This is a genomic window from Microbacterium sp. NPDC055455 (assembly GCF_053619935.1).
The window spans coordinates 680,728-737,022 of sequence record NZ_JBSHLB010000001.1; the positions used below are offsets into that span (position 1 = coordinate 680,728).

The 56,295-nt window shown below is 71.9% G+C and carries 49 protein-coding genes and 3 tRNA genes (2 of these 52 cut by a window edge); 26 read left to right on the forward strand and 26 right to left on the reverse strand.

Annotation, left to right across the window (positions count from 1 at the left end; all coding sequences use genetic code 11):
- Window positions 1-516, reverse strand: partial view of a VIT1/CCC1 transporter family protein gene (locus tag ACWGUG_RS03005; protein WP_378879315.1) — the 5' portion only. It extends 210 nt beyond the left edge of the window; the window shows 516 of its 726 coding nt (coding positions 1-516); its start codon is at window positions 514-516; its stop codon lies off the left edge, out of view.
- Window positions 517-589: 73 nt separating this feature from the next.
- On the opposite strand from ACWGUG_RS03005, the gene ACWGUG_RS03010 reads away from it, so the two are divergent.
- The 3 genes from ACWGUG_RS03010 (at window position 590) to ACWGUG_RS03020 (ending at window position 1,271) form a co-directional block, all read left to right on the forward strand.
- Window positions 590-663 (forward strand) — tRNA-Ile (locus tag ACWGUG_RS03010).
- Between the two features lie 11 nt (window positions 664-674).
- Window positions 675-747 (forward strand) — tRNA-Ala (locus tag ACWGUG_RS03015).
- Window positions 748-830: 83 nt separating this feature from the next.
- The gene (locus ACWGUG_RS03020) at window positions 831-1,271 is read left to right on the forward strand and encodes an NUDIX hydrolase (protein ID WP_452323798.1); all 441 of its coding nucleotides are present in this window, start codon (window positions 831-833) and stop codon (window positions 1,269-1,271) included.
- Window positions 1,272-1,322: 51 nt separating this feature from the next.
- Here ACWGUG_RS03020 and ACWGUG_RS03025 read toward each other — a convergent pair whose 3' ends face one another.
- The gene (locus ACWGUG_RS03025; RefSeq protein ID WP_452323799.1) at window positions 1,323-1,820 is read right to left on the reverse strand and encodes an aminoacyl-tRNA deacylase; all 498 of its coding nucleotides are present in this window, start codon (window positions 1,818-1,820) and stop codon (window positions 1,323-1,325) included.
- Window positions 1,813-2,328, reverse strand: a complete 516-nt coding sequence (locus tag ACWGUG_RS03030; protein ID WP_336393999.1) for a DNA helicase — start codon at window positions 2,326-2,328, stop codon at window positions 1,813-1,815. The genes ACWGUG_RS03025 and ACWGUG_RS03030 overlap by 8 nt, the downstream gene beginning before the upstream one ends.
- A 93-nt stretch (window positions 2,329-2,421) precedes the next feature.
- Here ACWGUG_RS03030 and ACWGUG_RS03035 point away from each other — a divergent pair, with 93 nt between their 5' ends.
- Window positions 2,422-2,994, forward strand: coding sequence for a peptidylprolyl isomerase (locus tag ACWGUG_RS03035; protein ID WP_336393998.1), 573 nt, complete (start codon window positions 2,422-2,424; stop codon window positions 2,992-2,994).
- Window positions 2,995-3,003: 9 nt separating this feature from the next.
- A complete protein-coding gene (locus tag ACWGUG_RS03040) occupies window positions 3,004-3,897 on the forward strand; it encodes a rhomboid family intramembrane serine protease (RefSeq protein ID WP_336393997.1) in 894 nt (297 codons plus the stop codon).
- A gap of 182 nt (window positions 3,898-4,079) precedes the next feature.
- On the opposite strand, the gene ACWGUG_RS03045 is transcribed toward ACWGUG_RS03040, so the two are convergent.
- Window positions 4,080-4,319, reverse strand: a complete 240-nt coding sequence (locus ACWGUG_RS03045) for a cell division protein CrgA (RefSeq protein ID WP_336393996.1) — start codon at window positions 4,317-4,319, stop codon at window positions 4,080-4,082.
- A gap of 55 nt (window positions 4,320-4,374) precedes the next feature.
- On the opposite strand from ACWGUG_RS03045, the gene ACWGUG_RS03050 reads away from it, so the two are divergent.
- Genes ACWGUG_RS03050 through ACWGUG_RS03060 form a run of 3 tightly spaced genes read left to right on the forward strand, consistent with a single transcriptional unit; the run spans window position 4,375 to window position 6,022 of the window.
- The gene (locus tag ACWGUG_RS03050; protein WP_336393995.1) at window positions 4,375-5,178 is read left to right on the forward strand and encodes a class E sortase; all 804 of its coding nucleotides are present in this window, start codon (window positions 4,375-4,377) and stop codon (window positions 5,176-5,178) included.
- Complete coding sequence (locus tag ACWGUG_RS03055; protein WP_336395025.1) at window positions 5,178-5,363, forward strand: hypothetical protein; 186 nt, start codon at window positions 5,178-5,180, stop codon at window positions 5,361-5,363. The genes ACWGUG_RS03050 and ACWGUG_RS03055 overlap by 1 nt, the downstream gene beginning before the upstream one ends.
- A gap of 8 nt (window positions 5,364-5,371) precedes the next feature.
- On the forward strand, window positions 5,372-6,022 hold the full coding sequence (locus tag ACWGUG_RS03060) for an anthranilate synthase component II (protein WP_452324187.1): 651 nt from the start codon (window positions 5,372-5,374) through the stop codon (window positions 6,020-6,022).
- A gap of 26 nt (window positions 6,023-6,048) precedes the next feature.
- On the opposite strand, the gene pknB is transcribed toward ACWGUG_RS03060, so the two are convergent.
- From pknB to ACWGUG_RS03095, 7 genes are all read right to left on the reverse strand, one after another.
- Complete coding sequence (gene pknB, locus ACWGUG_RS03065; RefSeq protein WP_336393993.1) at window positions 6,049-7,743, reverse strand: Stk1 family PASTA domain-containing Ser/Thr kinase; 1,695 nt, start codon at window positions 7,741-7,743, stop codon at window positions 6,049-6,051.
- 90 nt (window positions 7,744-7,833) lie between these two features.
- Window positions 7,834-9,558 carry a serine/threonine-protein kinase gene (locus ACWGUG_RS03070; RefSeq protein ID WP_452323800.1) on the reverse strand — a complete coding sequence of 575 codons (1,725 nt, stop codon included), beginning with the start codon at window positions 9,556-9,558 and terminating at the stop codon, window positions 7,834-7,836.
- Entirely contained in the window at window positions 9,555-11,015 is a 1,461-nt protein-coding gene (locus ACWGUG_RS03075; protein WP_452323801.1) for a peptidoglycan D,D-transpeptidase FtsI family protein, read from the reverse strand. Before ACWGUG_RS03075 ends, ACWGUG_RS03070 begins: the two co-directional genes overlap by 4 nt.
- Window position 11,016: 1 nt before the next feature.
- Window positions 11,017-12,411, reverse strand: a complete 1,395-nt coding sequence (locus ACWGUG_RS03080; protein ID WP_336393990.1) for an FtsW/RodA/SpoVE family cell cycle protein — start codon at window positions 12,409-12,411, stop codon at window positions 11,017-11,019.
- Entirely contained in the window at window positions 12,408-13,646 is a 1,239-nt protein-coding gene (locus ACWGUG_RS03085; RefSeq protein WP_336393989.1) for a PP2C family protein-serine/threonine phosphatase, read from the reverse strand. The genes ACWGUG_RS03080 and ACWGUG_RS03085 overlap by 4 nt, the downstream gene beginning before the upstream one ends.
- An 18-nt stretch (window positions 13,647-13,664) precedes the next feature.
- Entirely contained in the window at window positions 13,665-14,204 is a 540-nt protein-coding gene (locus ACWGUG_RS03090; RefSeq protein WP_336393988.1) for an FHA domain-containing protein FhaB/FipA, read from the reverse strand.
- The gene (locus ACWGUG_RS03095; RefSeq protein ID WP_336393987.1) at window positions 14,201-14,959 is read right to left on the reverse strand and encodes a DUF3662 and FHA domain-containing protein; all 759 of its coding nucleotides are present in this window, start codon (window positions 14,957-14,959) and stop codon (window positions 14,201-14,203) included. The genes ACWGUG_RS03090 and ACWGUG_RS03095 overlap by 4 nt, the downstream gene beginning before the upstream one ends.
- Window positions 14,960-15,114: 155 nt before the next feature.
- On the opposite strand from ACWGUG_RS03095, the gene ACWGUG_RS03100 reads away from it, so the two are divergent.
- The 6 genes from ACWGUG_RS03100 to ACWGUG_RS03125 all read left to right on the forward strand — a co-directional run bounded on the left by ACWGUG_RS03100 (window position 15,115) and on the right by ACWGUG_RS03125 (window position 23,471).
- Window positions 15,115-15,198 (forward strand) — tRNA-Leu (locus ACWGUG_RS03100).
- Window positions 15,199-15,352: 154 nt separating this feature from the next.
- The gene (locus ACWGUG_RS03105) at window positions 15,353-17,722 is read left to right on the forward strand and encodes an FtsX-like permease family protein (protein ID WP_452323802.1); all 2,370 of its coding nucleotides are present in this window, start codon (window positions 15,353-15,355) and stop codon (window positions 17,720-17,722) included.
- Window positions 17,719-20,403, forward strand: coding sequence for an FtsX-like permease family protein (locus ACWGUG_RS03110; RefSeq protein ID WP_452323803.1), 2,685 nt, complete (start codon window positions 17,719-17,721; stop codon window positions 20,401-20,403). Before ACWGUG_RS03105 ends, ACWGUG_RS03110 begins: the two co-directional genes overlap by 4 nt.
- Window positions 20,404-20,407: 4 nt before the next feature.
- Complete coding sequence (locus ACWGUG_RS03115; RefSeq protein WP_452323804.1) at window positions 20,408-21,418, forward strand: ABC transporter ATP-binding protein; 1,011 nt, start codon at window positions 20,408-20,410, stop codon at window positions 21,416-21,418.
- Entirely contained in the window at window positions 21,415-22,116 is a 702-nt protein-coding gene (locus ACWGUG_RS03120) for an ABC transporter ATP-binding protein (protein WP_452323805.1), read from the forward strand. Before ACWGUG_RS03115 ends, ACWGUG_RS03120 begins: the two co-directional genes overlap by 4 nt.
- Before the next feature lie 2 nt (window positions 22,117-22,118).
- Window positions 22,119-23,471, forward strand: a complete 1,353-nt coding sequence (locus tag ACWGUG_RS03125) for a hypothetical protein (protein WP_452323806.1) — start codon at window positions 22,119-22,121, stop codon at window positions 23,469-23,471.
- 386 nt (window positions 23,472-23,857) lie between these two features.
- On the opposite strand, the gene ACWGUG_RS03130 is transcribed toward ACWGUG_RS03125, so the two are convergent.
- The 4 genes from ACWGUG_RS03130 to ACWGUG_RS03145 are packed head-to-tail and all read right to left on the reverse strand — an operon-like array spanning window position 23,858 to window position 26,330.
- Window positions 23,858-24,403 (reverse strand): hypothetical protein, encoded by a 546-nt coding sequence (locus ACWGUG_RS03130; protein WP_452323807.1) that lies wholly within the window; start codon window positions 24,401-24,403, stop codon window positions 23,858-23,860.
- Window positions 24,400-25,104 carry a hypothetical protein gene (locus tag ACWGUG_RS03135; RefSeq protein WP_452323808.1) on the reverse strand — a complete coding sequence of 235 codons (705 nt, stop codon included), beginning with the start codon at window positions 25,102-25,104 and terminating at the stop codon, window positions 24,400-24,402. Before ACWGUG_RS03135 ends, ACWGUG_RS03130 begins: the two co-directional genes overlap by 4 nt.
- A gap of 35 nt (window positions 25,105-25,139) precedes the next feature.
- Window positions 25,140-25,640 carry a GNAT family N-acetyltransferase gene (locus ACWGUG_RS03140; protein ID WP_336393978.1) on the reverse strand — a complete coding sequence of 167 codons (501 nt, stop codon included), beginning with the start codon at window positions 25,638-25,640 and terminating at the stop codon, window positions 25,140-25,142.
- Window positions 25,641-25,697: 57 nt separating this feature from the next.
- Window positions 25,698-26,330, reverse strand: a complete 633-nt coding sequence (locus tag ACWGUG_RS03145) for a GntR family transcriptional regulator (RefSeq protein WP_336393977.1) — start codon at window positions 26,328-26,330, stop codon at window positions 25,698-25,700.
- A gap of 360 nt (window positions 26,331-26,690) precedes the next feature.
- On the opposite strand from ACWGUG_RS03145, the gene ACWGUG_RS03150 reads away from it, so the two are divergent.
- Window positions 26,691-26,897, forward strand: a complete 207-nt coding sequence (locus tag ACWGUG_RS03150) for a cold-shock protein (RefSeq protein ID WP_109208752.1) — start codon at window positions 26,691-26,693, stop codon at window positions 26,895-26,897.
- 93 nt (window positions 26,898-26,990) lie between these two features.
- Here ACWGUG_RS03150 and ACWGUG_RS03155 read toward each other — a convergent pair whose 3' ends face one another.
- The 6 genes from ACWGUG_RS03155 to nucS all read right to left on the reverse strand — a co-directional run bounded on the left by ACWGUG_RS03155 (window position 26,991) and on the right by nucS (window position 35,357).
- Window positions 26,991-29,066 (reverse strand): bifunctional lysylphosphatidylglycerol flippase/synthetase MprF, encoded by a 2,076-nt coding sequence (locus ACWGUG_RS03155; RefSeq protein ID WP_452323809.1) that lies wholly within the window; start codon window positions 29,064-29,066, stop codon window positions 26,991-26,993.
- A 40-nt stretch (window positions 29,067-29,106) separates the two neighbouring features.
- Entirely contained in the window at window positions 29,107-30,402 is a 1,296-nt protein-coding gene (locus tag ACWGUG_RS03160) for a hypothetical protein (protein WP_452323810.1), read from the reverse strand.
- Entirely contained in the window at window positions 30,395-31,114 is a 720-nt protein-coding gene (locus ACWGUG_RS03165) for an HAD hydrolase-like protein (protein ID WP_378879354.1), read from the reverse strand. Before ACWGUG_RS03165 ends, ACWGUG_RS03160 begins: the two co-directional genes overlap by 8 nt.
- A 9-nt stretch (window positions 31,115-31,123) precedes the next feature.
- The gene (locus tag ACWGUG_RS03170; RefSeq protein WP_336393973.1) at window positions 31,124-31,624 is read right to left on the reverse strand and encodes a MarR family winged helix-turn-helix transcriptional regulator; all 501 of its coding nucleotides are present in this window, start codon (window positions 31,622-31,624) and stop codon (window positions 31,124-31,126) included.
- 21 nt (window positions 31,625-31,645) lie between these two features.
- Window positions 31,646-34,573 carry a glycosyl hydrolase gene (locus ACWGUG_RS03175; RefSeq protein WP_452323811.1) on the reverse strand — a complete coding sequence of 976 codons (2,928 nt, stop codon included), beginning with the start codon at window positions 34,571-34,573 and terminating at the stop codon, window positions 31,646-31,648.
- An 88-nt stretch (window positions 34,574-34,661) separates the two neighbouring features.
- On the reverse strand, window positions 34,662-35,357 hold the full coding sequence (gene nucS / locus ACWGUG_RS03180) for an endonuclease NucS (RefSeq protein ID WP_336393971.1): 696 nt from the start codon (window positions 35,355-35,357) through the stop codon (window positions 34,662-34,664).
- A gap of 204 nt (window positions 35,358-35,561) precedes the next feature.
- On the opposite strand from nucS, the gene ACWGUG_RS03185 reads away from it, so the two are divergent.
- Window positions 35,562-37,061: a MinD/ParA family ATP-binding protein gene (locus ACWGUG_RS03185; RefSeq protein ID WP_452323812.1), complete on the forward strand. Its 1,500-nt coding sequence runs from the start codon at window positions 35,562-35,564 to the stop codon at window positions 37,059-37,061.
- A gap of 31 nt (window positions 37,062-37,092) precedes the next feature.
- On the opposite strand, the gene ACWGUG_RS03190 is transcribed toward ACWGUG_RS03185, so the two are convergent.
- Window positions 37,093-38,322 (reverse strand): MFS transporter, encoded by a 1,230-nt coding sequence (locus ACWGUG_RS03190; RefSeq protein WP_378879364.1) that lies wholly within the window; start codon window positions 38,320-38,322, stop codon window positions 37,093-37,095.
- An 80-nt stretch (window positions 38,323-38,402) separates the two neighbouring features.
- Between ACWGUG_RS03190 and ACWGUG_RS03195 the strand changes: the two genes are divergently transcribed.
- The 7 genes from ACWGUG_RS03195 to mnhG all read left to right on the forward strand — a co-directional run bounded on the left by ACWGUG_RS03195 (window position 38,403) and on the right by mnhG (window position 45,946).
- The gene (locus tag ACWGUG_RS03195; RefSeq protein WP_336393968.1) at window positions 38,403-39,467 is read left to right on the forward strand and encodes a LacI family DNA-binding transcriptional regulator; all 1,065 of its coding nucleotides are present in this window, start codon (window positions 38,403-38,405) and stop codon (window positions 39,465-39,467) included.
- Window positions 39,468-39,618: 151 nt separating this feature from the next.
- A complete protein-coding gene (locus ACWGUG_RS03200) occupies window positions 39,619-42,555 on the forward strand; it encodes a Na+/H+ antiporter subunit A (RefSeq protein WP_378879369.1) in 2,937 nt (978 codons plus the stop codon).
- A complete protein-coding gene (locus ACWGUG_RS03205; protein WP_336393966.1) occupies window positions 42,552-43,100 on the forward strand; it encodes a Na(+)/H(+) antiporter subunit C in 549 nt (182 codons plus the stop codon). The genes ACWGUG_RS03200 and ACWGUG_RS03205 overlap by 4 nt, the downstream gene beginning before the upstream one ends.
- Window positions 43,097-44,680 (forward strand): Na+/H+ antiporter subunit D, encoded by a 1,584-nt coding sequence (locus ACWGUG_RS03210; RefSeq protein WP_336393965.1) that lies wholly within the window; start codon window positions 43,097-43,099, stop codon window positions 44,678-44,680. The genes ACWGUG_RS03205 and ACWGUG_RS03210 overlap by 4 nt, the downstream gene beginning before the upstream one ends.
- Window positions 44,677-45,309, forward strand: coding sequence for a Na+/H+ antiporter subunit E (locus ACWGUG_RS03215; RefSeq protein WP_452323813.1), 633 nt, complete (start codon window positions 44,677-44,679; stop codon window positions 45,307-45,309). The genes ACWGUG_RS03210 and ACWGUG_RS03215 overlap by 4 nt, the downstream gene beginning before the upstream one ends.
- Window positions 45,306-45,572, forward strand: coding sequence for a monovalent cation/H+ antiporter complex subunit F (locus ACWGUG_RS03220; RefSeq protein ID WP_336393964.1), 267 nt, complete (start codon window positions 45,306-45,308; stop codon window positions 45,570-45,572). Before ACWGUG_RS03215 ends, ACWGUG_RS03220 begins: the two co-directional genes overlap by 4 nt.
- Window positions 45,572-45,946 (forward strand): monovalent cation/H(+) antiporter subunit G, encoded by a 375-nt coding sequence (gene mnhG / locus ACWGUG_RS03225; protein ID WP_336393963.1) that lies wholly within the window; start codon window positions 45,572-45,574, stop codon window positions 45,944-45,946. The genes ACWGUG_RS03220 and mnhG overlap by 1 nt, the downstream gene beginning before the upstream one ends.
- Window positions 45,947-45,967: 21 nt before the next feature.
- On the opposite strand, the gene ACWGUG_RS03230 is transcribed toward mnhG, so the two are convergent.
- From ACWGUG_RS03230 to ACWGUG_RS03240, 3 genes are all read right to left on the reverse strand, one after another.
- A complete protein-coding gene (locus tag ACWGUG_RS03230; protein WP_452323814.1) occupies window positions 45,968-48,595 on the reverse strand; it encodes a penicillin acylase family protein in 2,628 nt (875 codons plus the stop codon).
- A gap of 199 nt (window positions 48,596-48,794) precedes the next feature.
- The gene (gene argG, locus ACWGUG_RS03235; RefSeq protein ID WP_452323815.1) at window positions 48,795-50,237 is read right to left on the reverse strand and encodes an argininosuccinate synthase; all 1,443 of its coding nucleotides are present in this window, start codon (window positions 50,235-50,237) and stop codon (window positions 48,795-48,797) included.
- A 48-nt stretch (window positions 50,238-50,285) separates the two neighbouring features.
- The gene (locus tag ACWGUG_RS03240) at window positions 50,286-51,020 is read right to left on the reverse strand and encodes a Pr6Pr family membrane protein (protein ID WP_336393960.1); all 735 of its coding nucleotides are present in this window, start codon (window positions 51,018-51,020) and stop codon (window positions 50,286-50,288) included.
- 354 nt (window positions 51,021-51,374) lie between these two features.
- Here ACWGUG_RS03240 and ACWGUG_RS03245 point away from each other — a divergent pair, with 354 nt between their 5' ends.
- From ACWGUG_RS03245 to ACWGUG_RS03255, 3 genes are all read left to right on the forward strand, one after another.
- A complete protein-coding gene (locus ACWGUG_RS03245; protein ID WP_336393959.1) occupies window positions 51,375-52,724 on the forward strand; it encodes a cytochrome P450 in 1,350 nt (449 codons plus the stop codon).
- 93 nt (window positions 52,725-52,817) lie between these two features.
- On the forward strand, window positions 52,818-54,104 hold the full coding sequence (locus ACWGUG_RS03250; RefSeq protein WP_336393958.1) for an adenylosuccinate synthase: 1,287 nt from the start codon (window positions 52,818-52,820) through the stop codon (window positions 54,102-54,104).
- A gap of 7 nt (window positions 54,105-54,111) precedes the next feature.
- Complete coding sequence (locus ACWGUG_RS03255) at window positions 54,112-55,329, forward strand: lactonase family protein (protein WP_452323816.1); 1,218 nt, start codon at window positions 54,112-54,114, stop codon at window positions 55,327-55,329.
- A 22-nt stretch (window positions 55,330-55,351) separates the two neighbouring features.
- Here ACWGUG_RS03255 and ACWGUG_RS03260 read toward each other — a convergent pair whose 3' ends face one another.
- Window positions 55,352-56,295, reverse strand: the 3' portion of a protein-coding gene (locus tag ACWGUG_RS03260) for an AI-2E family transporter (protein WP_452323817.1). 271 nt of this gene lie beyond the right edge of the window; only the last 944 of its 1,215 coding nucleotides appear in the window; its start codon lies beyond the right edge, outside the window — the gene reads right to left on this strand; it ends in the stop codon at window positions 55,352-55,354.

A 56,295-nucleotide genomic window follows, 5' to 3' on the forward strand; every position in this document is an offset into this window, starting at 1 on the left:
CGGCAGCAGAGCGCCGAGCGTGAACGCGATCGCCGACGAGATCGCGGCGTGCCACGGGTTGGCGAGGTCCTCCTGGTCGATGTGCAGCTCGACCTCCAGGTGTGCCGACAGCGCGTCGTGCGCGGTGAGCTCCTCGGCGACCTGGCGGGCGGTCGCGTCCGAGAGGCCGCGGGCCCGGTACAGCCCGGTCAGCTCGTCCAGCTCGGCCTCGGGCATGTCGCGCAGCTCACCGCGCTCCTTGGCGATGAGGGCGCGCTCGGAGTCCCGTTGACTGCTGACCGACACGTACTCGCCGAGCGCCATCGAGATCGCGCCGCCGACGAGCCCGGCGATGCCGGCGGTGAAGAGAGCGCCGGTGTCGGTGGTCGCGCCGGCGACGCCGACGACGAGCGCCGCGACCGAGACGATGCCGTCATTGGCGCCGAGGACGCCCGCGCGCAACCAGTTCAGTCGCTGCCCCACTCCTGCGCCGTGGGGCTCGTCCGGGTGCGCGTTCGTGGTCACGGCACCAGTCAACCAGCCCGATTCGTGAAATCGCCATCCGTCGGGTAAAGTCTTGGAGGTTGCGGGGCGCAAGCGCCGCGACGACGGGGCTATAGCTCAGGCGGTTAGAGCGCTTCACTGATAATGAAGAGGTCCCAGGTTCAAGTCCTGGTAGCCCCACCGTAAGCCCCGGGGCCTTAGCTCAGTTGGTAGAGCGCCTGCTTTGCAAGCAGGATGTCAGGAGTTCGAATCTCCTAGGCTCCACAGAAGATGCACCTCCACACGAAGCCGGTCCCGACCAGGGCCGGCTTCTCGTTCTCACGACCGCCCCGCGGTTAGGGTGAATCATGGACCTCCGCGTCGCTGCCTACGCGGTGATCGTCGATGACGATGACCGGATCCTGCTCGCCCACTGGAACGAAGGGCGCCGGTCAGCGTGGACGATGCCGGGCGGCGGGCTGGAGCCCGGCGAGGACCCCGAGCGGGCGGCGCGCCGCGAGGTGCGGGAGGAGACCGGCTACCGGGTCGCGATCGAGCGGCTGCTCGGCATCCACTCCCGCGTCATCCCGCCGGGGCGGCGGCTGACGCCGCAGGCCGAGGCACCGCTGCACACCCTCCGCATCGTCTACCGCGCCCGTGTCACCGGCGGACGCCTGCGCCACGAGCAGGACGGCTCTACCGACCGGGCGGAGTGGTTCCCACTCTCGGATGTCAGAGGCCTCCAGCGCGTGAAGCTCGTCGACATCGCGATCGAGATGGCCGGCATCGAACTGCCCCGGAAACGCTGAGGCCCGGCGGGGACGCGACCGCCCGGTCGAGCGGGGCGGCGATTCGAGCCGTCAGTCCATCGGCTGCGAGATGTCGGCGACCGTGGCCCCGTACGCGGCGATGAGATCGTCGGCGTCCACGAACATGCTGTAACCATGCGCGCCGGCGCCCATTGCGATGCGCTCACCCACGATCGCGCTGTCGGCGTAGACCGGCCAGTCGTGCGTGCTGCCGAGCGGCACGATGGTGCCGCGCTCGTAGCCGGTCGCGGCCAGGGCGCGCGCCGGGTCGGGCAACTGGAGCTTGTTCACCCCCACGACGGCGCGCAGCTTCGGCCACGAGATCGCGCGGTCCCCCGGGATCAGCGCGAACAGGAACGTGTCGTCGCTGCGCTTGACCACGAGCGTCTTCACGATCCCCGACGGCGGGATGCCGAGGATGGCTGCCGCCTCCGGGAGGCTGTTCGCCGCGGGGCGTTCGCGGATCTCGATCGCCAGACCGCGCGCGGCAGCGGCCGCGCGGACGCGGTCGGTGCCGGTGGAACTCTCGTCGGTCGCGGACTCAGGCATCCGGCGCGCGCAGCGGGTCGTCCGCGACCCACAGCTCGTCGTCGGCACGCAGCGTCTGCCATGCCGCGTACAGCACACCGACAGCCGCGGCGACGCCCAGGACGATGGCGATCCAGCCGCCGGCGCCGATACCCTTCTTGACGGGCTCGGGAGCCGCCTTGCGGAACGATGCCTTGAGATCGAGGCCGCGCCCGCCCGCCAGACGCTCGCGCGTGTCGTTCGCGGCATCCCACACCGACATCGCAGAGCCCATGACGGCACCGGCCGCGGGGATGATCGTGCTGTTGACGACCTTCTTGCCCTTGTCGACATACGGCGCGGCGTAGCGGTCGTAGTTGGCCTGGACCTGCGGCTTGACCTGCTCGCGACCGTAGTTGCCGAGCTGGCGGCTGGCCTCGCGGGCCATGGATGCCGCCTCTCCGACCAGGACCTGCTGCGTCTCCCACAGGTTGCTGGCCTGCTTCTGCAGCTTCACGAGTTCCTTCTTGCGCTTGCGGCTGAGGCTCACGGTGCCCTCCCTTTGGGGATGTCGGTCTCCTTCATCTTGCCAGACCTCCGCCCGGACGGCAGGGGTTGCAGGGAACTCTGAGACAATGTATGAATGCCGCTTCACACCGCAGTCGCAACGATCCACACCAACCACGGCGACATCGTCGTCAACCTGTTCGGCGACCACGCGCCGCGCACGGTGCAGAACTTCATCGGCCTGTCCGACGGCTCGCAGGCGTGGACGCACCCCGCGACGGGCAAGCCCGGCGAGGGCCCCCTGTACAAGGACGTCATCTTCCACCGCATCATCTCGGGCTTCATGATCCAGGGCGGCGACCCGCTGGGTCAGGGCGTCGGCGGTCCCGGCTACAACTTCAACGACGAGATCAACGGCGAGCTCACCTTCACCGCGCCGTACAAGCTCGCCATGGCCAACGCCGGTCTTCGCCGCAACGCCATCACCGGCCAGCCCGAGGGCACCAACGGCTCGCAGTTCTTCATCACGGTTCCCGGTCAGGGCGGCCGCGGCCCGGAGTGGCTGCAGGGCAAGCACACGATCTTCGGCGAGGTCGCCGACGACGCGTCGAAGGCCGTCGTCGACGCCATCAGCGAGGTCCCGACCGCTGCCGGCGACCGTCCGGTGGAGCCCGTCGTGATCGAGTCGATCGACGTCGCCACGGTCTGACCGCAGCGCGTGACCACCGACGACCTCAGCCGCAACCGCGAGAACTTCTGCTACCGGCACCCCGATCGCCAGAGCTTCGTGCTCTGTCAGCGGTGCCTGCGCACGATCTGTCCGGAGTGCCAGACCACCGCCGCCGTCGGCGTGATCTGCCCGGAGTGCCTGCGCGACCAGCAGAAGGCGCAGTCCCCTGCGCAGCGCAAGGCCGAGCGTCGGTGGTCTCGCCCGCGGGCGCTGTCGGCGTCTGCCGGGCAGCCGGTCGTCACCTACACGATCATCGCGCTGACCGCGTTCGTCTTCCTGCTGTCGCTGATCCCCGGCGGCGTCGGCGACGCGGTGCAGGGCGCGCTCCTCTACTGGGCCCCCGCGCTCTACCCGCAGTTCAACGGTGAATTCCAGCCGTGGCGGCTCGTCACCGTCTCGCTCGTGCACTCCGGGTTCTGGCACGTCGGCCTCAACATGCTGGCGCTGTGGATGATCGGCCGCAGCCTCGAGCCGCTGCTCGGTCGCTGGCGATTCCTCACCCTCTATGTCCTCAGCACGCTCGGCGGCTCCGTGGCGGTCACGCTGCTGTCGTTCACGACACCCGTGGTCGGGGCATCCGGAGCGATCTTCGGCTTGTTCGGCGCGCTGCTGGTGATCGGCCGCCACATCGGCGCGAACATCGCGGGGATCGCGATCGTGCTGGGCGTCAACCTGGTCATCGGGTTCATCCCCGGCTTCAACGTCTCGTGGCAGGCGCACATCGGCGGCCTTCTGGTGGGCCTGCTCGTGGCGTTCATCTTCACGCGCACGCGTGCGGTGCGTCAGCGCGGCCTGCAGATCGGCCTGCTCGTCGTCGTCGGCGCAGGACTCGTGGCACTGCTGTTCGTGCCCGTCGTCTTCCCCTCGCTGATCCTCCTGTAGCCTGCCCGTTCGAGCGGCCGGGTGGACTTATCCACAGGTTCATCCACAGGTGGGGAGAATCACACCTGTGTAATTCACACCTGTTAACAGGGTTGCTAACAACCGTCGGATGCCACGACGGACGGCATCCGCACACGGAAAAGCCCCGGTCATCAGAGACCGGGGCTTCTGCTGGCGACGCGCTAGCGCCAGCGTGTCGTCATGAGGAAGCCGATGAAGGCGATGCCGAAGCCGATCACCAGGTTCCACGCACCGATGCCGGGAATGGGCCACGCCATTCCGCTCAGGTAGAACACGAGGATCCACACGAGACCGATGAGCATCAGTCCGATCATGATCGGCTTGAACCACACCGGGTTGGGTGCGGCTTCGCCTTCTGCGCGCTCGACGAGCGGGTCGTCGTCTTTGCCGGGTCGTGCCATGCAGAGAAGTCTAGCCTGGCCGTCGGTGTGAACCCGTGCGTGCGAGAATCCCCCTGTGGATGAAGCGGTGGCACCCTCCGGCCGCGTCGCGGGGACGAGTGCGCGCCCGGCGCGGCGCCCGTCGGTCGTGGGCGTCATCGGCGAGCTCCTCATCACCGCGGGCGTCATCGTGCTGCTCTACGTCGTGTGGCAGCTGTGGGTCGGCGACATGATCTACGGTGCCGAGCGCAACGCCACGGGCTCCTCGCTGTCGCAGGAGTGGGCGAAGGAGGGGGGCGTGCCCGCACCGCCGGCCCCCGCTGCGACCGATGAGACTGACGAGCCCGCCTCCGAACCCGCCGGCCCCGTCACGGCCGCTCCCCCGGTCCTCGCCGAACCCGCCGACGCCGAGACCTTCGCGGTCATGCGCATCCCGCGGTTCGGTGACGACTATGCGGTGCCGGTCGCCGGCGGCGTGACGCGGGCGCGCACGCTGGACCCCATCGGGATCGGACACTACCCGGGCACGTCGATGCCCGGCCAGCCGGGGAACTTCGCCGTCGCCGCACACCGGACGACGTGGGGCAAGCCGTTCAACCGCATCGCCGAGCTCCGCCTGGGCGACGCCATCGTCGTCGAGACGCCCGAGGGGTGGTTCACCTACCGGTTCCGCACCCTCCAGTACGTGACGCCGAGCGAGGTGGAGGTGCTGCTGCCGGTGCCGCAGGCGGCGGACGTCCCCGCCGGTACTGCCTACATCACCCTCACCAGCTGCAGCCCCATGTTCGCGATGACCGAGCGCATCGTCGCGTACGGGGTGTTCGAATCGTTCACGCCGCGCACGGCCGGCGAGCCGGCGTCCCTGCAGGCGGTGGCGTGATGTACGCGGCGCTGTGGCATGTGCTTCCCGGCCCCTGGTGGGTGCGGGTGCTGATCCTCGTGGTGCTCGTCGCCGCGGCGCTGTACGGACTCCTCTTCCACGTCTTCCCGTGGGTGAGCCAGTTCGTCAACCCGCAGGAGGTCACCGTCGCCCTCGCCGGCGTCGCGGACGGGCGGAGGTCATGACCTCGGCGATGCCGGCGGCGCCGGTCCTGGTCGTCGACAACCACGACAGCTTCGTCCACACCCTCATCGGGTACCTGCACGAGCTCGGTGCCGAGACCGACCTCGTCGAGGCGGACCGCATCGCCGACCCCGCGCGCGACATCGCCGGGCGCCCCGGGGTCCTGGTGTCGCCCGGCCCGGGGACCCCGGCCGACGCGGGGGCGTCGATCGACGTGGTCCGCGCCGCGGCGGAGGCCGGCATTCCTCTCCTCGGCGTGTGCCTGGGACACCAGGCCATCGGCGAGGCCTTCGGCGCGCGGGTCGATCACGCCCCCGAGCTCATGCACGGCATCACGTCGCAGGTCCATCACGACGGCTCCGCGCTCTACGCCGGACTCGTCGATCCCTTCACCGCGACCAGGTACCACTCCCTCGCCATCGTGCCCGAGACGGTCCCGGACGACCTCGTCGTGACCAGCCGCACCGACAGCGGCGTCATCATGGGGATCGCCCACCGGACCGCTCCCCTCCTCGGTGTGCAGTTCCACCCCGAGAGCGTGCTCACCGACGGCGGGTACCGGCTGCTGGGCAACTGGCTCGCCTCCGTCGGATACGCGGATGCCGCGACCCGCGGCGCGGCGCTGAGCCCGCGCAGGGGCGCGCGCGGCCAGGGCGCGTAGGCGCGCGTCCGGCGTCGGGTCTCCCGCTACGACCCCGAGCAGTACGTGAGGGTGATCTCGGATCGCACGGGCACGTCGCCCGGCGGGAGGGACTGGGACTGGACGGTCGCCGGATCGGCGCCCGGGCAGTTCGGGTCCTCCGCCGGGATGACCGTGAGTCCCGCCGATTCCAGCTCGCGCGTCGCCGCATCCAGCGTGTACCCGCGCACATCGTCGATCGCGACGCGTCCTGAGGCGACGACGAGGTTCACCGTGGTGCCCTGCGGAACGCTCGCCGCGTCCGCCGGATCGCTCGAGATGACGGTGCCGGCCGTGAGACCGGCGTCGTTCTGCGTCGTGATCGTGCCGAGCACCAGACCGGCGTCGGTGAGGGCCGCGATCGCGGCATCCTGCGCCAGCCCCGTCAGCGTGGGCACCGTCGCCATCTCCTGGCCGCTGGAGACGTACACCCGCACCTGCTGCTCGGGCTCGACCGACGTGCCGGCCTCGGGATCGGTGCGGATGACGTTGCCCTCGGGGACGGCCGTGTTCTCCTCGTCGACGCGGAACGCCAGCAGATCGCTCTCGGCGAGCTCCTCGTTGGCCCTCTCGTAGGTCATCCCCTCGACGTTCGGCACGACCCGCACGTTCGCGGGCATGTCGTCGCCCGGCTGGATCGAGAGCACCCAGAACAGCAGCGAGATGAGCAGCACCGCGAGCAGCCCGACGCCCGCCCAGATCCACGCGACCGGCGGGCCGGCCTGGGTGCGCTTCATCGTGGTGTCGGTGCTGAGCTGACGCAGCGACCGGGCGGTCTCGGCCGCCTGACGCGGGTTGGGACCGTACAGCTCGCTGGTGAGCGCGCCGACCTGGCGCTTGGACGGCTCGCGGCCGTCGACCGTCGCGTCCAGCGCCTCCCGGAAGCGGGCGGCGTCCTGGTAGCGCTGGAACGGGTCCTTCGCGAGCGCGCGGAGCGCGACGGTGTCGAGGGCGCGCGGGACGGTCTCGTTGACCTCCGAGGGCGGCACCGGCGCCTCGCTGACATGCTGATACGCCACGGCGACCGGCGACTCGCCGCGGAACGGCTGGCGTCCGGTGAGCAGCTCGTACAGCACCACGCCGGTGGAGTACACGTCGGCGCGTGCGTCGACGGGCTCCCCCTTGGCCTGCTCCGGCGAGAAGTAGGCGGCGGTCCCGAGGATCTGGGTGGTCTCGGCCACCGTGGACGAGCCGTCCGACACCGCGCGCGCGATGCCGAAGTCCATGACCTTCACCTGGCCGGCGTCGGTCACCATCACATTGCCCGGCTTGATGTCGCGGTGGATGACACCCGCGCGGTGCGAGTACTCGAGAGCCTCGAGGATGCCGTCGACGTAGCGGACGGCATCCGTCACCGGAACCGGGCCGGAGGAGATGATCTCTTTGAGCAGGCGCCCCTTGACGAGCTCCATCACGATGAACGGAACCGGGCGCAGCGTGCCGTCGGGCGTGGTGAGGGAGTCCTCGCCGGCGTCGTAGACGCGCACGATCGTCGGGTGGGCCATGCGGGAGGCCGCCTGCGCCTCGAGGCGGAACCGGGTGCGGAAGGCGTTGTCGTCGGCCAGCTCGCGATCCAGGACCTTGATCGCGACCTCGCGGCCCAGCGTCAGATCGTACCCACGGTAGACACTGGCCATTCCGCCGCGGCCGATGGGCTCGTCGATGCGATAGCGCCCCGAAAGCACACGCGGCTCAGCTGTCACGGTCACTCCCTGCCTGGAACACAAGCCAGACTATCCGAGCGAGAGCGGGTCACGCGGCCGACCGGACCCGCTCCCCGGACTCACTCAGGCTCAGCCGTCGCCCAGCACGTCCGTCGGCTCGGGTGTCGGAGTCGCGGCCTCGATGAGCACCGTCGCCTCGCCGGACTCGCCCGAGGTGCGGTTGCCCGCCGACCCGCCGCTGCACGTCACGTTGTAGGTGACGATGACCGTCTGCCCGGCGGCGTCGCCCGCGGTGACCGTCGCGTTGCGGGCGTTCTGCGGGAAGTTCGGGCCGTTCGCGATGGAGCCGTTCTGCACCGTGAAGGTGTACGCGCTCACCGATCCGGTGCCCGGCGGGCAGCTGTAGCCCTCCCACATGACCGTCAGGTCGCCCCCGGGCTCCACCGTCTGCGGCGAGCCCTGGAACGTGGGCGCGGTGGGCGTGGGCATCGGGGTCTGGCCGGCATACACCGTCAGCTCGACGACCGTGCCCAGCTGGACGTTGCCCGTCGGGCTGACGTCGTAGACCTTGCCCTCGCTCGGCTGATCGGGAGCGGCGTTCCCCTCGGCGCACGTCGCACCCAGGCCCAAGCCGTCCAGCGCGGCGGAGGCCGTGGCGCAGTCCGAGCCGATGTAGTCCGCCGCGACGACGTTCGCCGTGGTCGGCGTCGGGGTCGGCGTGTTCGTCGGGGTCGGGGTGGCCGACGGCGAGCTGCGCGTCGGTTCGGGGGTCGGCGTGTCCTGGTTGGCGATGACCGCCCAGATCGTGCCGGCCAGCACGAGCAGCAGCAGCGCGATGAGCGCGATCAGCGGCCACGTCCACGGGCTGCGCTTCTTCTTCTCGGCCGGCTCGTCGGTCACGACCTCTTCGACCGGGGTCGCCAGGATGCGCGTCGCCGCGCCGGCGTCGGCCCCGGCACCCAGGAGCTGCGTCGTCGCATCGGCCGCGACGGCTCCGCCTGCGATGGCGGGCACGGCCGCGGCCGCGGCGGCCACGTCTCCACGCCGCAGCGCGGTCGCGGCGCGCGCCACGGCGGCGGCGGACGCGGGCCGGTCCTCCGGCTTCTTGGCGATCATCGCCATGACGAGGTTCTGCACGGGGGCGGCGACCGTGGCCGGAAGCGGCGGCGGCTGCTCGTTGATCTGCGCCATGGCGATCGCCACCTGGGACTCACCGGTGAAGGGACGCTTCCCGGCGAGGCTCTCGTACGCGACGATGCCCAGCGAGTAGATGTCGGTGGCCGGCGAGGCCGGGTGACCGGAGGCCTGCTCGGGCGACAGGTACTGGACGGTGCCCATCACCTGGCCCGTCGCGGTGAGCGGCACCTGGTCGGCGATGCGTGCGATGCCGAAGTCGGTGATCTTGACGCGCCCGTCCGGCGTGATGAGCAGGTTGCCGGGCTTGATGTCGCGGTGCACGAGCCCCGCGGCGTGCGCGGCCTGCAGGGCGGCGGAGGTCTGCGCGACGACATCGAGGGTCTTGTCGGTCGAGAGCGACACGTCGCGCTCGAGGATCGTCGACAGCGCCTCGCCGGGAACGAGCTCCATGACCAGGAACGCGCTGCCGTTCTCCTCGCCGTAGTCGAACACGCTCGCGATGCCCTCGTGGTTGACCAGCGCGGCATGCCGGGCCTCGGCGCGGAAGCGCTCCAGGAACCCGGGATCGCCCATGTACTCGTCTTTGAGGATCTTGATGGCGACCGTGCGTCCGATGACGTGGTCTGTCGCCTCCCAGACCTCGCCCATGCCGCCGATCGCTATGCGCGAGTCGAGTTCGTAGCGGCCGCCGAAGGTCACGCCCTGCGTCGGTCTCATCGTCCCAGCACCGCCTCCATGACCTTCTTCGCGATAGGAGCGGCGATGGTGTTGCCGCTGCCCGATTGCCCTTGCCCGCCGCCGTCTTCCACGACGACGGCGACGGCGACTTCCGGGCTCTGCGCGGGTGCGAACCCGGTGAACCACAGCGTGTATGGTTCGCCGGTTCCGTTCTCCGCGGTACCGGTCTTACCGGCCACGTCGACTCCGTCTATTCTTGCACCCGACGCAGCGCCGTCACTGACATTGGCGACCATCATGGCGACCAGCTCCTCTGCGAGATCGGCGTCGAGAGCCCGCCCGAATTCGGTGTCTTCGAATGTCTGCTGCACCGAGAGATCCGGTCCGATCACGCGGTCGACCATGCGCGGGTTCATGACGACCCCGCCGTTCGCGATGCCCGCCGACACCATCGCGATCTGCAGCGGAGTGGCCGTCACCTGGCCCTGACCGAAGCCGCTCAGCGCCGTCTGGGCGTCGTCCTGGATCGTGCGCGGGTAGCCCGACGGCGTCGAGACCAGCGGGATCTCCACCGGGACGTTGAAGCCGTACTTCTCCGCCTCCTCGCGGATCGCGGTGTCGCCGAGCTCGACGGCGAGCTCCGCGAACGGGATGTTGCAGCTGAGCCGGAGGGCGTCCGCGAGCGACACCGTCTCACCGGGACCGCACGTCCCGCCGCTGGCGTTGTGCACCACGCTGCTGGACTGCGGCAGCTGGTACGTCGCCGGGTTCGGCAGCTGCGAGTCCGGCGTGTACTCGCCGGAGGCCAGCGCGGCCGACGCCGTCACCAGCTTGAAGGTCGAGCCCGGCGGGTTCAGGTCGCCCGCGATGGCGCGATTGGACAGGGGCATGCCGGGGTCGGCGACGAGCTCGTCGTAGGTCGCGTTCACCTGTTCGGTGTCGTGCGAGGCCAGCACGTTGGTGTCGTAGCTCGGGCTCGTCACGAGTGCGAGCACGCGGCCGGTCGACGGCTCGATCGCGATCACGCCGCCCTGCAGGTCGCCGAGCGCCTCGAAGGCCGCGCGCTGCACGTCGGCATCCAGCGACAGCACGACGTTCGACCCGCGGGGCGGCTGTCCGGTGAAGATGCGCTCCAGGCGGGAGAGGAACTGCGAGCCCGCGGTGCCGCTGAGCTGCTGGTTCATCGCCTGCTCGATCCCGGTGGCCGAGTTGAGCGCCGGGTTGATGTAGCCGGTGACCGGCGCCCACATGGCGGCGTCGGTGTACACCCGCTGCCAGCTGTAGAGGTCGTCGGATACCACGGACGAGGCGATCGCCGAGCCGCTCGCGATGATCGACCCGCGCTGCACCTCGTACGAGTCGTACAGCGCGCGGCGGTTCTCGGGGTTCGCGCCGAGCTCGTCGGACTGGATCACCTGGATCCAGCTCGTGGACGCGAAGAGGGCGAGGAACATGAGCAGCATCAGGATGCTGAGGCGACGGAGTTCTTTCGTCATGTCAGCCGATCACCACCCGCGGACGGCTGCGCACCGCGTCCGAGATGCGCAGCAGCAGCGCGACGATGATCCAGTTCGCCACGAGCGACGACCCGCCGGCCGCGAGGAACGGCGTGGTGAGGCCGGTGAGCGGGATGAGGCGCGTGACCCCGCCGACCATGATGAACACCTGCAGCGCGATGGTGAACGACAGACCGGTCGCCAGCAGCTTGCCGAAGTCGTCCTGGCCGGCCAGTCCGATGCGGATGCCGCGGCTGGTGAACACCATGTAGAGGCACAGGATGGCGAAGACGCCGATGAGGCCGAGCTCCTCGCCGAGCGCCGGGAGGATGTAGTCGCTCTCGGCGACGGGAGTCAGGTAGGGCCTTCCCTGACCGAGTCCCGTGCCGATGAGGCCGCCGTTGGCCATGCCGAACAGGCCGTTCACCAGCTGGTAGCTGGAGTTGTCCATCAGCTCGGGGTTGAACGCGTCCAGCCAGTTGCGGAAGCGCCCCTGCACGTACGGCAGCACCTGCGACGCCAGGGCCGCGCCGGCGGCGGCCAGCAGCACGCCGATGAGCACCCAGCTCGTCTTGCCCGTCGCGACGTAGAGCATCGCGACGAACATCCCGAAGATGAGCAGGCCCGTGCCGAGGTCGCGCTGCATGACGATAATGCCGAGCGAGACGAGCCAGATCACCAGCAGCGGTCCGAGCTCGCGCGCCCGCGGCCACGTGATGCCGAGGAAGCGGGTGCCCGTCGAGGTCAGGCTCTCCCTGGTGCGCACCAGGTATCCGGCGAAGAAGATGCCCAGCGCGATCTTGGCCAACTCGCCCGGCTGGAACGAGAAGAACCCGAGCGAGACCCACACGTCGGCGTTGGCGTCCGTTCCGAGGCCCGGGATGATCGGCAGGATGAGCAGCAGGATGCCGACGAAGCCGAAGATGTAGGTGTACCGGAACAGCACCCGGTAGTTGCGCAGGAACATCACCACGAGGATCGCCGCCACCAGCGCGATCGCCGCCCACGCCAGCTGCCTCGTGGAGTACGCGTTCCAGCCGTGGCGGTCCCAGTGCAGGTCGAGTCGGTAGATCATCGCGAGTCCGAGACCCGTGAGGATGGTCGCGATCGGCACGACGAAGGGATCCGCGGCGCGGGCGCGCAGGCGCAGCAGGATGTGCAGCGCGATGACCAGCGCGGTCAGCCCGCCGCAGTAGACGAGGAAGGTCCAGTCGATCGCGCCGAGCGCACCGAGCTGGACGAGGGCCACCGCCGAGCCGTTGATGAGGAAGGCGAACACCAGCAGCGCCAGCTCGCGGTTGCGCTGCGTCTGCGGCACGCGCAGGCGGCGCAGCGCGCGGATCACCGCGGTGTCGGCCGCGACCGGATCCGCGGGCGTGCTCGTGGACGCGCTCATCCGGCTCCTCCCGCCAAGTCGCTGATGTCGGCGACGATACGGCGCGCATCTGAGAGGGAGCTCGCCGAGATCGTGCCCTCCACGGTCGCTCGCGCGAAGTCCGAGAGATCGTCCAGCGGGATGCCGGTGTCCTCGTACGGCGTCGACAGCGAGATGGGTCCGATGTTCTGCTGAACGCCCTGATAGATGACCACGGTGTCCTCGTCGGCGCCGACGAAGTACCGGGTCTGCGTCCACTGGTAGCCGATCCACGCGGCCCCGGCGAGCAGGGCGAGCACGAGCGCGACGCCCGTGATCCAGCCGATTCGGCGGCGGCGGGCACGGCGCCGGTCCTCCTCGATGAGCTCCTCGAGGAACTCGGCCGCCGGCTCGAAGTGCGTCGGCTCGTTGGCCGCCTGGCGGTTCGGGTGCAGCCAGCTCGACCGCCGCGGGGCGGCCGCGGGCACCTCGACGCCGACCGGGTTGGACGCGGAGCCGACGATCGTGGGGGTGCCGGAGAAGAGCGGATGCTGCCCGCCGACGTCGACGAGCACGATCGTGACGTTGTCGGGGGCGCCCCCGTCGAGGGCCTGCTTCAGCAGGGTGTCGGCCGTCCGGCCGGGGGCCAGGCCGAGGCTGAGGGCCTTGGCGGTGTGCGGGTCGTCGACGACGCCCGACAGCCCGTCGGAGCACAGCAGCCAGCGGTCGCCCGGCTGCGTCGGCATGATGAAGGTGTCGAGCTCCGGGTCGGCGTCCATGTCGCCCAGCACCCGCATCAGCACGGAGCGGCGCGGGTGGTAGCGGGCCTCTTCCGGCGTGATGCGTCCCGAATCGACGAGGCGCTGCACGAACGTGTGGTCGGTCGTGATCTGCGTCAGGGCGCCGTCGCGGTAGAGGTAGATGCGCGAGTCGCCGATGTGGGCGATCACGGCGTAGTCGTCCACCATGATGAGCGCGCTCACGGTCGTGCCCATGCCGGCGAGCTCGGGCCGGACGTTCACGGTGTCGATGAGGTCGACGGCGGCGTCGGCGATGGCATCCCGCAGCGCCCGTTCGGCCTCGGCCGTCGAGTCGTACGGCCGGTCGAGGGCCTCGAGCCGCGCGATCGCGAGGCTGGAGGCGACATCGCCGCCCGCATGCCCGCCCATGCCGTCGGCGACCACGAACAGGTTGGAGCCGGCATAGCCGGAGTCCTGATTGTTGGAGCGCACCTTGCCGGTGTGCGAGATGGCGGCGCTCGAGCCCTGGAAGACCATGTGCGAGGAGTCCGCCCGCTACTTCCGCAGCTCGAACGTCGTCGCACCGACCTTGATCGGAGCGCCGAGGTTCACGGGGACCGGGGCGGTCACGCGCGCGCCGTCGTGCCAGGTGCCGTTCGTCGAGTCGAGGTCCTGGATCATCCACTGGTCGCCCCACAGCACCAGACGCGCGTGGTGGCTGGACGTGTAGTCGTCGCGCACGACGAGCCCCGACTCGCTCGACCGGCCGATCGTGAGCGGCTCGTTGCCCAGGGGCAGCTCGAGCCCCGTCTTCGGCCCGCTCGTGATCACGATGCGCGCCGCGGTCGAGGTGGTCGCCGGTCCGCGCGGCGTCGGCGGGAGCGGTGGGGGGGCCTGTCCGACGGCCGACGTCGCGGCCGAGGCCGAGGCGGCGGGCGCTGCGGCCGGCCCGGCTGCAGCGGCTGCGGCATCCGGCATCCGCCTGACCTTCACGCCGAACAGGTCGGCGCGCAGCGAGTAGACCACGCCGAAGACGAACGCCCACAGCAGGACCAGGAAGCCGATGCGCAGCAGGAGCAGGGTGAGCTCGCTCATGCCAGCGGCCCCCTCTCCCGCGCGTCGTACGGCGGCGCGTCGAAGACGCGGGTGGCGTCCTCGGCGGGCGCGGCGGGGCGTGGGGCGGCGGCCTGCGCGACCACGCGGAAGACGATGTCGGTGCGGCCGATGCGCACCGTCGAGTCCGGCGCGAGCGCGCCCTCGGTCACCTTGCGGCCGTCGAGCATCGTGCCGTTGGTCGAGTTCAGGTCGCGGACCATCGCGCGCTCGCCGTCCCACAGGATCTCGACGTGCTTGCGGCTCGTGCCGGAGTCGGCGACGGTGATGTCGGCGTCGCTCCCGCGTCCGATCACTGTCCGCGACTTGGTCAGCGGGATGCGGCGGCCCTCGACGTCGAGCACGCCGCGCCATGCCACCCGTCCGCCCTGCGCGGCGGTCGACTCCACCCGCAGCGTGCCGGTGGAGAGCTGGTCGTCGCGCCGCAGCGAGATCGAGACGGGTCCGGCGAAGGAGTAGCCCTGCGCCTTGGCGTGCTTGTGCACGAGCGTGTCGAGCTCGTGCGTGAGCGCGTCGCCGAGGTTCGACATGCGGTCGTCGTCGGCCGGCGAGAGCAACACCGTGAAGGTGTTCGGCGCGAGGATGCGATCCCGGCTGACCACCGCGGCTTTCTTGTCGAGCTCGCTGCGCAGGGCCGATGCGATCTCGACGGGCTGGATGCCGCTGCGGAAGGTCTTGGCGAACGCGCTGTTCACGGCGCGTTCGAGACCTTTCTCGAAGCTGTCAAGTAGTCCCACGGAGCTCCTCTTGAGGGGGGTGCCGGTTGCTACATGCTAGTTGCACAGCCTGTACCCGTCGTGGATCGCCCACGCGACCAGGCGAGTTCGGACCCGGCGGCGACGCATGATATCCTCGGGAAGTTGAGTTTCGCGGGATCTCGATCCCGCGGCTCGCGCGAGTGGCGGAATAGGCAGACGCGCTGGCTTCAGGTGCCAGTGCCCGAAAGGGCGTGGGGGTTCAACTCCCCCCTCGCGCACAGCAGGCCCGTGAGGTCCCGGAAGGGGCCCCACGGGCCTTTGCGTTTCTCGGGCGCGCCGGGAGACCCCGCTCGATCGCGGCTCGCCGCCCGCGTCGGTTAGGTTCGGAGGCAGCCCACGTCAGCGCCAGACGAACCGCGGAGGACCGAGCCCATGCCCGATCGCCGCGCCGTCTCCTCCGTGCGGCTGCTCGCGGCCCGTGGTCGTGCGCGCGCCGGGCTGCTCGTGAGCGCCGCGGCTGCCGTCGCCGTCGCGGTCGCCACGGTGTGCCTGCTGCCGGCGACGCTCGCCCGCGCGGTCGCCGCGGCGGGAACGCCCGCGCCCCCCGGGGTGGAGCGGGACGTCGTCGCCGCACAGGTCGCGGAGGGCGCCGCCGCCCTCGCCTCCGCCGTTCCCGCTCTGGTGATCCTGGTCGCGCTCCTCGCCGGCACCGCCGTCGCGCAGCTGGCCCGCCTCGTCGCCACGGCGCGGGAGCAGGAGACGGCGGCCATCCGTGCGCGTGGCCTCTCCGGCGCGCAGGGGTGGACCGCCGACGCTGTCGAGGGCGCGTCGATCGCCGTCGCCGGTGCGCTCATGGGCGTCGTCCTCGCCGCCGCGGCCGCCGCGGTCACCGGTTCCGGTCCGGCCGAGGTCTTCCTGCAGTGGCCGTGGGCGGCTGCTCTCGCCGTCGCGCTGGTGGCCGTGTTCACGGTCGCCCTGCGCCGAGGCGAGCGGCGCCGCGCCACCGCTCGCGCCGCGGGTGCGACGACAGGCGCTTTCGTGGTCGTGGTGCTGCTGGCCGCGGCGCTGGTCGTGTGGCAGCTGCCGCAGGGCCGGGGCGCCGGGTTCGACCCGATCGTCGCCGTCGCTCCCGCCGTCCTGCTGCTGGCGGGAGCGATCCTGGCGCTGGCCGTCTTCGGCGCCGGTGCGGCCGCATGGACCGGAGCCGCCGCGGCGATCCCGTCGCTCGAGCCCGCATACCCGGCCCGGCAGGTCGCCCGCCGCCTTCCGGTGTACGCGGTGGCCGTGCTGCTGGTCGTGCTCGCGGTCTCGCTGACGGTGTTCGCCTCCGCCTACTCCGCGACCTGGCGCGCGATGACGTCGGACTCGTCGGCGCTGCGCGCCGGCGCCGACCTGCGCGTGGACACCGCTCCGCAGTCCGTGTCGCCCGGCGACGTCGCCGCCGCCGCGGAAGTGGAGGGGGTGGATGCCGCGGCCCCCGCGCTGACGGCCCTCCTCGAGGTCGGCGAGACCACCGCCCCGCTGGTGGCGGTGCCCCTTCCCGCGGTCGGACCCGTCGTCGCCGCGGCCGGCGGTCTGGTCGACAAAGCCGCCCTGGCCGCCGCGGCGACGGTGCCCGACGCCGTGGCCGCGCAGCCGCTGCCACTGGGCGAGGCCGCGCGCGGCATCCGGGTCAGCGCGCTGCTCTCGGGCCCCGCGTCCCTCCCCTCGGTCACGGTCTTCGCGGTCCTCATCGACGACACCGGAGCGCCGGCTGCGGTCGCCCTCGACGAGACCGGCCTGCAGCCGGCGACGGACGGCACGGTGGTGCTCACCGCCGAGGCGTCGCTGCCGCCCGGCACCGCGCCGTGGCGCCTGCTCGCACTGGCTGCCGGCACCGGCCCGACGTTCGCCGACCGCACGGTGACGGTCGAGCTCACGCAGGTCGAGGCGCTCGGGGGTTCGGCGCTGGACGCCGCGGGAGAGGTGACGCTCGGTGACGGTTCGCGGGACGCCGTCGTGTGGCTGGCCGACGGTGGCGTGCTGGCGAGCGGCGCCGATGCGCCGCCCCTCGCGGCCGTGGTCACGACGGCGTTCGCGGCCCGGCTCGGCCTGGCCCAGGGCGATGCGTTCGAGTTCCGCTACGACGGCACCGGTCGGCGCGGGGGCGCCGTGGTGTCCGCCATCGTGTCGGCGGTCCCCGGCGCGACGAGCCCGGTCGCCGTGTTCGCCCCGCTCGAGAACCTCCTGGTCTCGCAGCTGCAGCGCGGCACCTCCATCGTGCCGCCGAACTCGGTGTGGGCGTCGGGTGCGCCATCCGCCGACGAGTTCAGCGCCGTCCTGGGCGATCGGCCCGTCGCCACGGCCGCTCCCGGCACCGCCGCCGCCCTCGTGGGCGCGCTCATCCCCGCGTGGTGGATCGCCACGGCGGGGGCCGCAGTGCTCGCGCTGGTCGCGGCGTTCGCGATCGTCCAGACCCTCGCGCTCGCGCGCCGCCGCGAGGTGGGCGTGCTGCGCGCCCTCGGGGTGACGCCGCGACGCCAGGGCGCGATGCGCGCGGCCGAGCTGGGCGGCGTGCTGGGCGCGGCTCTCCTGCTGGGGGTCCCGGCCGGACTGCTCGCCTCGTGGCTCGTCGTTCCGGGGATCGTGCGGGCGGTGACGCCCGGCGTCCTGCCGCTGCCGACCGGCGTGACGCTGGCCTGGCCGCCGCTCCTGCTCGGGCTGGCCCTGCTTCTTCTGGGCCTTGCGGCGATCGTCGCGCTCGCCGCAGCCGGCGCGGTGCGGGATGCGCGCACGGCCACGGTCGGCGAGGAGGCGCGATGAGCCGCCGCGTCTCGACGCGCGCCCTGGTGGCGCACCACCTGCGTTCGCATGCGGGAGGCGGCGCGATCCTCGGCCTGCTCGTGCTGGTGCTGTCGCTGCTCGCGACGGCCGCGCCGCTCGCGCTCGCTCAGCTCGGCGACGCCACTGTGCGCGACCGGATCGACACGCTGTCGCCGACCGTGCGGGACGTCGTCTCCACCACGCCGGGGCTGCCGCAGATCGGCGGGGATGGACTGTCCCTCGAGACCGACGAGGTCTGGGCGCCCTTCCTCGGCGAGCTCGAGCGCGTGCGCTCCACCGCCGATCGGCCGCTGCCGGCCGTGCTCGGCGCTCCCGTCGCGATCGCGCGCACGGCCCCCGCGCCCCTCGCCGAGGATCCGAGGACGCGTCAGCTCTCCGTCGCCTACTCGCCGGGTTTCTCGGAGCGCGTGACCGTCGTGGAGGGTCGACTGCCAGAGCCTTCGGCGGGCGAGGGCGCGAGCGTCGAGATCGTGCTCTCCGTCGACACGGCCGCCGAGATGGAGTGGCCCGTCGGCGAGGCGCGCACGATCGGCCGGCCGGCGCAAGAGCCGATCGGTTTCCTCCTAGTCGGAGCCTTCGAGCCGGCCGATGAGGCCGACGACTTCTGGCAGCACGCGACCTCGGTGCGCGAGCCGAACATCTTCGACGACGGCAATGCGCCGCGGGTGGTCACCGGCACCGGATTCGCACACCCGGCGGCGCTCGCCGACGCGTACCGCTTCTCGACGGCCCAGACGACGGACGCCTGGTTCCCGGCCGACGTCGCGGCCATCGCCGCCGACGACGCCGAGCACGCCGCCGCCGCCCTCCGCAGGCTCACCTCCGTCTCGCAGGTGATCGGCACGACGGCCGGTGGCCCAGGCATCCTGGGGGTGCGTTTCGAAGCGGAGATGACGGCCGAGCTCGAGTCGGCGCTCGCGCAGCAGGACGCCACCGTGGGCGTCATCGCCATGCTGGTCGCGGGACCGGCGGGAGTGGCCGCGGCGGTGCTGGTGCTGGCATGCCGGCTCATCCTCGAGGGCCGGCGGTCCAGCATGCGGCTGCTGTCGGCGCGCGGCGCCTCCACCGCACAGCTGCGGCGCCTCGTGGGCACCGAGGCGGTGCTGTGGGGCACGATCCCGGCGCTGCTGGGCGCAGCGGCGGCGCTCCTCGTCGGCGTGCTGGTGGGCATCACTCCCACTCCGGCTGCGCTCGTGCCCGTCCTCCTCCTCGGCCTCGCGCCGATCGGGATCCTCGCCGTCCTGGCTCCGTCGGCCGCCGAACGACCCCTTCGCGCCGATCTCGGTCGCCGCGGCTCGCGATTGCGCGGCATCACCGAGGGCGCCGTCGTCGTCCTCGCTCTGCTCGCGCTGACCCTGCTGTTCGTGCGCGGCTACTCGGACGGCGTCGACGTGCTCCTCGCGGCGACCCCGCTCCTCCTCGCGCTGGTGGCGTGCCTGGTGACGCTCCGGCTCTACCCGATCCCCCTGCGGGCGGTGTTCCGCCGTGCGCGCGCCGGCACGGAGCTCGACGGCTTCCTCGGGTCGGCCCGCGCGCTGCGCGAGCCTTCCATCGGGCTCACGCCGGTGCTCGCGCTCGTGGTCGGCGTCTCGGTCGCCGTCTCCAGCGGCGTCCTGCTCTCGGCCCTCCAGACCGGCGTGGCCGACGCCTCGCGTGCGCGGATCGGCGCCGACATGCGCGTGGCCGGTTTCGTGTTCACGCAGGAGCAGCGCGAGCGCGTCTCCGACGTCGACGGGGTCGCCGCCGTGGCGTGGCTCTCCGGCGGGGAGCCGGCGCGGCTCGACATCGACGGTGCGGACGAGAGCACCGTCGTCTTCGTCGCCGACACGGCGACGCTGCGCGAGGTGCAGGGCGACGGGCCGGGGATGCTGCCGCCGGGCGTCACGCCGCGCCCCGGCGCGGAGCCCCTGCCGCTCGTCGCCTCGGCGGCGGCCGCGCAGGAGATCGGCAGCCCGGACGACCTGCTCCTGGACGGCGTGGCGGCCGAGGTCGTGGGTGTGACACGCGGGCCCGTCCCCATCGGCGCGCGTGAGGACTGGGTGCTGATCGACTCGACCGCCGCGGAGGCCGTGCTCGGCAGCGTCTCCAGTGCCCGCACCCTGCTCCTCACGCTCGATGCCGAGGCCGACGCCGATGCCGTCGCAGAGGGCGTGCGGACGGTACTGGGGCAGGGGGTCCGCATCGACACCGTCTCTCAGGTCGCCGGCGGCATCGAGTCGGGACCGGCGGTGCAGGGCGTGCGGGCGGCGCTGCTCATCGCGACCGGGACCGCGGCGCTGCTCAGCGCGCTGGCCATCGTCATGACGCTGGCGCTCGCCGCAGCGCCGCGGGCGCGACTGCTCGCCCTGCTGCGCACCCTCGGCGCGCGGCCCCGCTCTGCGACATCGCTCGCGCTGTGGGAGATCGGTCCGCCGGCTGTCGCCGCGATCATCGCGGGAACCGTCTTCGGCGCGGTGGTGCCCGTCGTGGTCATGGCCGCCGTCGACCTGCGGCCGTTCACGGGGTCGTCCGTGGCGCCCGCGTATGCTCTGGACCCGGGCATCCTGGCGCTGACCCTCGGGGGCTTCGTCGTCGCCGCGGTTCTGCTCACCGCGCTGGCTCTCGTCGTGTCGCGGCGCGTCGGCGCGGCGGGCGCGCTGCGCACTGTGGAGGAAGGATAGGGCGATGGCGCTTCGAGGTGCAGAGCGGCAGCAGCCGGACGGCGGGTCCGCGTCGGCGGCGCGCGCCGCCGGTCGGCCGGGGGGTGTCCCGGACGCCGACATCCTGTGCGCGGACCTCGTCCGCATCTTCAAGGTGGCGTCGGGCTCCGGGCCGGGCGTCGAGGTGCAGGCGCTGCAGGGACTGAATCTCCGCGTCGACCCGGGCGAGCTCGTGGCGGTGGTGGGCGCGTCGGGGTCGGGCAAGTCGACGCTCCTGGCCATCCTCTCGAGCCTCGATCAGCCGTCCGCGGGGGTCGCGTGGGTGGCCGGGCATGACCTGCTGACGATGAGGGAGAAGGAGCGGGTGGCCTTCCGCCGCCGCAGCGTCGGGTTCGTCTGGCAGCAGACCTCCCGCAACCTCCTGCCGTACCTGTCGGCGAGCGAGAACGTGGCGACGACGCTGGCGATCGCCGGCACCGAGTCGGCCCGCGGCCGGCGGGCGCGCGTCGCGGAGCTGCTGGATCTGCTCGAAGTCTCGCACTGCGCCGAGCGTCGTCCCGCCGAGATGTCCGGCGGCGAGCAGCAGCGGGTCGCGATCGCGGTAGGCATCGCCAATCAGCCCCGCGTGCTCCTGGCGGACGAGCCGACGGGCGAGCTCGACGACGCCACGAGCGCCCACGTCCTGGAGGCCATGCGGTCGGTGAACCGCGAGCTCGGGGTGACGACGCTCATCGTCACGCACGACCCGGGCGTCTCGGAGCACGTCGCACGCACCGTTCAGATCCGCGACGGACGCACGTCGACCGAGGTGCTGCGCTCGACGCGGGTGGACGAGCACGGCGCCGAGGAGCACGTCGCAGAGGAGTACGCCGTGCTCGATCGCGTGGGTCGCCTGCAGCTGCCCGATGAGTTCGTCGCCGCCCTGGACCTCCGCGACCGCGTGCGGCTCGCGCTGGAGGCCGACCATGTGGGCGTCTGGCCCGGTCAGGGACGGCGGGACGAGGCATCCGTCGACGAAAGCGAGGATCGGACATGAGCGTGGCGCTGCGCGGAGAGAGGCTGAGCCGCACCTTCCGCTCGCCGGCGGGCGAGCTGCACGCGTGCGTGGATGTCGACATCGAGGTCGCCGAGGGCGAGCTGGTAGTGGTGCGCGGGGCCTCCGGAGCGGGCAAGACCACGCTGCTGAACCTGCTCGGCGGGCTGGACCGCCCGACGTCCGGGCGGGTGTGGATCGGGGATGACGAGGCCACCGCCCTCGGCGAGGACGAGCTGGCCGCGCTCCGCCGGGAGCGCCTGGGATTCGTCTTCCAGTCCTTCGGTCTGGTGCCGATCCTCTCCGCCGCCGAGAACGTCGAGGTGCCCCTGCGCATCGCGAAGACGCCGCCCGCCGAGCGGGCCGCGCGGGTCGCCGAGGCGCTCGCGCTCGTGGGGCTGGCGGATCAGGCCGCGCAGCGCCCGAGCGAGCTCTCGGGAGGGCAGCAGCAGCGCGTCGGCATCGCGCGGGCTATCGCGGTGAGGCCGAGCGTCCTGCTCGCGGACGAGCCGACCGGGCAGCTCGACTCCCGCACCGCCGCCACCGTCATGGACCTCATCGGCGAACTCGTGCACGCGCGGGGCCTGGCCGCCGTCGTCACGACGCACGATCCGCTGCTCGTTCAGCGCGCCGATCGGGTGATCGAGCTGCACGACGGCCGGGTGACGGACACGCGCGTCCAGCGCGCGGCTGAGGTGTGAGCATGCGCGCGATGATCGTGCTCGCGGGGCGGCTGATCGTCGCGCACTGGCCCGCGCTGGTCGCGTGGTATCTCGCGGGGACGCTGGGCCGGTACGCCGGCATCCAGCTCGCCGGGTTCGTCGGCGGCTACTCCGCGATCGGCGGCATCCTGCTGCTTCCTCTCGCCATCCTCGCGAAGCTGGTGAGCGTCGTCGCGATGCTCCTGGTGCTCCGCGACGCGATGCCGCGCCTCGGCGTGATCGCACCCGCCCCGGTGGATCGGCTGACGCGGCGCCGGTCGTTCCGCGACGCGCTGCTGTCGGCGACTCTCCCGTTCATCGCGGTGTACGCCCTGCTCGGCTTCCTGGTGGAGGATGTCGCGGCCTACCTCGACGCGGCGCTCATCGTGAAGACCGGTCGCGAGGCGATGGCGGTCGTGGCCGGGGTGGAGATCGACACGTCGGGCACGGTGGACCACCTGACGTTCGAGCCGTGGACCGTCGGGGTCGTCGTGCTCGCGTTCGCCGGTCGCTGGGCGTGGAAGCGGTGGCAGAAGGCGCTGCCGCGGTGGACGTCGATCGTCGCGACCTACCTGGAGGCGCTCTGGGTCTTCCTCGCGGCGTACTTCATCGGCGAGGCGATCGGGCAGCTCACGGGGTGGATCGAGGCGCGGCAGGCCATGGTGTGGCTCGCGGATGCCCGGGAATGGGTCGGCGGATGGTTCGCCCCGCTCGGCTGGGCGTGGGACGCCGTGGGATGGCTCATCGCACAGGCCGGCGTGGTGCTGATCGTGCCGCTGGCCTGGCTGACGATCGCCGGCGTCGTCTACGGCCAAGCCGTCTCACCCCAGGGGCTCACCTGGGAGAGCCCGCTCGCGGAGCGCGCGCGCACACGGTACGGCGCCATCCCGCAGCGGCTCCGCCGACGGCTCGGCGACCTCGGCTCGGAGGTCGGGTCGCGATTCCGGCCGCTGTGGAAGGCGGTGGTGCTGATGTGGCGCGGCGGCCCCATCCTCATCGGCGGGTACGTGCTGCTGTACTCGCTCGTCCTGCTGAGCGAGCAGCTCCTGCGCATCGGCCTCACGCGCCTGGTCGGTCCTCAGGACTTCGAGACGTTCTGGCTGGTCGCGGGGACCCCGCTGCTGCTGCTGGTGCCGCTCGTGATCGAGCCCGTGCGCACGGCGCTCGTCGCCAGCGCGTACGACGCCACCGTGGGCGTGCTCATCGGCGAGCCGGTCGTCGCGTCAGGGGACGACGACGAGTCGGAGGAAGGCCGGCAGCTCGTCGACGACGGTGAGCTCCACGCCGAACGGGCCGGCGGCGTCGTCGGGGATGAGGAACGGCGCGGCGACGGTGTAGGGACCGTCGGCGTCTGAGACGCAGGCCGTCGGCCGGTCGTAGTCCCAGTCCACCGCCGACGCGGCATCGTCCCACTGCCGCTGTGCGCCGTCGAGCTCCCGGAGCACCGGCGTCGAGCACGCCACGGGGTGTCCGCCGGGATCGACGGGGACCTCGACGACGACCACCCTCGCGCCGGGCGGCAACCCCGCCTCCGCGTCGGACGGCAGCTCGCGGAGCGTCGCCGGTCCCCACTTCATCCCCGCCCAGTCGGCGCCGGTGCCCGCCGGCACCGTCGTCGGGACGACAGGGCGCGACTGGTTCACCAGCCACCACTCGCTGCCGCCGATGACCAGGGCCGTGACCGGCAGGAGGACGGCCACCGCTCCAAGCGCCACCGCGTTGCGCCGCCACCAACGTCGGCTCACCGCTGCACCCACCCCTCGGCCAGGAGCTCGACCTCGTTCGCGCGGTCGAGGGTTCCGAGGTCCACGGGCACCTCGACGAGCGAGTCGAGGCGGGTCTCGGCATCGACGGCCAGTTGCAGCGTGCCGGCGCGATCGGCGAGGTCGGCGGGCAATTCGAACGCGAGGCTCCCTTCGCGAGGGATGCCGACGGCCAGGGGCGAGCGGAACATCGACGCGGGCCGCTCGCTCGCCCGGTAGGTGACGCCGTCGATCACGAGCGCGGCATGCGCGAGAAGCGCCCCGCGCTCTTCCCGCAGCGCCTGCGCGCGGAGGTCGACCACGAGCCAGGTGCCGTCCGCGTACCAGCCGCCCGCGACGGCGCGATCGCCGAGCCGGAGGTCGGTGACCGTGACGGCGAGGGCGCGTCCTGTCGCCTCCTCGCCGATCGCCGCCGGCACGGCGAACGACGCCTCGGCGGCCTCGTCGCCGGGGGTGAGCTGCACGACACCCCAGGCCGCCGCGAGCAGCGCGACACCGATCACCCAGCTCAGCCAGAGCCTCATTCCCCGCCCTCCGCCTCGTCGGTCGCCGCATCCGCCTCCGCCGCGTCGGCACCGGCACCGACGTCGGTCAGCCCGACGCTCATCCGGGCCGCCGTCACCGGCGTGTCCCACCACTGGCCCGACACCACCAGCGCGCCCGTGCGCAGCGAGAGGTCTCTGAGCTCGACGTCGACGTTCTCGGCGGTCTCGAAGCGCTCCGCGTCGACCGCCCAGGCGAGAACGAGCTGCGCCGGCACCCTCGGCTGCAGGTACGGCGAGACGGTGGTGTCGTCGAACCGGGCGACCGAGTCGGCGGGCACGTCGCCGAGCTCGGGGATGCGCACCGCCGCCGTGATCCCCCCGCTGCCGGCCGACGGCTGGGCGCGGTCCCATACGTTCTCCGCGGTGAGCACGAGGGTGAGCACCCGCTCGCCGGCCTCGACGGTCACGCCTGCTTCGGGGAGCTCATCGATGAGCACGGCCCGTTCCACGGTGAGCGCGAACTGCTCGTTCTGGTGCGTCTCGCCGGCGTTCAGCTCCGGCACGGGCGGCACCGCCGCTTCGGCGAGACCTCCGAAGGCTGCCGTCGCGGTGAGGAAGGCCGCCGTCAGGATGCCGGCGAACCAGCCGGTCGGCACCCGGTCCCAGGCGCGCGACACCCATCGCGCGCGCTCGGCCTCTTCGCCCCCCGGCGCGGAGGACGAAGGGGCGCCGGAGGTCACGCGCACATCCTATGGTGGCGAGAGCCCGAGGAGCCTCAGCCGCCGCCCAGCCCGTCGAGGGCGGGAACGAGCGTGAACACGATCTCGTCGATCTCGCGACCGACGCCCGGGGCGTAGTCGGTGTTGCGGGAGACCTCGGTGAAGCCCGCCTTCTCGAGCACCGCGATCGAGGCGGCGTTGTGGGCGGCGGCGCGGGCGAACAGCGGCCGGATCGGCTCGTGGGACACCAGCAGGCGCAGCGCCGCCGTCGCCACGCCCCGACCCCATGCGTGACGGGCGATCCAGTAGGTGACCTCGCGGTCGCCGTCGACGGTGAAGGCGGCGATGGTGCCGGCGAAGCCGCCGTTCTCGGTGACGACGAACGACAGCACGTTCTCATCGGCGCGCTGGCGCTCGATCCACGCGTCGAACGCGGCGCGGTCGTCCGGGTCCTCCGCGGTGAACGCGGCCATCGCGATCGCCTCACGGTCCCGCATCATCTCGAAGATGGCGTCGAGGTCGTCGTCGTCGAGGGCGCGCAGCTCGATGTGGTTCACGCGGACCACGCTATCGACGCGCGATCGCCGCGAGAAGGGCTCGGGCCGGGCCCGCGCTCACGCCAGTCCGTGGATGCGGCGCAGCTGCGCTTCGGCCCGATCCCCGTCACGCGCCGCGAGCGACGCGCGGAAGTCCTCGTACGCCGCCGTGCGGCCCAGCGGGCACTCGATGAAGGGACGCCATCCCCTGAGGTCGCGGCGGATCGCGATCTCGTACTCGCGGATGAACTTCAGCAGCGGCAGGTTTCCGCTCGCGTGCGTGATGACGGCGAAGAACTCGTGGCTGGCGGCCGCGATGGCGGCGGCGTCATCGGAGCGCGAGGCCGCGATCACATCGTCCAGCCGCTCCAGCGCGACGGCGAGCGACTCGTCGTCGGCGCGGACGGCGGCCATACGCACCGCGAGCCCCATGTTGTACGCCACGAGCTCGACGGTGTCGCTCTCGTGATTCGGATACGACACCCGCGTGTACCGGTGCGGCGACACCTCGACGAGTCCGGTGCGCTCCAGCCGCTGCAGCGCCTCGCGCACCGGCGTGCGCGACACCCCGAGCCACTCCGCCAGCTCGTGGTCGCGCAGTCGCTCGCCCGGCGCGAGGCGGCCGTCGAGGATGGCTTCGCCCAGGAGCGCGTACACCTCGTCTCCGAGGACGGCGCCGCGCGGCTCGAGCGGAACGAAGGGGGCGGTCATGGCTGGCACCAGTGTACGCCGCAGGAATCCGCGGCAGAGACCCCGATGAGCGGCGGAATCGCGCGACGACCCGGTCTCGCGGCACGTGGCGGATCGTGGCATCCGACCCTCGCCCATCGGCTGATATATCGGTACGATGTCGATGTCCACGCTTCGGCGTGGCCTATCCGGGGGGATCCGTCGACGCCCGGGCTTCGAGCAAGGCTCAGCCCGGGCGTGCGATGGGCCCGAGACCGCGTCGCCGTGGTCAGTGCAACATTTCTGTCACCATCCGAAGAGGGTCTCGCCGCGCGCACGCGTCTTCACTACGTTGGAGGGACTCGCCGCAAAAGCGACGAGATCACAGAAGAACGGCAAGTAATGAGCACGCAGGGCACCGTGAAGTGGTTCAACTCGGAGAAGGGCTTCGGGTTCATCGCTCCCGACGAAGGCGGCGCAGACGTCTTCGCGCACTACAGCGCCATCCAGTCGGGTGGCTACCGCTCCCTCGAGGAGAACCAGCGCGTCGAGTTCGAGATCGCGCAAGGACCCAAGGGCCTCCAGGCCGAGAACATCCGCCCGCTCTGAGTCGAGCGGGCCGATCGCCTCGTGCGATCGGTGAGCCGCGGCGTCCGCGCTTGGCTGCGGATGCCGCGGCTCTCGGGTGCCGTCCGCGTGCTGTCAGTCGCGGTCGCCCCGGACGAGCTCCATCCCCGCGCCGGCGAACTGACGCAGCGTGGCGTCGGGGAGGAACGCACGGGTGAGCGCGCCCCCGATGCGGGTCAGGTCGCTCTCGTCCCGGTACAGCAGGTACATCGTCTCGTACCGCGGGTGGAACTTCTCCTTGAACCGGTGGAGCGACCGGAATCCGTAGACCGGCTCGAGAGCGTCGGCGAGCTTGTCGCTGAGCGCGGCGATCATCCCGGCGTCGGGGGGATAGTCGTGCGCGAGCGGCGCTCCCGACAGCGACATGATCTCGGCGCCCTCTTCCGAGAACAGCTTCGCCGACGACCCGATGAGGAACTCCATCACGGGCGCGAAGCCGCCGTCGCGTCGTCGCATGAGATCCAGCGTCCAGCCGCGTGGCGTGCCCTCGGACCCGTAGACGGGAAGCCACGACAGGAAGCCATCGACGTCGCCGTTCGGCGCGATCGCGAGCGCGAGCCGCACCTCGGGGTCCTCCGCCTCGGCGAGCGTGCCCAAGGTGAAGCCCATCTCGGGAAGCCCCTTGTCGCCGACCCACATCTCGGAGATAGCCCGCAGCTGCTGCTGCACGCCCCAGGGCTCGTCCTCGAGGCGCGTCATCCGGAAGGTCATCTCCTCGCGGCCGGCGCGGTTGAGCGATGAGCGCACCGAGTTCCACCGCTTGCCGGTGAACTCCAGCCCCGGCAGGTCCACGATGGTGTCATCGGCGACGACGAGACTGCGCCATGACGACGGCACGGCTGCGCGCGTGCGCTCGTCGGCGCTGAAGAAGCACGGCACCAGTCCCGCGACTTCGGCGGCGTGGATGAATTCGCGGACGGATGCCTCCCGCGAGGCGGGCGGCCCGAGCGGGTCGGCGAGGGCCAGGGCGACGCCGGCCCGGCGCTGGTACGCCACGATCCCGTCGGCGGCGCGGGCGTAGCTGTTGCCGTCCCACGTCGTCATCCACGACAGCGTGCCGCCGCCGTGCGCGTGCAGCATCCGTTTGACCTCGTCGACGTCCGGGGTCGGCTGCTGCCCGATGCTCGACGTCCGCCGTGCGCGGAACGCGCCGCGCACCCAGACCAGGTAGACGAGCATGAGCAGCCACAGCAGGCCGCTCGCGAGCGCGAGCTCGGTTTCGCCGTCGATCGTGGCCTCGAGCTGGGCCTCGCTCGCGATGATGATCGCCGCGACCACCGCCAGCCCCGTCAGCACGTTGATGGCCGCCAGCACCACGGCCACGACCCAGGTCCACCGACGGCCGCGCCGCAGGCCGTTGGCGACGACGAGGATCACGACAGCGTCGATCGCGAAGTCGATCAGGCCCCCGGAGACGGGTTCGGTCGGGCCGAAGGGGCCGTCGGTCGGCACGACGATCGTGATGAGCTGGACCGCCCCGAGCACGAGCAGCGCCATGAACGCGATGAGCCGCTGCTCGCGGACGGTGGTGCGGCGGATGCGCAGGGACCGGTCGACGAAGAGGATGAGCAGCACGGCCAGCAGGTGCTCGAGATCGGCGAGGGCTCCCCAGAACAGCATCGCGACGAAGACGAACCCGAGCAGCAAGAGCCAGGCGCGCACCCGCCACGGGGCCCGCAGCAGTCCCGCCGCCGCGGCGAGGCACGCCATCGTCCCGCCCGACGCGCCGACGTCGAGCGCGGCGGCCTGCTGCTGCGCCCATTCCCACGGCAGGGCCGACAGCGTCCACAGCACGAGGGCGGCGGCGAAGATCGCGAAGAGCTGCCCCACCCCGTAGTACGCCAGCGCGACGCGTGATCCGCGATGCAGTTCGAGGTACGCCATGCCCGCGAAGGAGGCGATGGTGAACAGGTAGACCCAGGGCAGGTCGACGAAGAACGTGCCGGTGACGGGCGTCCACCACCGGCCGTCCTGCAGCGCCGGAAGGCCGTACGCGACGACGTCGAACAAGTCCGACTCTTCGAACGGTCGCCACAGCCCCTGCCACACGATGCCCGCGACGAGGACGAGCGCGATCATCGTGAGCGTCGCGGGGATCCTGGCTGCGCCCGCGAGGGCGCGGTTCGGTCGCTCGGGCGCCCCGTCGCTCATGGGTTCACGATAGCGGCGGAGACCGGCAGCCTCAGCGGCCTCAGCTGCGGCGCGTCTCGCCGTGGTCGCCCGGCGCGACCGCGGTGCGTGCGAACTCGGCCAGCGACCTGGCGTCCTCGGCGTCGCGCATCGCCCGCCGGGCCGCATCCAGCGCCTCGACCGGGTCTTCGGCCTGACGCGCCTCGGCGAGTTCCCGCTGCGCCGAGATGAGGCGGGCCCGAGCGTCCGCTCCGGCATGGGCGTGGGAGACGGATGCCTCCGCCTGCGCGATCGCGCCGCGCGCGGCGGCGAGGGTGCCGGGCAGGGCGGTGCGCGCGCCCCGCAGGCGCTGCTGCGCGGTCCGGGCGTCGCCCAGCGCGATGTCGAGCCGGCTGCGCAGCCGCGCGATGGCGTGGACCGCACGGGTGGGGCACCGCGCGGCGTCGTCCTCGATGCGGTCCAGCTCGTCCGAGATGGCGTGCAGCTCGGCGCCGAGGCGCTCGGCGTCGGCGATCTCGAGGTGCTCGCGCGTCACGGATGCCTGGCGCAGCGCCGCACGCGCCGCCGACACCTCTTCGGGCACGGCCTGCGCCGCCTGCAGCACCAGCCGGTGGGTCTCCTCCAGGCTGCGGGAGTCGACCTCTGCCTGGCGCAGCGCCCGCTCCGCCGCGGCGAGGTCGGCGAGGGCGCTCAGAGACGGGTCTCCGGCCCGGGCGGCCGCGTCGTCGAGGTGGCGTCCCGCCGCCGCGGACCCTTCCAGCGCGGCACGCGCCGCGCGCGCGGCATCCCGCCACTCCTCCTCGGCGAAGCGCGACGACAGGTCGGCCACCAGGGCGGCCGGGTCTCCCATCGACGCGCGGAGCGCGGCGAGACGGCGACGGGCGGCCTCGACCTGGCCGGCGGCCGAGACGTTCGACCGGACCCACGCGGCGTGCTCGGCGCGCGCAGACGCGACCTTGGCCAGGGCCTCCTGGGCGTGCCGCTCGATCCGCGACGAGGCGCGGCGGATGTCGGCCGGCGTGAGGCCTTCGTCGCTGAGGTCGCGGTACTCCTCGAACGACGCGTCGCGGACGTGCTGCGCGGTCAGCCGCGCCCGCCGCAGCGACGGCGGCGCGTCGCCGCCGTACAGCGCGCCCGACAGCCCGACCTCGAGCTCGAGTTCGGACACCGCGTCGTCGAGGCGCACCAGCGCGGCGCCGGCGCGGCCGCGCTCCTTCTCGGCCGCCGCGCGCGCCCGCGGCGACCGGCGTGCGCGGCGCACCCCCCAGGCGATGGCGGCGATGGCGAGCGCCGTGACGCCGAACACGACCAGGGCGGGCACCACCCACCCCAGGATCGCGGCGACGATCTCAGCCATCGGCGCCCACGACGACGTCCTCGGCGGCCTCCGATGCCTGCTCGCCGACGAGCAGCAGTGTGCGGAGCTGGTCGACGTCGTCGACCACCGCCTGGGCGCCCTCCGACTCGTGCGGCCAGCTGAATCCCCAGCGGACGAAGATCACCGGCACACCCTGCTCGGCGCCCCCGTCCACGTCGTGGTGCCGGTCGCCGACGAGCACCGGGCGGCTGATGTCGGCGCCGGCCGCGGCGAGGCGGCGCAGCGCCTCGGCGACGATGTCGGACTTGGCGCTCAGGGTCCGTTCGTCGGGCGTCGCCCCCACGATCGCGGTGAGCGAGGGCGACAGATCGAAGTGGTCCATCAGCGCGTCCACCTGGACCTCGGGCTTGGAGCTGGCCGTGGCCTGCGGGATGCCGGCGGCTGCGACGTCGGTGATCAGCTCGGCGATGCCGGGGAACAGCTTCGCCCCCGTGGTGTAGCCGTCCTCCTTGCCGAGCCGGCGGTAGAACGCCACGGCCTCGGCGGACTGCTCCGGCGTCATGCCGACGTTGACCTGGAAGGACTCGTACATCGGCGGGCCGATCCAGTGCACGAGCTCGGCGCGGGTCGGCGGGCGCCTGCCGAAGTGCTCGAGGCAGATCGTGAGGCGCCGCAGGATGCCGTCGGACGCATCGACGATCGTCCCGTCCACGTCCCAGAGCACACAGGTCCACGGCGATCGACTCGGCATGAGTCCACCCTATGCGGACGCGCCGCGCCGCCCGCGGGCCAGCCGCGCCATCATCCGCCGCAGCTGGTCCACCTCGGCCGGTGACCAGTCCGCGAGCGCATCGCGCAGGTTCTGCTCGGCGGTCGCCATGATGCGCCCGCCGATGCGGCGGCCCTCGGCGGTGAGGGCCACCAGCACACCCCGGTCGTCATCGGGGGCGGCGACGCGAACGACGAGGCCGGCCTGCACGAGGCGGCCGACGATCTTGCTCATGTTGGTCGCCGTCATCCCCAGGGCCGCCGAGAGCTCGACGGGCCGCATGGCGCCGTTGTACGAGAGCTGGTTCACCACGAGGAACATGCCCATGTCGTCGGAGGGGAAGTCGACCCTCGCCATGACGTCCCTGCGGACGGCCGTGCTGTCGGCCCAGTGGATGACCGTCGCCAGCGACAGGCGGAGATCGAGCGGGTCCTCACCGACGACCGGGCGCAGGTCCGCGGACGCGTCGGTGTCGACGTCACCTCGTGCCATCGCCCCCGGCTCCCTCCCGCATCACCCTTCCCGCAGCAGTCGCACGGGACCCAGCAGTCCGTACTCCCGCACGACCGCGCGCTGGAACCCCTCCCGCCCGCTGTCCCGCGCGATGATGTCGGGGACGCGCTCATAGTAGCCGCGGGCGCGCAGCCTGTTGTTGAGCGAGCTGGCCACGCGCACGGTGATCGCGTTGTCGCCCGCGCGGATGTCGTCGGTGACGTCGACGACGGGGTGCGCGGTGTCGAAGCCGCGCGCGGGACCGTCACCGATGCGCACCGAACCGAGCCCGCCCGCCGTCGAGCCGAGATGGAGGACGTAGCGCGCGCCGGGGGCCGGATCCGGGGCGCGCAGCGTCGCGCGGTACTCGCCGACGCCCGACACCTCCGGCCCGATCGCGTCGAGCTCCGACCACGGGGCGAGCCGCACGCGACCGGCGTCCCGCGGTGTCACGGCGGTCGTCGGGCGCACCTCCGTCGAGACGTAGCCGAGCCCGCGGTCCTCCGTGAGCACTTCGGGCTCGCCGGCGTCCCAGCTCTCGACGACGAGCTCCCACTCGTCGGCGCGCGCGACCTCGGCGACGGGCGGGGCGGCCGAGTCGTCGGCATCCGTCGCCCTGTCCAGCACCACGACGGCGACCTCACCGGGAGCCAGCGTCAGCTCGACGACGGTGCCCTCGCCGTCGCGCCGCGCGCCGAGGTGCGGCCGCAGCCGGCCGCTCCACGCGTCGAGGCGGTGGACCGCGCCGGACCCCTGCAGCCGCACGCGGACCGTCGTCGACTCGGTCGTCTCGTAGAGGAAGTGATACGCGTAGAGCACGGTCAGGTCGCCGTCCTCGCGCAGGTGCGTGAGCACGTGCCGGTCGTCCTCGACGAAGCGCGCGCGGCCGCCGGCCCCGAGCTCGTCGAGAGCGGCCACGACGCCGGAGGGCGAGACCACCCGCACGCTCGGCAACCGTCGCAGCTCCGTCATGACCCCCGCCAGCTCGTCGTCCCGGCCGTCGAGACCGGGGGTGGCGGATGCCGCGCGCTCGTGCGTGCGGAAGCGCTGGTCGCGCAGCGACTCCAGCTCGCGCGCTCCGTCCACGATGACCAGGCGCAGGCCGCGCCGGGCCCACGTCAGCAGGTGCGCGGCCGTGTCGGGGTCGAGCGTGCTCTGGTAGACGATGAGGGCGCGGTAGCCGGGGCCGCCGGGCTGCACCTCGTCGCCGTCGAACGTCACGTCGTCCCGCAGCAGCAGCGATCCGTCGAAGAACTCGTAGGTGATGCCGGCGTCCTGCATCCCCAGGTCCTGCCACCAGTGGTTCTGCCGGTCGCGCATCCACATCGTGCCGTAGGCGACCTCGTCGGGGATCCGCTCGCCATCGACGTCCGCCAAGGCGACGCCGATGAGGTTGTCGGTGAAGTGGTCGGTGCGGAGGATGCCCACGTCGATGCGGGGCCGCCCACGGCGGAGGGCGTACTGGAGGCGGCCGATCGCCGCGGTCCACAGCGGATAGAACTCGCACCCCGGCTGGCGGGTGTCGAACCGCTCCGAGAACATCGGCCACATGCCCTCGTGGCCCGGCCACTCGGTCACGCCCTCGGCGCCGGCGGGGCTGGCCCAGCCGTGCAGGACCGTCTTGGTGATCCCCGCCGCCAGCTGGGTGGCGATGATCTGGTCGTAGAAGCGGTGGTCGAGCATGTGGTTGCGCGTCGTGGCGCCCGTCTCGGACGAGTACTGCTTGCCGAACAGGTGCGCGGGGCCGGCCATGAGCCGATACGCGTCGATCTGGGCGCCGAACTCGAGGGACTCCGTCTCGATGCCGTCGACCTCCGGACCCGGCCGGGTGAGCTCGAACGGCAGGCCGTAGCTGATCTCGGCCCGCAGCGTCATGCCCACGCCGTGCAGGAACTCGGCGAACGGACGGAGCATGTTCTCGATGTACAGGTCGGTGAGCGTGCGCGCGTAGTCGAACCGGACCTTGTCGACCGTCGTGCGGTCGGCGTCGTCGGCGGGCTGGTGGTGGTAGACGGTCGAGACCGCCATGAACGGCACGTCGCGCGTGAGGAAGGGAAGCCACGGCGTGATGTCGTAGCCGCGCCGCGCGCGGAACTCCTCGGCGACGGTGAACCCCCAGAACAGCCCGCCCGCGCCGTAGGTGGACAGCTCCAGCGAGTCCATGTACATCTGCGCGCGCGGGTTGCGGCTCAGCTCGGCGCGCAGCTCGGGTGTCAGCACGACGTCGTCCCAGTACGCGATGACGGCGTCCACCCCGTCGCGGTCGAGGTAGTTCACGGTGTGGTTCACGCCCGCCGACGGCGAGGCGGTCTGACCCGTGCCGTGCATCCAGTACGCGAAGAGGCGCCACCGGCCGTCGGCCGGCGCGGTCCAGTCGAGCTGCTCGCCGTCGACCAGGGCGGTCAGATCCACGACCGAGGCGACGTCGAGGACGCCCTCGCCCGCGAGGCGTGCCGCGACGACCGCCACGAGGTGCTGCCGCGTCACCGTGCCGCGATGGCCGGGGAGGGTCGTCTCGGCGATCGGCGCGTCGAGGTCGATGCGCGGCAGCGCTCCGCTGCGGGACTCGCCGCCGGCGAGCGTCTCGTGGACGACATCGAGCTCCTGCGCGGCGGCGGGCTGGTCGGGGTCGATCGTCGGGAGGTTGGCGTTGGACCAGTTCGTGCCCGAGGTGAAGCTCACCGACATGCCGCGACGGGTCGTCTCCTCGACGACCACCTGCGAGTCGTGCACCCACTCCTCCGACCCCCAGCCGTACCGGGCATGGTCGATCGCACCCTCGTCCATCGCGAGGAACTCCATGCCGCCGAAGCCGAGCCGGTGGGCGTCGTCGATCTCGCGCCGGAGTGTGGCGTCGGTGTGCAGGCCCTCCGCGAGCCACCAGCGCAGCTCGGGGCGGAATTCGATGGCGGGGTCGGCGATCTCACGCCGGAAGTCGTCGAGCGTCATTGCACGGCATCCGTTCTCGGTACTGTCTTCGCGACAGTATGTACCGTCGCACCGACAACACACAAGCCCCCGGCCGGGCGGGCCCGCCTCAGAACAGCCGGGGAGCGCCGGACTCGATGCCCTTCATGCCCTCGTAGTCGAGGGTGACGCAGCGGATGCCGCGATCCGCGGCCAGCACCTTCGCCTGAGGCTTGATCTCCTGGGCCGCGAAGACCCCGGTCACCGGCGCGAGGTGCGGGTCGCGTCCCAGCAGCTCGAGGTAGCGGGTCAGCTGCTCGACACCGTCGATGTCGCCGCGTCGCTTGACCTCGACCGCGATCGTCCCGCCCTCCGGGTCGCGCAGCAGGAGGTCGACGGGACCGATCGCCGTGGGGTACTCGCGGCGCACGAGGGTGAGCCCGTCGCCGATCACGTCCACCTGCTCGGCGAGGAGGCGCTGCAGGTCGGCCTCGACACCGTCCTTCTGCAGGCCGGGGTCGAGGCCCAGCTCGTGCGAGGTGTCGTGCAGCACCTCGTAGATGCGCACGAGCAGCGCGTCGCCGGTCTTGGCGTGTGTGACCCGCCAGTGCTCGAGGACGCCCGCGGCGGCGGATTCGGCATCCGGGATCTCGACGTCCAGGCGGCAGGGCGGGCTCATCCAGTTCAGCGGCTTGTACGAGCCGCCGTCGGAGTGCACGAGCAGGCTGCCGTCGCCCTTGTGCACCAGCAGGCGCGTCGCGAGCGGGAGGTGGGCGTTGAGCCGACCGGTGTAGTCGACCGAGCAGCGGGCGATGACGAGACGCACCCGAAGAGCCTAGTCCGCGCTCGCCGAGGCGGCGTGAGCGGCGAGCGTCGACTACCGTGAACATGCACGCCGAACGCGCGCCCACGCGCGTGCTCGCGCTCCGACGGCCCTCGCCGGCCTCCGCGCCCACCGCCTGCCCCCACCGATCGGCGGCCGCCCCACCGTGCCGCCGGCGCCTGATTCCGCCCTCCCGGAGGAGAACCGATGACTTCGCGTCACCCCGATGCGACCGTGCACATCCTTTCCAGCACCGTCGCCGAACTGCACGTCGGCACCGAGGTCGAAGAGGTCGTCGCCCCCGACCCCCGCGCCCTGCGCGACCGGATCGTCGAGGAGATGCGCCAGCTCGCCGCCTCGTCGGGCGAGCCGGCACAGGCCACGCTCGTCGAGGGCGCGTCCCGCTGGCCGCTCGTGGTGCACCCCGACGGTACCTACGCGGAGTCCCTCGACCCCGCCACGCCCGAGACCGGGCGCATCGCCGTCGGCGACCTCGCCGACTCCGAGGACGCGGCGGAGCCGACGCCCCGCGCGTCGACCGCGCCCCTCCCGGTGTCCGCCGTGCCGGCCCCCGCCACGCCGATCTCGGCCGTGCCTGCCCCCGTCGTGCCGGCCCCCGCGGTGCCGGCGACGTCCGCCGTGCCGGCGACGTCCGCCGTGCCGGCGACCCCCGCAGTGCCGGCGACCCCCGCTGTGCCGGCGACCCCCGCTGTGCCGGCGACCCCCGCCGACTCCCCGGTGCGCGCGGGGAGTGACAGCCGCGGCCCCGCGCGGCCCACCGTCCAGGACCTGCTCGAGTCGCGCGGCGGCAGCAGCACCCGCCCGCGCGCGACCGAGGGATGGCAGGGCGTCATCCGCCGCGCCACCGGCGGCCTGGTCTCGCCGGCGCCGGGCCGCGCCGAGCAGGAGCGGCTCGACCGCGTGAAGCGGGTGCAGCGACGCCTCGACGCCCCGCGCACGATCGTCGTGCTCAACCCGAAGGGCGGGGCCCACAAGACCACGAGCACCCTGCTGCTCGCGGCGACGTTCGGCACGCTCCGCGGCGGCGCGACCCTGGCTTGGGACAACAACGAGACCCGCGGCACGCTGGGCTGGCGCGCACAGAACGCGCCCCATCACCGGACCGCCGTGGACCTGCTCGCCGATCTCGACGAGTTCTGGAATCCGCAGGGCTCGAGCCTCGCGGCGCTCGACACGTACGTGCGCACGCAGGTCGACGCGCGCTTCGACGTCCTGGCGTCCGACGAGGACGCGGCGGCATCCTCGACGATCGACTCGGCGGCATTCGACCGGCTGCACGCCCTGCTCCGCAGGTACTACCGCCTCATGATCGTCGACACCGGCAACAACATGCGCGCCTCCAACTGGGTGGCCGCCGTCGCCGCGGCCGACCAGCTGGTGATCGTCTCGACGGTGCGCGAGGACACCGCCGCCAGTGCCGCCTGGCTGCTGGACGGGCTGCGCGAGAAGGGGTTCGGCGACAAGATCGACGACGCCGTGACCGTGCTCACCGCGCCGTCCTCACGCCCGGACCGCCGCCTCGAGACGCGCCTCTCGCGTCACTTCGAGCAGGTCACGTCGGCGGTCGTCAGCGCGCCGTTCGACCCGTCCCTGGTGGACGGCGGGCCGATCGACTTCGACGCCCTCGCCCCCGAGACGCGGGATGCGTGGCTGACGGTCGCGGCGACGGTCGCCGACCGCCTCTAGAGACGCCGGGCGACCGCCCGGCCCTGCACCATCACCGGTGCGCGTGGCCGGCGCCGACGTGCGATCCGGCGATCGGCTTCGCCGCGCCCGAGGCGAGTCCCGACATCACGATGAGACCCACGATGATCCAGAGGGTCGGCAGGATGCCGATCTCGTGGCTGATCCAGCCGAGGATCGGCGGCCCACACAGGAACGCCAGGTAGCCGATCGTGGCGGCGGCCGAGACGGATGCCGCGGCCTTGGCGGGATCGTCTGCCGCCGCGGACATGCCGAGGGGGAAGCCGAGGGAGGCGCCGGCGCCCCACAGCGCCACGCCGATGAACGCGATGGGCAGCGAGGGCGCCAGGATGAACATCACCAGGCCCACGGCCGCGGCGACCGCCAGGATCCGCAGCGTCCACACGCGCCCGATGCGATCGACGAGCGGGCCGCCGAGGATGCGGAAGACCGTCATCGCCACCGAGAAGACGGTGAGGGCGACCGCGCCGACGGCCTCGGTCTGATCGTGGCCGTCGACCATCGCGATCGTGAGCCAGTCGTTGGCGCTGCCCTCTGCGAACGCCATGCCGAGCATGATCGCGCCGATGGCGTACGTGCGCGGATCGCGCCACACGGAGAGCGCTTCGGCGATCCGCTCGCGCCGGGTCGCCTTCGTCGCGGGATCGTCGTGGACGATCTCCCGCGAGGGGACCGCGCGCAGCGAGAACAGCCCAGCGGCGAGGACCAGCACGCCGATCGCCCACAGGTGCCAGCCGACGCCGACCTGCCATGCCGCCATGGCCACCCCGATCCCTGCGCCCACGACCGTGCCGATGCTGAAGAAGGCGTGGAAGAGGGGCATGAGGGTGCGCTCGAAGGCCTGCTCGACCGCCGCGGCCTCGACGTTCATCATCACGTCTGTCGCGCTCATGCCGATGCCCATGAGCCCGAGTCCGACGGCGGTGATCGCGTACGACTCCATCGTCTGCACGCCCACGCCGACGACCGCGACGCCGAGCGAGAAGGTGATGATGGTGGCGATCATCCCGCGGCGGGCTCCCCAGCGCACGACGATGACGTTGGCGAGGGAGAGGCCGACGATGGACGCGGCGCCCGCGACGAAGAGCAGGATGCCGACCTGCAGGTCATTGATGCCGAGATCGTTCTTGACCGCCGGCAGACGCGATGCCCACGAGGCGAAGCCGAGGCCGGTGACGAAGAAGATCGTGAAGATCGCGGTGCGCCAGGCGACGAGCTGCGTTCGGGTGAGCAGGGAGTCCATCAGCACAGGGTACCGAGTCCCTCCGGCATTCCTCGAATCGATTCGACCGCCCGAGCGGCACGGGCTACGATCGTCACGACATGACCCGACACGACTCCGGCACGCGCCGTGCCACCATCTCGGACGTCGCCCGCGAGGCCGGCGTCTCGCCGTCGACGGCGTCGGTGGTCTTCAGCGGCAAGACGCCGGTGTCGGATGCCACGCGCCGGCGCGTGCTCGACGCCGCGGCATCCCTCGGCTACACCGGTCCTGATCCCCGGGCGGCGTCGCTGCGGCGCGGCCGCTCCGGGATCGTCGGCGTCGTCTTCGAGGAGCACCTCGGCACGGCGTTCCAGGACCCGGTCAAGACGCTCATGATGGACGGCCTGGCCGATGCGGTCACGCCGCTCGGAGCAGGGCTCCTGCTGCTGCGCGACCACGAGCCGACGGGCGGCGGGCCGTCCCTGACCACGGCGCCGCTGGACGCCGCCGTGCTCATCGGCTGCAGCGGACTGCTGCGGGAGTCGCTCGAGACCGTCAAGGCGCGCCGCATCCCCGTCGTCGTCATCGAGGGGGATGCCGGAGACGACGTCCCCCGCATCGGCCTGGACAATCGCGAGGCGCAGCGCCAGGCCGCCAGCCACCTGCGCGCGCTCGGCCACCGCAGGGCCGTCGTGGTCGCCCTGCCCGCGCGGGCGGGCTGGCAGCGCGGCTGGTTGCACGACGACACCGGGATCACGGTCGACGTGACCCGCGAGCGGCTCGCCGGGGCGCTGGACGTGTTCCCGGATGCCGCCGCCTACGCCGCCGCCGGCAGCTTCATCGACGAGGGGCTGGCCGCCGGCCGGGAGATCTTCGCCGATCCCGACCGCCGTCCGACCGCCGTCATCGCGCAGAGCGACCTGCTCGCGGCCGGGGTGATCAGGGCCGCCGAGGAGGCGGGGCTCCGCGTGCCGGAGGACGTCAGCGTGACCGGGTTCGACGGCATCGTCGTCGACGGACTGGCTCCCTACGACCTCACGACCCTCGTGCAGCCCGCGACCGACAAGGGCCGGGCCGCGGGCGCGGCGGTCGCCGCCATGCTGGAGGGCGCGCCCGCGGCGTCGATCCGCTTCACGTGCACGTTCCGCGAGGGGAACACCACCGGGCCGGCACCCACGGAGTAGTGCGCTCGCCGGGCTCCCGGGAGGTCATTCCTCGCACGGCATCCGCCCGGGCGGGCAAGCCGGGCCGGTAGGATGGTCCACGACACCCCGATCGCCTTGACTCGCGCCGTCCCCTGACGTCCAGCGCGGCCGACGACCAGAGGAGGCTTGAATGCTCCTCGTTCTCGGCGCGTTCGCGGTCCTCCCGATCCTGCTGCCATGGCTGGTGGCACGCCTCGGCGCCTCGGCCTTCTACCTCGCCGCGATCCTTCCGATCGCCGGATTCGCGCACGCGGCGGCGATGTCGCCGGCCGTCCTGGCCGGTGACATTCCGTTCGAGTCATACGCCTGGATCCCGCCGCTCGGCATCGACATGTCGCTGCGCATGGACACGCTCTCCTGGCTCATGACCCTCGTGGTCACCGGCGTCGGCGCGCTCGTGATGATCTACTGCCGCTGGTACTTCCGCGACAAGAAGGAGAACCTCGGGCAGTTCGCGGCCGTCCTGCTGGCCTTCGCCGGCGCGATGTACGGCCTGGTGCTCACCAACGACCTCGTCGTGCTCGTGATGTTCTGGGAGGTCACGAGCGTGCTGTCGTACCTGCTCATCGGGTACTACAACCGCCGGGCGGCGAGCCGCCGTGCCGCACTGCAGGCGCTGCTGGTCACGACCCTCGGCGGTCTGGTGATGCTGATCGGCGTCGTCCTGCTCGTCGTCGACGCCAACACCTCGAGCATCTCGGCCATCCTCTCGCAGGCACCGACGGGGCCCATCGTGGACGCGGCCCTCGTGCTTATCCTGGTCGGCGCGCTGAGCAAGTCCGCGATCTTCCCCTTCCACTTCTGGCTTCCCGGCGCCATGGCGGCGCCCACCCCGGTCAGCGCCTACCTGCATGCGGCGGCCATGGTGAAGGCCGGTATCTACCTCATCGCCCGGCTCGCGCCGGTGTTCGCGATCGCGCCCACGTGGCGACCGATCGTCATCGCCCTCGGGGTCTTCACGATGCTCCTCGGCGGGTTCCAGGCGCTCCGCGAGACCGACCTCAAGCGCGTGCTCGCCTTCGGCACCGTGAGCCAGCTCGGCATGCTCGCCGTCGTGCTCGGCTACGGGACGCGGGATGCCGCCCTCGCGGGCCTCGCGCTCCTGCTGAGTCACGCGCTGTTCAAGTCGGCACTGTTCCTCGTCGTCGGTGTCCTCGACCGTCAGCTCTCCACCCGCGACCTCACCGAGCTCTCCGGCGTCGGGCGGCAGGCACCCGTGATGGCGACGTTCTCGATCATCGCCGTGGCCTCGATGGTGGGGCTCCCGCCCACCATCGGATTCGTCGCGAAGGAGGGCGTGCTCACGGCGCTGCTGTTCGAGGCGCAGGGCGGCGCCGTCTGGGGCGTCGTCGCGCTGGCGGGCATCGCCCTCGGGTCCGTGCTGACCGCGGCCTACGGCATCCGCTTCCTCTGGGGCGCGTTCTGGACGAAGCGCGAGCCGGGCGGCGACCGTCTGCCCGAGACGGAGTGGCCCGACCCGCCGATCGGCTTCCTGGTGGCGCCGATCCTGCTCGCCGCGCTCACCGTCGTCGCCGGACTCGCCACGCCGTGGCTGGATGAGGCGTTCGCGCCGTACGCGGATCAGGCTCCGCCCGCGACGCCCGGTGTGTCCGCTCCCGAGCACCCTGCCCACCTCGCGCTGTGGCACGGTCTCGAGCCCGCGCTGGGGATCTCGCTGGCCACGATCGTCGTCGGCGTGCTGGTTTTCGTGCTCACGCGCGGCTGGCGCCCGGCGAAGCGCCTGCTCCCCTTCACGGCCGCCGACGCCTACAACGCGACGCTGCGCGGCGTGGCGCGACTGTCGGTGGTGACGACGAGCATGACGCAGCGCGGCTCGCTGCCCGTCTACGTGGGCACGATCTTCGTGGTCTTCGTCGCGGCCGAGGCCACCGCGCTCATCGCGAGCGACGAGTGGCAGGCGCAGCTGGACGCGTACCACACCCCGACCCAGCTGTTCGTGGCGCCGCTCATGATCGCGGCCGGGCTCATCGCCGTCCGCGCGCGCAAGCGCTACACCGGCGTCGTCCTGGTGTCGGTCACGGGCCTGGGCATGGTGCTGCTGTTCGCGACGAGCGGCGCACCCGACCTCGCGCTCACCCAGATCCTCGTCGAGACGGTGACGCTCGTCGCCTTCGCGCTCGTGCTCCGCCGCATCCCGTCCCGCCTCGGCGAGCACAACGCCTCGGTCTGGCCGGTGGCCCGCGCCGTCCTGGGCGCCGCCGTCGGCGTCACGATGGCGCTCGTGGCGATCGTCGCCACCGGAGCCCGCGTCCAGGAGCCGATCTCCGGCGCCTTCCCGGACCTCGCGTACGAGATCGGCCACGGCAGGAACGTCGTGAACGTCGCGCTGGTCGACCTGCGCGGCTGGGACACGATGGGCGAGCTCTCGGTGCTGATCCTCGCGGCGACGGGCGTGGCATCCCTCGTCTTCGTGACCCACCGCGCCGACACGCTCTCGCGCTTCATCCAGCCGCTGCCGAGCGGGGCGACGCGCGCCCGCCGCCCGCTCGTCGAGACCTCCGACGGTCTCAAGCAGCGCGAGGACGCCCGCGGCAGCGGACGGATGGCCTGGCTCGTGGGCGGTCAGCGCGTGCGGCCCGAGAACCGCTCGATCATGCTGGAGGTGATCGTGCGGATCCTCTTCCACACGATCGTCATCGTGTCGCTGTACCTGCTCTTCGCCGGCCACAACCTCCCCGGCGGCGGATTCGCCGCCGGACTCGTCGCGGGCATGGCGCTCGTCATGCGCTACATCGCCGGCGGTCGCTACGAGCTCGGCGCCGCCGCGCCCACCGACGCCGGGCGCCTCCTGGGCGCCGGCATGACGATCGCCGTGGCGTGTGCGATCGTCCCGCTGTTCTTCGGCGAGGCCCCGCTCACCAGCCAGTTCTGGGAGGCCGAGCTCCCGGTGCTCGGGCACGTGGAGTTCGTCACGTCGACGATCTTCGACGTCGGGGTCTACCTCGTCGTCATCGGCCTCGTGCTCGACGTGCTGCGCAGCCTCGGCGCCGAGGTCGACCGCCAGGCGCTGGAGTCGCCCGCCGCGCAGGGGGTGAGCGTCTCGTGAACGTGTCGCTCGTGCTCATCATCGTGATGGCGGTGCTCTTCGCGTGCGGCGTCTACGCGATGCTCGAGCGCAGTCTCACGCGCGTGCTCATCGGGTTCCTGCTGCTGGGCAACGCCGCGAACCTCCTGCTGCTGATCGTCATGGGCGAGCCGGGAGTGGCGCCCTTCTTCGGCTCGGGGAGCGTCGACGAGATGTCGGACCCGCTGCCGCAGGCGCTCACGCTGACCGCCATCGTCATCACGTTCGCCGTCTCTGCCTTCCTGCTGGCCCTCATATACCGCTCGTGGCAGCTCGGCCAGGCCGACACCGTGACCGACGACGCCGCCGACATCGAGGTGCGCGAGCGTGCCGCCGAGACCGAAGACACGATGGACGAAGAGACCGAGATCGAAGACGCCGACGACGACGCCACCACGGACTTCGTGGGCACGGCCACCGCGCCGATCACGATCCTCGGGGCGCGCGACGTCGCCGGCGTCCGCGACGACGCGCCGGTCGACCGCCCGGCGGACCGAGGGCGCGGCGACAGGGGCGGTGACGCATGACCCAGTTCGCCCCGGCCCTGGTCCCGCTCCTGGTGACGCTGCCGCTCCTCGGCGCGGCCGTGGCGCTGATCGCGGGCCGCCACCGCAGGACCCAGGTCGCCGTGTCGGTGGTGACGCTCACCGCGGTGACCGTCGTCGCGGCCGTCCTGCTGTACGTCGTCGACGTCGGCGACCTGCCGATCGCCGTGTCGGTCGGCGGGTGGCCCATCCCGTTCGGGATCGTGCTGTACGTGGACCGGCTGGCGGCGCTGCTCGTGATGGTCTCGAGCGTCGTACTCCTGGCGGTCCTGCTCTTCTCGGTCGGCCAGGGCGCCGCCGACGGCGACGACGAGACCCCGGTGTCGATCTTCCACCCGTCGTACCTCATCCTGGGCGCCGGCATCTTCAACGCGTTCATCGCCGGCGACCTGTTCAACCTCTACGTCGGTTTCGAGATCCTCCTCGTCGCCTCGTACGTGCTCATCACGCTCGGCTCGACCGAGTCCCGCATCCGCACCGGCGTGGTGTACATCGTCGTCTCGCTGGTCTCGTCCATCCTGTTCCTCGCCGCGATCGCCATGATCTACGGCGCCCTCGGCACGGTGAACATGGTGCAGATCTCCGAGCGCGTGCGCGAGCTGCCGCAGGAGACCCAGACGATCCTGCACCTCATGCTGCTGCTGGCGTTCAGCATCAAGGCCGCCGTCTTCCCGCTGTCGTTCTGGCTGCCGGACTCCTACCCGACGGCGCCGGCGCCGGTGACCGCGGTGTTCGCGGGCCTCCTGACCAAGGTCGGCGTCTACGCGATCATCCGCACCGAGACCGAGCTGTTCCTCGACAACGACGTGAACGATCTGCTGATGTGGGTGGCGCTGGCGACGATGATCGTCGGCGTGCTCGGCGCGGTCGCGCAGGCCGAGCTCAAACGAATCCTCTCGTTCACGCTCGTCAGCCACATCGGCTACATGATCTTCGGGCTCGCGATCGCGACACCGGCGGCGATCGGCGCGACCATCTACTACATGGTCCACCACATCGTGGTCCAGACCACCCTCTTCCTCGCGGTCGGTCTCGTCGAGCGCGATGCCGGCTCGACCTCGATCCTGCGCGTCAAGGGGCTCATGAAGGCGGCGCCGGTGATCGCGGTGCTGTACTTCATCCCGGCCGTCAACCTGGGCGGGCTGCCGCCCTTCTCCGGCTTCATCGGCAAGTTCGCCCTGTTCGACGCCGCCGCGCAGGTCGGCACGCCGATCATGATGGTGCTCATGGTGGGCGGCATCCTCACCAGCCTGCTCACCCTCTACGCCCTCATGCGGGCCTGGAACCTGTCGTTCTGGCGCGAGGACGACGACTCCGCCGAGACCGAGGCGCGCATCTCGTACCTGGGCGCCTCCCCGGCGGCGGGCGTCGAGACCGAGCGCCGGGTCATCCCGAAGATCATGACCGCGGCGACCACCGGCATGGTGGCGGTGACGGTCGCGCTCACGGTCTTCGCCGGCCCGCTGTACGACGTGTGCACACGCATCGGCGAGGCGCTGCTCGAGCCCGTCTCGCTCACGCAGCTGGAGGATGACGTGCAGGTGACGGAGGGGACGCCGTGACCGCCGACCGCACCCGCACCGCACCCCGCAGCGCCTTCCGCCGGAGCCTGGCCACGGCGTGGCGGCAGCTGCCGTTCTTCGCCTGGCTCATCGCGCTGTGGATGCTGCTGTGGGGCCAGTTCACGTGGCTGGCGTTCCTCACCGGACTGGTCGCGGCGCTCATCGTGGCGCGCGTCTTCCGGCTGCCGCCCGTCGAGCTGTCCGGCCGCCTCAACCTGTGGTGGGGGTTCGTGTTCATCCTGGAGTTCCTGCTGGCGGTGCTGCGGGGCTCGCTCACGGTGGCCTGGCAGGTGCTCGACGTCCGCCGGCAGCCCGGCGCCGCGATCATCGCCGTGCAGCTGCGCACCGACGACGACCTCATCATGACCCACACCGGCGTCACGGCATCGCTCATCCCCGGCTCGCTCATCGTCGACGCCGATCGCGACCGCCGCATCCTCTATCTGCACGTGATCGGGGTGCGCGACGCCGCCGCCGTGGAGCGGCAGCGCGAGAGCGTGCTGCGCTGGGAGGCCCGCATCGTGCGCGCGGCCGGGTCGCGCGCCCAGCTGCGGGCGGTGCGGAGGGCCGACGGTGTGCGCACGAAGGTGACCGCGACCGGGAAGCGCACCGAGGGAGGCGCCCGATGAACGTGCTGCTGATCGTCATCTACGTCGTCTTCGCCGCGGCGGCGCTGCTGACCCTGTGGCGCATCGTGATCGGGCCGTCGATCCTCGACCGGGCCGTGGCATCCGATGTCCTCCTCACGCTGGTGCTGTGCGTGCTCGGCGCCGAGATGGCGATCAACCAGCACACCCGCACGCTCCCGGTGCTGCTGATCATCGCGGCGGTCGGCGTGTTCGGCTCGGTGTCGATCGCCCGGTTCGTCGCGAGAAGGGACCCGGATCGCTGATGGAGACCGCGATGGAGCCCACCGTCGTCCTGGATTGGATCGCCCTGATCCTGATCCTCGCCGGCGCGCTGCTGTGCCTGACCGCCGCGATCGGCCTGCTGCGGTTCCGCGACGTGCCGACGCGCTTGCACGCGGCCACCAAGCCGCAGGTGCTCGGCCTCATCCTCATCTGCCTGGCCATCGCGCTGTCACTGCGGTCGTGGCCGGTGGTGGCCTTCCTCGTGCCGGTCGTCCTCATCCAGCTGGCGACCGCGCCCCTGTCGGCGCACATGGTGGGCCGGCAGGCGTACCGCAACGGCACCTTCGACGAGGCAGGGCTCCTGGTCGACGAGCTCGCCGACTCCCAGCGCACCCCGCCCGCGGCCGGCGGCTGAGTCCGCAGCCGCGCCGGGGCGTCAGGGCTTCAGCACGAGCGTGTCGGTGGTCGCCGCATCGACCGCGTCCTCGGTGTAGGCCCACGGCGTCAGCTCCGCCTTCTGCCACGACTCCACCTGGTCGGTGTAGTTGGTGTGGAACGCGTGGCCGCTCTGACCGGTCAGCTGGTTCCACCGGGAGTCGTCGAAGTCGCCCAGATCGACGATCATGCGCATCGACGGAACGGTGACGGTCTCGAAGCCCCCGCCGAGGTCCCAGCCGGTGGCGTTGGACACCGACGAGCCGCCGCCCACCGGGAACGGACCGCGGTTGAAGAGCCACTCGATCGGCGCGATGCCCGACGAGCCGAAGGAGTCGCTCACGAGCGGGAGGGCGTGCAGCGCCCCCCAGTTCCAGCGCGTGGGGTTGTCGCCCTGCAGCTCGACCAGGTGCTCGTAGGCGTCGATCGCGGAGCGCTTGAGCATGTCGGTCATGCCGTCCACGCCCAGCTCCTCGTTCGTCCACCACGTCGATGTCTCGTCGTCGAGCATCGTGTCCATGACGAGGAACAGGCGCCCCTGACCGCTCAACGGCGCGGGGCTCTCGCGCCCGGTCACGAAGACGTTCTCGGCGAGCGTGTCCCACAGCACGTTGGCGTACGCGGCGGCCGCCGAGTCGGCGCTGTTCTGCGCGTCCCACTCCTGCAGCAGCGCCAGGGCGGCGTCGGTGTCGTCGTCTCCCGTGGTGACATCGGCGTACGCGGCGGTCAGGCGCATGCCGATGAAGGAGTAGTTGTCGGCCTGGATGTCGCGGAGGTCCGTCGCGGTGATCGGGCCTTGGGCGATCGCGCGCTGGATCAGCTCGTCGATGCGCGCGGCGCGCCACCCGTAGTCCCAGTCCGTCGTCAGCGGATAGGAGTAGTCGTCGGCCACGACGGCGTTGTTCGCCGTCACGATGTAGCCGTCGGTCGGGTTGTAGGACACCGGGAGGTCCTCGAACGGGATGAAGCCCTTCCAGGCGTAGGCCGGGTCCCAGCCGGGCTGGGGCATCGCACCGTCGCCCGCGCCGCGGATCGGGAGCTTTCCGGGCGTCTGGTACCCGATGTTGCCGTCGACGTCGGCGTAGATGAGGTTCTGCGCCGGCACGTCGAAGAGCGCCGCCGCACCGCGGAAGTCGTCGAAGTCCCGCGCGGTGTTGAGGGCGAAGATGGCGGATGCCGTGGTGCCCGGCTGCAGCGCCGTCCACCGCAGGCTCACCGCGTAGTCGCCCTCGGGCGCACCGGCCGGCGTCGTGACGGCGTCAGCGGTGCCGGTGTAGGGCGCGTCGGCGATCGCCGTGAAGTCCTTGGTGAGGCCCGAGACGATCGGTCCGTTGACGGTGGATCGCACCTCGACCTCGACGTCGTCGCCACCGGCCACCTGGAACGTCTCGGTGCGCGTCTCCAGCGGCACGAGCGCCCCGTCGTACCAGTACGAGTCCCCCTGCACCTTCTCGAGGTAGAGGTCGGTGACGTCGGTGGTGAGGTTGGTGAACCCCCATGCGATGCGGTCGTTGTGGCCGATGATCACGCCGGGCAGTCCCGAGAAGCTGAAGCCGGCGACGTCGAAGGGGCACTCGTCGCCGACCGTCTCGCAGCGCAGCTGGATCTGGTGCCACACGCTCGGCAGCGACGCGCCGAGGTGCGGGTCGTTCGCGAGCAGCGGCATCCCGGTGTCGGTGAGGCTTCCCGAGACGACCCACGAGTTCGAGCCGATGCCTTCGCCCGCATCGCCCACGAGTTCGCCCACGGCCTCGAGGACGCTGTCGACCTCGGTCCACTCGATCGCCGAGGTGTCGGCGTCCGCGTCGGCGTCGACGGCATCCGTCTCACCCTCGGCGACGACGTCGGGCGCCGTCCCGACCTCCGGTACGGCGGAGATCTTCGGCACGATGACGGGATGCCGGTCGTACGGGTAGGCCGGATACAGCTCGTCGATCTGCGCCTCGGCGAGGTCGGGCGCGATCACGGCGCGCTCCGTCTCGCTCTCGATGTTGCTGCGGAGGTCCCAGGCCATCGCCTTCAGCCAGGCCACGGAGTCGGCGGGCGTCCACGGCTCGATCCGGTAGTCGGGGTTCTGCAGTCCCAGGATGGCGTACTCGAACGAGGCGTCGGCGCCGTCGTTCTCGGCGAGGTACGCGTTCACGCCCTCGGCGTAGGCCTCGTAGTACGCGCGCTCGGTGTCATCGAGCGCCTCCACCTCCTGCTCGGCGATCGCCCGCCAGCCGAGCGTGCGCAGGAAGGTGTCGGTGCCGAGCTGCGACTCGCCGAACAGCTCGGACAGCCGGCCGCTCGTCACGTGGCGGCGGAAGTCCATCTCCCAGAAGCGGTCCTGCGCGTGGACGTACCCCTGGGCGAAGAAGAGGTCGTGCGACGACGACGCCGTGATGGTCGGGATGCCGAGCGCGTCGCGCTGCACCGTCACCTCGTCGTCCAGGCCCGACGCGGTCACCTCCCCGCTCAGTGTGGGGAAGGAGCGCTGCGCGGTGTAGACGACGAAGCCGACGGCGATCAGCGCGATCACCACGATGCCCGCGACGATGCCGTAGAGCGTGATGCCGATGGTCCGCCCGACCGACCGCCGGGGGACGGTGTCGTCGACGGCGTACGGAGAGGGTTCAGGCTTCGACATCGAAAGTCTTTCCGGGCGTTGGCTGCGGGTACGCGGTGTCGGGCATCGCGGAATCGGGTGCCGCACGCGTCGGGTCGCGTGCTCACCGATCGCATGCTAACCCCGAATCACGCCGGTGCCGAATCGCACCCGCCACCACCGGCGCACCGCGTCGCCGCCGCACCGCCGGGGGTGTGCGGGACCGGCCGCGGCCGCCGCGTCAGTCGGTGCCGGAGTCGAAGGCCGCGGCCTCGGACGCGGCATCCGTCGCCTCGGCCAGCTCCTCCTGCTCGGCGCTGTACTGCTCGGCACGCTCGGTGATCTCGCCCGCCTCGCCCTGCGTGAGGTGCCCGACGAGCTCGCCGGTCGCGCCGCCGATGAGGCCCTTCGACGCGTAGTACTCGAGGCGGACGCGCGAGTCGGCGATGTCGAGGTTGCGCATCGTCAGCTGCCCGATGCGGTCGGTCGGCCCGAACGCCGCGTCGCCGACGCGCTCCATCGAGAGCTTCTCGGGGTGGTACGACAGGCGCGGGCCGGTGGTGTCGAGGATCGTGTAGTCCTCGCCGCGGCGCAGCCGCAGCGTGACCGAGCCGGTGACGGTCGAGCCCACCCACTTCTGGATCGACTCGCGCAGCATGAGCGACTGCGGCTCGAGCCAGCGGCCCTCGTACATCAGGCGGCCGAGCCGGCGGCCCTGCTCGTGGTACGTCGCGAGGGTGTCCTCGTTGAGGATGCCGTTGACCAGGCGCTCGTAGGCCGTGAACAGCAGCGCCATGCCCGGGGCCTCGTAGATGCCGCGCGACTTCGCCTCGATGATGCGGTTCTCGATCTGGTCGCTCATGCCGAGGCCGTGGCGGCCGCCGATGCGGTTGGCCTCGAAGACGAGCTCGACGGGGTCGGCGAACTCCTTGCCGTTGAGCGCGACCGGGCGGCCCGCATCGAACGTGACGGTGACGTCCTCGGCCTCGATCTGGATGGCGGGATCCCAGAACCGCACGCCCATGATCGGCTCGACGGTCTCGAGCGAGACGTCCAGGTGCTCGAGCGTCTTCGCCTCGTGGGTGGCGCCCCAGATGTTGGCGTCGGTCGAGTACGCCTTCTCGGCGGCGTCGCGGTAGGGGAAGCCGTGCTCGACGAGCCACTCGCTCATCTCCTTGCGGCCGCCGAGCTCCGTGACGAAGTCGGCGTCGAGCCACGGCTTGTAGATGCGCAGCGCGGGGTTCGCGAGGAGCCCGTAGCGGTAGAACCGCTCGATGTCGTTGCCCTTGTAGGTGGAGCCGTCGCCCCAGATGTCGACGCCGTCCTCCTTCATGGCACGCACGAGCAGCGTTCCGGTGACGGCCCGGCCGATCGGGGTGGTGTTGAAGTAGGTGCGCCCGCCGGAGCGGATGTGGAACGCGCCGCACGCGAGCGCGCCGAACCCCTCCTCGACGAGAGCCGGCTTGCAGTCCACGAGGCGTGAGATCTCGGCGCCGTACGTGAGGGCGCGGTCGGGGATCGAGCCGATGTCGTCCTCGTCGGGCTGACCGAGGTCGCCGGTGTAGGTGCACGGGATGGCGCCCTTGTCGCGCATCCACGCCACGGCCACGGAGGTGTCAAGTCCTCCCGAGAAGGCGATGCCGACGCGTTCGCCGACGGGCAGGGACTGGAGGACCTTCGACATGGATGACAAGTCTACTGAGCGGCATCCGGATGCCTCGCACGCATGTCGTCACACCACCAGCGGTCCGCGGGTGGCCGGCGCGCGGTGACGGGTGGCCCGCCGCTCCCGGTACCGGCCGATGAGGACGATCGCCGTGCCGATCGCGAGGAATCCCACCAGGATCGCCCCGATGTAGACGAACGCCGACGCGTACCCGCCCGCGCCGTGCGGGTCGAGGAACGGATACGGGTACCACCACGGCGTGGTGCCGTCCGGGTTCCCGACGCGCTCGCCGCGGATCATCGTGTAGGTCGTCCACACGAGCGGGTAGCCGACCAGCACGCCCAGCGACCACCAGGGCAGCGCGCGGCGGCGCGGCGCGAGCAGCAGGTCCAGCAGGAAGTAGATCGGCAGCACCACGTGCAGCACCTCGACGGCGTACTTGTCGAGCATCGCGATGCCGACGGAGTCGCCGAGCGCGACGGCCGACGGCAGGCCCCGCAGGAGGATGTTGTAGACGAGGCCGAGCAGCAGGATCGGTCCTGTGACGGCGGCGACGGCGAGCGCGATGCCCAGCGGCTCGCGGCTCGAGCCCGGGTGCCGCATCGCCCATGATGCGGCCACGAGCAGTGCGACGACGCTGAGCGACGTCGACACGATCGTGAACAGGCTGAAGTAGTTCGCCAGCACGTCGCCGAGGCTCTGCCCCTGACGCGCTGCGCGATCCACGTTGACGATGAATCCGGCGACGACCCCGGAGAATCCGGTGATCGCCGCTGCGATTCGGAACCATGCCCAGTGCATTTCCCCAACCCCTTTCGACTCCACGCGGGTGCGTGTCGTCTCCCCGAGCACCGGTGTACTCGCGGTGGAGGCCCGAGGTGGCAAAGATTGGCCCGCGGACAGCGCGGAAAACGCTCATCCGTGTCGACGCTTTGTGTGAAGTCCACAATGCGTCCGCCGTTCGGGGGACAACTCCTACAAGCGCTTACATCCGGCGGTTCGGACCCGTCGAGGGCGGAGCTTCATCGCTCGCGGGCGAGCGCCGCATCGGCGACGGATGCCGCAGGCTGCGGCTCATCCACGGCGCCGGTAGCACAGCGGCCGCCGACATCACAGCCCCTGCCTCCTCCCGCGCGGGCCTGACACCCTGACCCCATGGCCCCTCCCGTGACACCACCGACCCCGCACGGCCGCCCGCACGGCGACGAGCTCGGCAGCGGCCCCCTCCTCGACGACGCGATCGGTCTGCTCACCCGCGGCTACGACCTCGGCGAGCACGTCTGGCAGCGGGTGCGCGAGGGCGCCCGGTCCGCGCCGATGCGGCTGCTCGGCCGTGACGCCCTGCTCGTCCGCGGCGCGGAGGGAGTCGCCCTCTTCTACGACGAGCGGCTCATCAGGCGGCACGGCGCGATGCCCGCCTTCGTGCAGGAGACCCTCTTCGGTCACGCGTCCGTCCACAGCCTCGACGGCGAGGAGCATCGGCACCGCAAGGCGACGTTCGTCGCCGTGCTCTACGAGGACGTCGAGGTCCGGCGCATCCTCCCGCTCCTCGAGCGGGAGTGGCAGGCCGAGCTGGCCGCGTGGATCGGAGGCGAGCGCCGCAGCGCGTACGATGCGGCGGTCGGCGCGCTCGGCCGCGCGATCATGCGCTGGGCAGGTATTCCGGGCACCCCGGCCGCGCAGACCCGCTGGGCGCAGCGCCAGGCGCAGATCGTCGACGGCTTCGGCGCGCCGTACTCACCCGGCTACGTGATGGCAAGGATCAACCGGTGGTGGTCCGACCGGCACGCCGCGCAGCTCATCGAGGCGGTGCGGGCCGGTCGACTGGCGGCACCGGACGGCTCGGCCCTGCGCGCGTGGGCGGAGCACCGCGACCGCGACGGGGCGCTCCTGCCCGCGAAGCTCGCCGGCGTCGAGCTGCAGAACAGCTTCCGCCCGATGATCGCGGTGGCGCGCTTCGTCGCGTTCGCCGCGAAGGAGCTGCACGACCGGCCGGAGTGGCGCTCCCGCATCGCGGCGGAGACCGAGGGGCGCGGCACGCTCGTCGGGGGCACGCTGGCGACGGCCTTCGCGCAGGAGATCCGCCGCACGGCCCCGTTCGTGCCGTTCCTGCCGGGCTGGGCGCTGACCGACGTCGAGCTGGACGGTCACCGGGTCGAGGCGGGCGGTCGCGTCCTGCTCGACATCCTGGGCACCGACCTCGACGCGCACTCGTGGGAGCACGCCGGCAGCTTCGACCCCGAGCGCTTCGTGGGGGTCGACGACTACGAGGCCATCGCCGCCTTCGTCCCCCACGGCGGAGCCGCCGTCGCCACCGGCCACCGCTGCCCGGGTGAGAAGCTCGCGATCGCCGGGCTGGCCGCCGCCGTCGCGACGCTCTCCGATCCGCGCATCACGATCCTCGGCGACGGCCTCGGCGTCGACCGGCGTCGACTGCCGACCAAGCCCGCGTCGGGCGGACGCGTGCGGGCGACGGATGCCACGCCCCGCTGCCCCTTCCACTGACCCCGGCCCGCGGCATCCGGCCCTCGGCATCCGGCCCTCCCGGCCCGCCCCGATAGGATGGGGTGTAACCGTCCGCTAGCGGGGGAGTAGCCCATGCCAGGCATCGTGATCGTCGGAGTCCAGTGGGGAGACGAGGGCAAGGGCAAGGCCACCGACCTCCTCGGTGAGCGCACCGACTGGGTGGTCAAGTTCAACGGCGGCAACAACGCCGGCCACACGGTCGTGATCGGCGACGAGAAGTACGCGCTGCACCTGCTGCCCTCCGGCATCCTCTCGCCCGGCGTGAACGCCGTGATCGGCAACGGCGTCGTGATCGACCTCGAAGTGCTCTTCGCCGAGCTCGAGGCGCTGCACGCGCGCGGGCTCGACACCTCGCGCCTGCGCGTGAGCGCGAACGCGCACATCATCACGCAGTACCACCGCACGCTCGACAAGGTCACCGAGCGGTTCCTCGGCAAGCGCCAGATCGGCACGACCGGTCGCGGGATCGGGCCGGCGTACGCCGACAAGATCAACCGCGTCGGCATCCGCGTGCAGGACCTCTTCGACGAGAACATCCTGCGCCAGAAGGTCGAGGGCGCGCTCGACCAGAAGAACCACCTGCTGGTCAAGGTCTTCAACCGTCGCGCCATCACGTGTGACGAGATCGTCGACGATCTGCTGGGGTACGCCGAGCGGCTGCGGCCGATGGTCGCCGACACCGGCCTCCTGCTGAACGAGGCGCTGGACGAGGGCGACGTCGTCGTGTTCGAGGGCGGTCAGGCCACGATGCTCGACGTCGACCACGGCACCTACCCGTTCGTGACGTCGTCGTCGGCGACGGCGGGTGGCGCCGCGACCGGTTCGGGCGTGGGCCCGAACCGCCTGGACCGCATCGTCGGCATCGTCAAGGCGTACACGACGCGGGTGGGCTCGGGTCCGTTCCCGACCGAGCTGTTCGACGAGAACGGCGACTTCCTGCGCTCGCGCGGCTTCGAGTTCGGCACCACGACCGGCCGCCCGCGCCGCGTCGGCTGGTACGACGCGCCCATCACCCGCTACGCCACCCGCATCAACGGCATCACCGACCTCGTGCTGACCAAGCTCGACATCCTCACCGGCCTCGACCGGATCCCGGTCTGCGTCGCCTACGACGTCGACGGGCAGCGCTTCGACGAGGTGCCGGTCAACCAGTCCGACTTCCACCACGCCAAGCCGATCCTCGAGTACTTCCCGGGTTGGAAGCAGGATATCTCGGGCGCCCGCACCTTCGACGAGCTTCCGATCCAGGCGCAGGAGTACGTGCTCGCCCTCGAGGCGATGAGCGGCACGCGCATCTCGGTCATCGGCGTCGGCGCGGCGCGCGACGCGGTGATCGTCCGTCACGACCTCATCGACTGAGCAGCCGGTGAGGTTCCTGCTGGGCGGATACACCGCCGACATGGACGGCAGCGCCTCCGGGATCGGGGTGCTGCTCGCCGGTGCGGCCGACGAGGCGTCGGCCGGCGGCGCACCGGCCTTCGCGGGGGAGGCCGCGGCCGTCGACTCGCCGTCGTGGCTCGCGCTGCATCCGGGCTCCGGCAGCATCGAGCGCGGCGACGTGGTGTACGCGGCGCTGGAAGCCCGCGGCGAGGTGCAGGCGTTCCGGCGCACCGGCGAGGCGACGCTGATGCCGCTGGGCGCACCGGTGCCCGCCGGTGAGGCGGTCTGCCACGTCGCGGTCGCACCCGACGCACGCTTCCTCGTCGCCGCCTGCTGGGGCGACGGACGCGTGGTGCGGATGGAGCTGGATGCCGCCGGCCGGCCCGGGTCGCCGACCCTCGCGGCCGCCGCGGCCGATCCGTACGGCCCGGGCGCATCGTCGGAGCCCGCGGCGGGCGACATCGACCTGGCCGCGGCCGCCCGCGCCCTCCGCGCGGCGGCGGGGACGGAGTTCGCCCACCTCGTGCCCGACCACGACGTCGCAGACGACCGGGAGGCGGCGGACGACGCGGGGGATGAGGCATCCGCTCGCCTGTCCCGAGCCCACCAGACCGTCTTCCTGCCGGACGGACTGATCGCCACGACCGACCTGGGCCTGGATCTGGTGCGGTTCTGGCGCACCGGAGGCGAGGGGCTCCGGCCCCTCCCGCAGCTGGCGCTGCCGAAGGGCAGCGGGCCGCGGCACATGGTGTGGCACCCGAGCGGGCATCTCTACGTCGTCACGGAGCTGTCGTGCGAGCTTTTCGTGCTCGCGCCGTTCCCGCCGGCGACGGGCTCGGGCCCCGCGACGTGGCGCGTCGTGGCCGGCACGCCGCTCGGCGCCGGGACGCTCCCGGGCGACAGCGCGGCCGAGCTTGCCCTGTCGCACGACCGGGAGTTCCTCTACGCCGGCGTGCGCGGCAGCAACACCCTCGCGGCGCTGCGGGTCCGCGGCGCGGGTGAGTCCGTCCTGCCGGTCGCGCTCGTCGACGCCGGCGTGGACTGGCCGCGACACCATCTGGTGGTGCGCGACACCCTCCTCGTCGCCGGACAGCGCTCCGACGAGATCGCCTCGCTGAGCCTCGACATCCGCACCGGCGTCCCCGGACGCGTGCGCCACCGGGCGGCGGCGCCCTCGCCGACCTGCATCGTCGCGATCCGCTGACGCGGCGGCGGCGCGGCCGTCGTCAGAGCTTGGCGTCCTGCCGGGGGATGAACACCTGCTTGATGATGAGCAGGATCGACGCGGTCACCGGGATCGCCACGAGCGCGCCCAGCAGTCCCAGCAGGGTGCCGCCGACCATGGCGCCGATCACCACGAGCGCTCCCGGCACCGAGATGGTCCTGTTCATCACGCGCGGCGTGAGCACATACGCCTCGAGCTGCATGTAGACGAGATAGATGACGGCGAAGATGAGCGCCGGCACCCAGCCGGTGAACAGCGCGATCACCGTCGCCGTGATCCAGTACAGCACGGAGCCGATGAGCGGGATGAGCGTGATGCAGAAAGCCAGCACGGCCATCAACGCCGGGAAGGGCAGACCCAGGAACGCGTGCAGGAGGAACGCCACGACCGAGTTGCAGAAGGCGAGGATCACCATCCCCATCAGGTAGCCGCCGATGGAGTCGGTGATCTGCTCGGTGAGGACGCCGGCCTTCGCCCGGTTGCGGGCGGGCGCGAACCGGATGAACGCCACCTTCATGGCCGGGAGCCCGGCGAGGAAGTAGAGGCTGAGTACCAGCACGATGATGAGGCCCGAGATCGTCGTCCCGACGTTGACCGCGAAGTTCAGCACGCCGCCGCCGATCGCGGCGATGTTCGCCGGATTGGTGAGGAACTGCTCGACCTGGTCGGTGATCGCGCCGACCTGCGCGCCGAACGTCGTGGCGAGCCACGCGTAGAAGTCGGACTGCTGGAAGTCGTCGACGGTCGTCGGGAGGTCCTGGAAGAACGCGGTGAGCTGCCCGACGAGCGCCGGGACCACCAGCAGCAGGACCGCCGCGAGCACCAGCGCGAACGCGGTGTAGACGATCACGATCGCCCACGGCCGCGACACCTTGTGCCGGCCGAACCAGCGCACGACCGGGTCCAGACCCAGGGCGGCGAACAGGGCGAAGACGATGTAGATGA

Bases quoted from the DNA above. Each gene is read 5' to 3' on its own strand.
- ACWGUG_RS03020 (WP_452323798.1), top strand. From the start codon at position 831: ATGGACCTCCGCGTCGCTGCCTACGCGGTGATCGTCGATGACGATGAC.
- ACWGUG_RS03025 (WP_452323799.1), bottom strand. From the start codon at position 1,820: ATGCCTGAGTCCGCGACCGACGAGAGTTCCACCGGCACCGACCGCGTC.
- ACWGUG_RS03035 (WP_336393998.1), top strand. From the start codon at position 2,422: ATGCCGCTTCACACCGCAGTCGCAACGATCCACACCAACCACGGCGAC.
- ACWGUG_RS03045 (WP_336393996.1), bottom strand. From the start codon at position 4,319: ATGGCACGACCCGGCAAAGACGACGACCCGCTCGTCGAGCGCGCAGAA.
- ACWGUG_RS03055 (WP_336395025.1), top strand. From the start codon at position 5,178: ATGTACGCGGCGCTGTGGCATGTGCTTCCCGGCCCCTGGTGGGTGCGG.
- ACWGUG_RS03060 (WP_452324187.1), top strand. From the start codon at position 5,372: ATGCCGGCGGCGCCGGTCCTGGTCGTCGACAACCACGACAGCTTCGTC.
- ACWGUG_RS03070 (WP_452323800.1), bottom strand. From the start codon at position 9,558: ATGAGACCGACGCAGGGCGTGACCTTCGGCGGCCGCTACGAACTCGAC.
- ACWGUG_RS03075 (WP_452323801.1), bottom strand. From the start codon at position 11,015: ATGACGAAAGAACTCCGTCGCCTCAGCATCCTGATGCTGCTCATGTTC.
- ACWGUG_RS03080 (WP_336393990.1), bottom strand. From the start codon at position 12,411: ATGAGCGCGTCCACGAGCACGCCCGCGGATCCGGTCGCGGCCGACACC.
- ACWGUG_RS03085 (WP_336393989.1), bottom strand. From the start codon at position 13,646: ATGGTCTTCCAGGGCTCGAGCGCCGCCATCTCGCACACCGGCAAGGTG.
- ACWGUG_RS03090 (WP_336393988.1), bottom strand. From the start codon at position 14,204: ATGAGCGAGCTCACCCTGCTCCTGCTGCGCATCGGCTTCCTGGTCCTG.
- ACWGUG_RS03105 (WP_452323802.1), top strand. From the start codon at position 15,353: ATGCCCGATCGCCGCGCCGTCTCCTCCGTGCGGCTGCTCGCGGCCCGT.
- ACWGUG_RS03110 (WP_452323803.1), top strand. From the start codon at position 17,719: ATGAGCCGCCGCGTCTCGACGCGCGCCCTGGTGGCGCACCACCTGCGT.
- ACWGUG_RS03115 (WP_452323804.1), top strand. From the start codon at position 20,408: ATGGCGCTTCGAGGTGCAGAGCGGCAGCAGCCGGACGGCGGGTCCGCG.
- ACWGUG_RS03120 (WP_452323805.1), top strand. From the start codon at position 21,415: ATGAGCGTGGCGCTGCGCGGAGAGAGGCTGAGCCGCACCTTCCGCTCG.
- ACWGUG_RS03125 (WP_452323806.1), top strand. From the start codon at position 22,119: ATGCGCGCGATGATCGTGCTCGCGGGGCGGCTGATCGTCGCGCACTGG.
- ACWGUG_RS03130 (WP_452323807.1), bottom strand. From the start codon at position 24,403: ATGAGGCTCTGGCTGAGCTGGGTGATCGGTGTCGCGCTGCTCGCGGCG.
- ACWGUG_RS03145 (WP_336393977.1), bottom strand. From the start codon at position 26,330: ATGACCGCCCCCTTCGTTCCGCTCGAGCCGCGCGGCGCCGTCCTCGGA.
- ACWGUG_RS03150 (WP_109208752.1), top strand. From the start codon at position 26,691: ATGAGCACGCAGGGCACCGTGAAGTGGTTCAACTCGGAGAAGGGCTTC.
- ACWGUG_RS03155 (WP_452323809.1), bottom strand. From the start codon at position 29,066: ATGAGCGACGGGGCGCCCGAGCGACCGAACCGCGCCCTCGCGGGCGCA.
- ACWGUG_RS03160 (WP_452323810.1), bottom strand. From the start codon at position 30,402: ATGGCTGAGATCGTCGCCGCGATCCTGGGGTGGGTGGTGCCCGCCCTG.
- ACWGUG_RS03165 (WP_378879354.1), bottom strand. From the start codon at position 31,114: ATGCCGAGTCGATCGCCGTGGACCTGTGTGCTCTGGGACGTGGACGGG.
- ACWGUG_RS03170 (WP_336393973.1), bottom strand. From the start codon at position 31,624: ATGGCACGAGGTGACGTCGACACCGACGCGTCCGCGGACCTGCGCCCG.
- ACWGUG_RS03175 (WP_452323811.1), bottom strand. From the start codon at position 34,573: ATGACGCTCGACGACTTCCGGCGTGAGATCGCCGACCCCGCCATCGAA.
- ACWGUG_RS03185 (WP_452323812.1), top strand. From the start codon at position 35,562: ATGACTTCGCGTCACCCCGATGCGACCGTGCACATCCTTTCCAGCACC.
- ACWGUG_RS03190 (WP_378879364.1), bottom strand. From the start codon at position 38,322: ATGGACTCCCTGCTCACCCGAACGCAGCTCGTCGCCTGGCGCACCGCG.
- ACWGUG_RS03195 (WP_336393968.1), top strand. From the start codon at position 38,403: ATGACCCGACACGACTCCGGCACGCGCCGTGCCACCATCTCGGACGTC.
- ACWGUG_RS03200 (WP_378879369.1), top strand. From the start codon at position 39,619: ATGCTCCTCGTTCTCGGCGCGTTCGCGGTCCTCCCGATCCTGCTGCCA.
- ACWGUG_RS03210 (WP_336393965.1), top strand. From the start codon at position 43,097: ATGACCCAGTTCGCCCCGGCCCTGGTCCCGCTCCTGGTGACGCTGCCG.
- ACWGUG_RS03220 (WP_336393964.1), top strand. From the start codon at position 45,306: ATGAACGTGCTGCTGATCGTCATCTACGTCGTCTTCGCCGCGGCGGCG.
- mnhG (WP_336393963.1), top strand. From the start codon at position 45,572: ATGGAGACCGCGATGGAGCCCACCGTCGTCCTGGATTGGATCGCCCTG.
- ACWGUG_RS03230 (WP_452323814.1), bottom strand. From the start codon at position 48,595: ATGTCGAAGCCTGAACCCTCTCCGTACGCCGTCGACGACACCGTCCCC.
- argG (WP_452323815.1), bottom strand. From the start codon at position 50,237: ATGTCGAAGGTCCTCCAGTCCCTGCCCGTCGGCGAACGCGTCGGCATC.
- ACWGUG_RS03240 (WP_336393960.1), bottom strand. From the start codon at position 51,020: ATGCACTGGGCATGGTTCCGAATCGCAGCGGCGATCACCGGATTCTCC.
- ACWGUG_RS03245 (WP_336393959.1), top strand. From the start codon at position 51,375: ATGGCCCCTCCCGTGACACCACCGACCCCGCACGGCCGCCCGCACGGC.
- ACWGUG_RS03250 (WP_336393958.1), top strand. From the start codon at position 52,818: ATGCCAGGCATCGTGATCGTCGGAGTCCAGTGGGGAGACGAGGGCAAG.